The sequence below is a fragment of the Thermobifida sp. genome (genome assembly GCF_017577275.1).
GTDB lineage: Bacteria > Actinomycetota > Actinomycetes > Streptosporangiales > Streptosporangiaceae > Thermobifida > Thermobifida fusca.
In genome coordinates this window covers 1-57305 of the sequence record NZ_PITY01000024.1, presented here as the reverse complement: position 1 = coordinate 57305, position 57305 = coordinate 1, and the positions used below count along the sequence as shown (strand labels likewise).

Here is a 57305-nt window from a genome sequence, read left to right as displayed (position 1 = left end):
TGGTTGGTGCTGGCCGTGGGCGAGGTCTCCGACAGGCCGTAGCCCTCGTAGATGGTGGTGGAGAACGCTTCTTCGAACCGGCGGAGTACCACTTCGGGGAGGGAAGCGCCACCGGAGACACAGAAGCGCAGGGAGGGAAGTTTGGTGTGGTGGGCTGCGGCTTCTGCCAGCCGGACGAACATGGTGGGGACGCCGTCGAAGATGGTGGCGCCGTACTCGCACATCATCCGGATGGCTTCGTCGGGGTCGAACCGCTCCTGCAGGATGAGGGTGGCGCCCACCCGGAAGGTGGTGTTGAGCGCCACTGACTGGCCGAAGGTGTGGAACAGGGGCAGGGAGCCCATGACGACGTCTTCGCCGCTCATGGGGTGGACGTCGAACGCGTTGACGGTGGCGTTCATCACCAGGTTGAGGTGGGTGAGCATGGCGCCTTTGGGGACGCCCGTGGTGCCGCTGGTGTAGAAGATCACCGCAATGTCGTCGGGGGCGCGGGACACGTAGGAGGGCAGCGGTTCGCTGTCCGCCACGAGCGGGGCCAGCGCGTCGGGCCGCTGCGGGTCCCCGACAGTGCGCACGGTGACGTCGTTGCCGTCGACCGCGGCGTGGGCGAGGTCAGCGAACAGGCTTTGGGCGAGGACGAGGCGCGCCCCGGTGTCGGAGAGGAGGAAGGCGACCTCTTGGGGGCGGAGCATCGGGGGGATGGTGACGACGGTCCCGCCCACGGCGAGGATGCCGTAGTAGCAGCGGACGAAGTCGGCGACGTTGCCTGCGAGCAGGGCGACCCGGTCCCCGGGGGAGACGCCGAGAGAGCGGAGGGCGGCCGCGTGGCGCAGGGACTCGTGCCACAGGGTGGCGTAGGAGATCCGCTCACCGTCAGCGATGAGTGCGGTGCGTTCCGGGTGGCGACGCGCAGCCTCGGCCAGGATCGTGGCGAGTGACAGTTGCATGGTGGCTCCTTCGGTGCGGCTGGTCCTTGGGCACAGCAGAAAAGCCGCTGTCCCATGCGTGAGGGAGTCGCGCGTCACATTTAATCTAACAGTGTTCGGTTTGGGAAGACCGACCGGTATGCCACCTTGGTTCTGCGCCTGACCCATACTTGAGGCGATCCACGCCAAGCGCGTTCACCACAGAGAACGCGCTGGGGAGGCCGGGGAGAAGGGGAAGGACGGGGATCACAGTGGCACGCCCTAGGACACCGCTGCTCAGCCGAACGCGTATCCAGGAAGCCGCCCTAGCCCTGGTCGACCGCGACGGGCTGCAAGGACTATCCATGCGCAAGCTCGCCCAGGAGCTCAACGTCCAGGCCCCGTCTCTGTACAGCTACTACCGCACCAAAGAAGAGCTGCTGAACGACGTCGTCGACCGCATTACCGCCAACATCGACGTTTCTGGCTTCAAAGACGGGGACTGGAAACGCGGACTCATCGTATGGGCGCGCTCCTACCGCGACGCTCTCGCGGCCCATCCCAACATGGTCGCCTTCATAGCGTCCGGGCCGGGACGCCGCGAAGAGGCCCTGCGGCGGGCCGACGCGATCCACGGCGGCCTCGTCTCCGCGGGCTGGCCCGCCCGGCTCGCCACGATGATCGGCGCCTCCACCCGCTACCTCGTGGTGGGCGCCGCGATCAACTCCTTTGCCCGCGGCTTCGACGCAGACGCCCGCGTCTACCAGGACCGCTACCCCAACCTGTCCCAGGCGCACCGTCTGCCGGAACTCGCCGCTGAGATCGACAACGACAGTTTCGAACTCGCCCTGCGCGCCTTCATCGCGGGCCTGGAAGTGCTCTACCCCGACAAGGCCGGCGCCGCGCGCCGCCCGGAGGCCGCCGCAGCATCCGCGGGGCAGCACGCCAAGGCGGGGTCCCGCGCCTCCGCGGGAGCCGCCGACCCTTCCAGAGCACCGCTGGAGGACCACACTCCGGAACGCTGACCGGTGGGCACGGGACCGGTACGCTGCGGCTTCTGCCAGTCCCGTGCCCGCCGCACGGGGCCGCACCCGCAGGGCGCGGTCGCTGCCCCACCACCGGGGCAGCTACGCTCAGTGCTTATGCGCCCCCTGGACACCAAAGCGATCCTGGAAGGACGCACCCCGGGCCGCCACTCTCTCGGCTTGGTCAGCGGCATCGCGGTGAGCGTCCTGTGCATGCTGGTGATGCTCGGCTACCTCCTGTTCAGCGGTTTCTCCGGTGCTGGGAGCGAGGGAGTCGTCGCCTTCTTCATCAGCCTGGTAGCAGCCGTCATCCCGGTCAGCATCATCATCCCCCTCGTCCTGCTGCTGGACCGCCTCGAACCGGAGCCGAACTCGGTCCTGCTGTTCGCATTCCTCTGGGGTGCCGGCGTAGCGGTGCTGGCCTCGTTCATTCTCAACACCCTCGGCATGGAGCTGTACACCGTCCCGAGGTTCGGGGAAGACTTCGGCGCCTACGTGAGTGCCGCGGTGGGAGCACCCCTGGTTGAGGAGAGCGCCAAGGGGATCGCCCTGCTCCTGCTGCTGTGGCGGCGCCGCCACGAGATCGACACCGCCACCGACGGCATCATCTACGCGGCGATGGTCGCTACCGGGTTCGCGTTTGTGGAGAACGTCTCCTACTTCCTCAGCGCCCTGTTCTCCGAAGGCGCTTCCGGGTTCGCGGTGACCTTCGTGCTGCGCGGCATCATCGCCCCGCTCGGGCACCCGATCTACACCGCGATGATCGGCTTGGGCGTCGCCTACGCTGCGACCCACCCGGGCCTGGTGGCGCGGATCGCCATGCCGGTCCTCGGCTGGCTGGGCGCGGTCGTGCTGCACGCGCTGTGGAACGGCTCGACCGCGTTCGGCTGGACCGGGCTGGGAGTGGTGTACGCGCTGCTGTTCTGCGTCCTCGTCGCGCTCATCGGGGTGACCGTGCATGACCGCCGCCGCCAGGTCGCGGCGATCGCCACCTACCTGCCGCCCTACATCTCCACAGGTCTGGTGACGCCCGCCGATATCCGGATGCTCAGCACGATGAGCGGACGCAAACAGGCGCGGGCCTGGGCACGGCGTACCGCAGGGGTGCGGGGCCGCCGGGCCATGGAGGACTACCAGTTGGCCGCCACAGAACTCGCCCTCCTCCACCGGAGGTTGGACCGCGGTGTGGCCATGCCCGCCTGGTGGGAGCGGCGCGACGCCATCCTGGCCCTCATGCACATGGCCCGCGAGGCGTTTCTGGGCCGCGCCGCCCGCCCGGTCGCCCCCGCCTGGGTGCAGCAGCCCACCGATTCCGGATTCCTGCGGCGCGCAGACTTCCAGCACGTCATCGCGCAGGCGCACGCCCAGCGCGGCAGCCTACCGCCGCAGCCGCCCGCTACCGGTGGGCAGCAAGCTCCGTCGCAACCGTCGGGCTGGTGACAGCCACGCGTTCCGCGGTGGCGAAGTACAGCCGCAGGATCGCGGTCCACACCAGCAGGGAGCCCAAGACGTGCAGCACGACCATCCAGGAAGGCAGTCCCAGCAGGTACTGCGCGTAGCCGAGCGCTCCCTGGGCGAGTAGTGCGGCGAGCAGCAGCCACGCCTGGACCTGCACGAGGCGCGGTGCGCGGCTCCGCGCCGCCATGACGAGGACGGCGACGGTCAGCGCGGTGGTGAGCCACGCCAGGAGGGAGTGGATGCGGGTGACCGCGTCGAGCGGGAAGTCCCAGCGCGGCGCGGTAGCGTCACCGCCGTGCGGACCGGTCCCGGTGACGACGACTCCGGCGACGATGAGGACCAGCCCGACCGGGACGAGCACAGTGGCGGCGAGGCGGAGCCGCGGGGTGACGGTGAGCCGCAGTTCTCCTTCGGGCTCCCGGCAGCGCACGTAGTAGGCCATGGTGAGGATCACCACGAGGACCGAGAGGACGAAGTGCGCGCCCACCGACGCAGGGTGCAGGTCACTCCAGACGGTGATCCCGCCGACGACCGCCTGGCCGAGCACGCCCGCCGGCACCAGGGCGGCCAGGACCAGCAGGTCGCGTCTGCGGGGACGCATACGCAGTGTCGCCAGGAGGACGATCACCCCGACAGCGAGCAGCAGGAAGGTGAGAGTCCGGTTGCCGAACTCGATAGCCGCGTGGAATGCGGAGTGGTGGGTGCCGACGGGGACGAAGCTCTCCGGGGTGCACTTGGGCCATTCCGAGCAGCCCAGCCCCGACTCGGTGACCCGCACAGTCGCTCCAGTGACCGCGATTCCGGAATTGACGATGACGTTGCTCAACGCCCACCAGCGCAGGGAAGCGGTCGTGGGATGCCAGATCGTGCGAGCCAACAGCGCCAGTACCACTATGCCGACGGCGCAGAACGCCACCTGCCAGGCCCACAGCGGCAGGTTGAGGATCGTGAAGTCGTCCGCCGCGAGCGCGACAGACCAGGGAGAGGCTGTCATACGACAGATCGTAGTAGAAGGGTGACGAGGCTTCCGCTGGGGTCCCCACCAGCGGTGAGCTGCAACGATGCCGGACGTTCGCGCAGGTCCGCACCAGCGTGAAGAGCCTGGCGGGGGCCGTTTTCCCGAATCACCCAGACCGGATCGCGGGGGAGCCGAGGTGAAGTCCAGGGCCGGACCGGCTCCTTTCCGGCCCGTGCGGTCGGCTGCACGGCAGTGGGGCGGCAGTCCCCGGAGCTGTTCGGCTCTCCTCGACCGCAACAGCGGCCGCTGCGGGTGTCCGGCACAACCGGAGAAGGCGCATACCCGGCCCCGCCCAAGAACCGGGGCCGACGGAGAGTCGCGGCGAGGGCAGGGCGGCCCCTGTCAAAGCTCTGTCTTCCGCCAGCAGCGGAGCGGTCTATGGGGGTTGGCCTCCCAGCGCAGCGGGGGCACCGCGGCAGGCTCACAGCCGGGCGGAGCGGGTCGCACCCACACTGGCGACCACCACGCAGGCCACCGCGGCCCACTGGGCGACGGTGAGGAATTCCCCGAGCAGGACCAGGCCCACGAGTGCGGCCGCCGCCGGTTCTAGGCTCATCAGGATGCCGAACACCCCGGGCGGAATGCGGCGCAACGCCTGCATTTCCAGGGAGTAGGGGATGACCGAGGAGAGCAGCCCCACGGCAAGACCGGTCAGCAGCACGCTCGGGTCGAGCAGGGCCGGGCTGCTGTGGGCGAGGCCCATCGGCGCGACGAGCACTGCGCCGATCACACTGGCCACCGTCAGTCCGGAAGTCCCGGGGAAGCGTCGGCCGGTGGCTGCGCTGAGCAGGATGTAGCACGCCCACGCAGCGCCCGCGAGGGCGGCGAACGCCACCCCTGCCAGGGTGACCCCGCCGTCGTCCCATCCCAGCAGCGCAACCCCCGTGCCGGCGAGCACCACCCACACCAGGTCCCGCCAGCGGCGCGATCCCGCCACGGCCACGGCCAGCGGGCCCAGGAATTCGATGGTCACGGCCACGCCCAGCGGGATGCGCGCAAACGATTCGTAGATGGCGTAGTTCATGACCGCCAGCGACGTGCCGAAACCGACCGCGACCAGCCAGTCCGTGCGAGAGTGCCCGCGCAGTGGGGGAGGGGCGAAGCACAGCAGCACCAGGGCCGAAGCCAGCAGGCGCAGCCACACCACGGTGCTTGGGGGGAGGACCGCGAACAGGTTCTTCGCCACCCCTGCGCCGAACTGGACCGACAGGATGCTCACCCCGACCAGCCAGGTCGCCGGGATGGCAGTGCCCGCGGCGCGGACGAGCGCCGCAGCCCGGGAGAACGGACCCGGTGCAGACTGCCCAGGAGAGTCGCTATTCACCCGATCATCCTATGAAGCGAGATCGCGGGCGGGTTGGGGCGGGAAGGAACGGGGAGAACGCCGGTGCCGGGCGGCGACTGGAGCCGCCGGCGGCGAACCCAACGGTGAGGAGAGTGTTGTGGCTTTCCGTGTCGACTCTGAGATCGGCCGTCTGCGCCAGGTCCTCGTCCACCGGCCCGACTTGGAAATCCAGCGCCTGACACCCAGCAACAAGGGCACCCTGCTCTTCGACGAAGTGCTGTGGGTGGAGCGCGCCCGCGAGGAGCACGACCTGTTCGTCCAGCTCCTGCGGGACCGGGGGGTGACCGTGCATGAATTCGGCAGCCTGCTCGCGGAGACTCTGCACATCCCCGAGGCGAAGAGGTTCATCCTCGACGAGGTGCTGGAGGAGCGCTTCTACGGTCCGATGGCTCTCGACGCCATCCGTGCCTGTCTTGACGCGATGGACCCCGGTGAGCTGCGCCGTTTCCTCACCGGCGGCATCACCAAGCGGGAGATCCTCCAGCGGATCTCCGAGCCGAAGTCGGTGTGGTTCCACGCCCTGGACCTGGACGCGTTCGTGCTGCCGCCGCTCCCGAACCTCATCTTCACGCGCGACACCTCGAGCTGGATCGGCAACGGGGTGTCCATCAACGTGATGCGCAACCGTGCCCGGATGCGGGAGACCACGCTGTACGAAGCGGTCTACCGGTGGCACCCGCTCTTCGCCGCAACCGATTTCCCCGTGTGGAATCCGGGGGTGTCCTGGGCGCCCGCCACGATCGAGGGCGGCGATGTCATGCCGGTCGGCAACGGCTCTGTGCTGGTGGGGATGAGTGAGCGCACCCGCCCGCAGGCGGTGGAGCTGCTGGCGCGGGAGCTGTTCGCCCGCGGTGGCGCCCAGCGCATTCTGGGGATCCAGATGCCCGAGGCCCGCGCCATCATGCACCTGGACACCGTGATGACCAACGTGGATCACGGGGTTTTCGCGAAGTACGCGGGTCTGGGCATGCTGCCCTCCTACACCATCGAGCCGGGGGACAGCGACAAGGAGCTGAAGATCACGGACCACGCTCCAGAGGACATGCACCGGGCCATCGCCGCCGCGGTGGGGGTCGACGACATCACGGTCCTCACTCCCACCCAGGATGTCTTCTCGGCTGAACGCGAGCAGTGGGACGACGGGTGCAATCTCCTCGCACTAGCGCCGGGCGTGGTTGTGGCCTATGAACGGAATGTCTCGTCCAATGCGTATCTGCAGGCCAACGGGATTGAGGTCATCACTATCCCGGGCAATGAGCTCGGCCGCGGCCGAGGCGGGCCGCACTGCCTGACGTGTCCGCTGGAGCGGGATCCGGTGACCCTCTAGCAGATCGAATGAATATTCGATAATCTGTATACCTTTCCAGAAGAGTTGAGGTAACGGACAGGAGAGCCGGCCGCGATGGCGTTCAACCTGCGTAATCGCAGTTTTGTCAAGGAACTCGACTTCACCCCCCAGGAGCTGATGTTCCTGATCACATTGGCGGCCGACCTGAAGGCCGCCAAGTATGCGGGGACCGAGCAGCCGCAGCTCAGCGGCAAGAACATTGCCCTGATCTTTGAGAAGACCTCCACCCGCACCCGCTGCGCCTTCGAGGTTGCCGCCCACGACCAGGGTGCTCACGTCACCTACCTGGACCCGAGCGGCTCCCAGATCGGGCACAAGGAGTCCATCAAGGACACGGCCCGTGTCCTGGGCCGCATGTTCGACGCGATTGAGTACCGCGGCGCCAGCCAGGCCACGGTGGAAGAACTGGCCGAGTATGCGGGCGTGCCGGTGTGGAACGGCCTCACCGACGAATGGCACCCCACCCAGATGCTCGCCGACTTCCTCACCATCATGGAGCACACCGACAAGCCGCTGCGCGAGGTCACCCTGGCGTACATGGGGGATGCCCGCAACAACCTCGGCAACTCCCTCACCGTCACCGGAGCCATGCTCGGTATCGACGTGCGCATGGTTGCCCCCCGCGAACTGTGGCCTGACGAGGAGCGGGTCGCCGCCCCCGCCCGCGCAATCGCCGAGACCACGGGGGCGCGGGTCACGTTCACCGACGACATCGCGGAAGGACTGGCCGGGGCGGACTTCATCTACACCGACGTGTGGGTGTCGATGGGAGAACCCAGCGAAGTGTGGGACGAGCGCATCCGCCAGCTGCTGCCCTACCAGGTCAACGCTGAGGCCCTCAAAGCCACCGGCAACCCTGACGTCAAGTTCCTCCACTGCCTGCCGGCTTTCCACGACCTCGGTACCGAGGTGGCACGGGAGATCCACGCCCGCACCGGCCTGACCGCGCTCGAAGTCACCGACGAGGTGTTCGAGTCGCCGGCCTCCATCGTCTTCGACCAGGCCGAGAACCGGATGCACACGATCAAGGCGCTCATGGTCGCCACCCTGGGCAGGTGACCGCGGCGGCCGCGTCCGAGCCCGCGCGGACGCGGCTGTTCCGCACCGGCACGGCTGCGCCGGGCGCGGAGGTAGCGCAGGAACCGTCCGGGCAGCCGGTCACCGCTCCGCAGGCCGCTCGCATGCTGGCGGCCGGGCCACCGCCGCCACCAGAAGCAGCATCCAGGCGGTGAACGAGACGAGCGGCTGCCCCAGCGTCATTATGAGCCCGGCAGTGCTGCTCGTCGCCCAGCCGGTGGCCACCTGCAGGACGATCCAGCCGAAAGGCAGGGCAGCGGCACCCACGTTCACGCACAGCGCCGCCACAACCAGGCCAGCGCGAACAGGCCTGCGCCACCACACCAGGAGTCCGCCCACGGCTAAGAGCACGAGCGGCGGCCCCACGTAGCGCACCAACACGAACCAGGGGATGCCTAAGGACGCCACGCGGGGAGTCTAGTGCGCCAGCAGTCCGGTCGGCGGCGCGGGCGGTACCGCGTCACAGCCCCGGGAAGCGGCGCCTGGACGGGAAGACTCACTCCCAGCGGAAGAACCGGCCTGCCAGAGCCGCGCCGACCACGCTCCAGGCCAGCAGGACGAGCACGGGGCCGAGCGGCATTGCGGCCCCTTCCGCCAGGACCGTGCGCAGGCCCGTGGAGAGCGCGGTGATAGGCAGGGCTTCCACGAAGGGGAGGAGCGCTGGGGGGAACAGGTCGACGGGGAACACGACCCCGCCCAGCCCGAGCAGGATGACGTAGACCAGGTTGGCGGCTGCCAGAGTCGCCTCGGCCCGCAGTGTCCCAGCCATCAGCAGCGCCAGCGCGCTGAAGGCAGCGGTGGCCAGCACCATCAGCAGCACCACGCTGAGCACGCCGACGGCCCCGCCCTGCGGTGACCATCCCAGCAGGAAGGCCACCGTGCTGATGAGCACGGCTTGCAGCAGTTGGATGACCAGTACCGCCAGGGTTTTCGCGGCCAGAAGCCCCAGCCGGGTCAACGGGGTGGCGCCCAGGCGTTTGAGCACCCCGTAGCGCCGTTCAAAGCCGGTGCTGATGGCCTGGCCGGTGAAGGCGGTGGACATCGTCGCCAACGCGAGCACTCCCGGGGCCAGGAAATCCACGCGCGACGCCGTGCCCGCGTCGAGGATCGGGACGATGCTGAATCCGACCAGGAGCAGCACGGGGATGACGAGGGTCAAGAGGAGCTGCTCGCCGTTGCGGAGCAGAAGGCGCAGTTCCAGCCCTGCCTGGGCCAGCACCCGGCGGACTACGGGAGCAGCCTTGGGGCGGGGAGTGAAGTCAAGCGGTGTGGTGGAGGACATCAGTCGCGAAGATCCCGGCCGGTGAGTTCAAGGAAGACGTCTTCGAGGGTGCGGCGGTGCACTCGCAGGTCCTCGGGGAGGAGTCCGCGGGACGCACACCAGGTGCTCACGGTCGCTACCAGGCCCGGCCCTATTTCGTCGGGGTCAGCGCAGGTGACCGTGTACTGTCCAGCGTCGCGCTCGGTGACGCTGCAGCCCGGTGGAAGGGCAGCGGCGAGGTCAGACACGTCCAGTCCGGGAGCAGCCCGGAACCGCAGCTCCCGATCGCCGCGGGTGAGGGCGGCTGTGGGGCCGTCGGCGACGACCCGGCCGTGGTCGATGATGACCACGTGGTCGGCAAGCCGTTCCGCTTCTTCCATGTAGTGGGTGGTCAGCACGACGCCCACCCCTGCGGTGCGCAGCTCGCCGATCAGCTCCCAGGCGGCCATGCGGGCCTGCGGGTCGAGGCCGGTGGTGGGCTCGTCCAGGAACACCAGTTCGGGACGGCCGATGATGGCAGCGGCCAAGGACAGGCGCTGCTGCTGTCCTCCGGACAGCCGGCGGAACGGGGTGCGGGCTACCGCGGAGAGGCCCAGCCGGTCCAGGAGCGCTTCAGGGGGGAGGGGATGGGCGTAGAAGGCAGCGAGAAGACGCAGCCACTCCCCAGCGCGCACCCCGGTGGGCACGCCGCCGCTCTGCGGCATGACCCCGACCCGTGGCCGAAGCGCGGCCGCGTCGCGGATCGGGTCGAGGCCGAGGACACGGACCCGGCCCGCGTCTGCGTGCCGGAACCCTTCACAGATTTCGATCGTCGAGGTCTTGCCCGCACCGTTGGGGCCGAGGAGCGCGGTGACCGCGCCGCGGGCAGCGGTGAACGACAGGCCCGCTACGGCAGTGACCGCACCGTAGCGCTTGACCAGGTCGGTGACCTCGACGGCAGGGGTGTCCATGGCGAAGAGTCTACGGCGGGGGGTGCAGGGGGCGTACCCGACTGCGACATCCGCGCGGAAACCGCTCAAGAGTGTTTCATGTTGTGAGATGACATTCTCATGATGTGGTTGTTTTGCGGGGTGGAGGCGCGGATGATGCTGATCATCGAAACCGAGCAAATGAGAAAAAGGCCAGTAAGGCAAGGCTAACTTGTGTGTCCTACAGCACTCGGCGCGGTTTGCTCATCGGGAGGGAATTAGGCCACACTGATGTTGTGAAAAACATGGGTGGGGCAGAGCGTACGGAGGGCAGTGCCAGAACCGGTGCTGCCTTGACGCCTGTCGGCCACGAACTGGGATCCGAGACCGGAACCCGGGCACGGGTCGCCCGACTCATCCTCGAGCACGGCCCGATCACCGCCTCCGCTCTGGGTGAGCGGCTCGGGCTGACCCCGGCGGCAATCCGCCGCCACCTCGACAACCTCGTGAGTGAAGGCATGGTCGAGGCCCGCGACGCCCACCCCGTGAGGCGTCGCCGGAGGGGAAGACCCGCCCGTGTCTTTGTGATCACCGGGGCCGGACGCGACGCGTTCGTGCACGGCTACGACGACCTCGCCGCCAGTGCACTGCGCTTCCTCGCGGAGAAGGCAGGACCGCAGGCCGTCGCCGAGTTCGCGCAACGCCAGGTGGCCGAACTCGAACGTCGCTACCGTCCGCTGCTGGCCGACGCACCCCCGCACCAGCGGGTCCGGCTGCTCGCTGAGGCACTGTCGAACGACGGCTACGCCGCCTCGGCGGGGGCAGCCCCGGCCGGAGGGGAGCAGTTGTGCCAGCACCACTGCCCAGTCGCCCACGTGGCGGCTGAATTCCCTGAACTGTGCGACGCAGAAGTCGAGGCTTTTGCCCGACTTCTTGGCACTCCGGTGCGTCGCCTTGCCACCATCGCGCACGGCGATAGCGTCTGCACCACCCACGTCAGCCCTCGTGACATCGGCTCCCTGAGCGCCGAGGCCCGTAGCCAGCGAGGCACGGGCACACCACGCCAAACAGGACGTCCCGTCCAGGAGGATCCGCGTAAATGACGTCTACCGCGCACCCCGAGCTCGAAGGGCTCGGCACTTACGAATACGGCTGGGCCGACCCCGACGTGGCCGGCGCCTCGGCGCGCCGTGGTCTCGACGAAGAGGTCGTCCGCGACATTTCGGCGAAGAAGAACGAGCCGGAGTGGATGCTGGACCTGCGCCTGAAGGCGCTGCGGCTGTTCACCAAGAAGCCGTTGCCGACGTGGGGTGCTGACCTGTCGAGGATCAACTTCGACAACATCAAGTACTTCGTGCGGTCCACGGAGAAGCAGGCCCGCTCGTGGGAAGAGCTTCCCGAAGACATCCGCCGCACCTACGACCGGCTGGGGATTCCTGAGGCGGAGAAGCAGCGCCTCGTCGCCGGGGTGGCAGCCCAGTACGAGTCCGAGGTGGTCTACCACCAGATCCGCGAGGACCTGGAAGCCCAGGGCGTCATCTTCCTGGACACCGACACCGCGCTGAAGGAGCACCCGGACCTGTTCAAGGAGTACTTCGGCACGGTCATCCCGCCCGGCGACAACAAGTTCGCGGCACTGAACACCGCGGTGTGGAGCGGCGGCTCCTTCATCTACGTGCCCAAGAACGTGCACGTGGAGATTCCGCTCCAGGCCTACTTCCGGATCAACACCGAGAACATGGGCCAGTTCGAGCGGACGCTCATCATCGTCGACGAGGGCGCCTACGTCCACTACGTCGAGGGCTGCACCGCGCCGATCTACAAGTCGGAGTCGCTGCACTCGGCGGTCGTCGAGATCATCGTCAAGAAGAACGCCCGCTGCCGCTACACGACCATCCAGAACTGGTCGAACAACGTCTACAACCTGGTCACCAAGCGTGCCGTCGCCTACGAGGGCGCCACCATGGAGTGGATCGACGGCAACATCGGCTCCCAGGTCACCATGAAGTACCCGGCGGTCTACCTCATGGGCGAGCACGCCAAGGGCGAGACCCTGTCCCTCGCGTTCGCGGGTGAGGGCCAGCACCAGGACACCGGTTCCAAGATGGTGCACTGCGCCCCCAACACCTCCTCCACCATCGTCTCCAAGTCGGTGGCGCGCAGCGGCGGCCGTGCCTCCTACCGCGGCCTCGTCCAAGTACAGGAGGGGGCAGAGCGCTCCAAGTCCACGGTCAAGTGCGATGCGCTGCTGATCGACACCATCAGCCGCTCCGACACCTACCCCTACGTCGACGTCCGAGAAGACGACGTCGAGATGGGCCACGAGGCCACCGTCTCCAAGGTGAGCGAGGACCAGCTCTTCTACCTGATGAGCCGGGGCCTGGACGAGGACGAGGCCATGGCGATGATCGTCCGCGGGTTCGTGGAGCCCATCGCCCGCGAGCTGCCCATGGAGTACGCCCTGGAACTGAACCGGCTCATCGAGCTGCAGATGGAAGGAGCGGTCGGCTAACCATGGCCACCCCCAATCTCGGAATCCGGGAACACAGCCACGGCGGCGATCTTCCCGTCTCCAAACTCGTCCACGGGTCCTTCGACCCCAACGACTTCCCCAAGCCCACCGGCCGCGAGGAAGAGTGGCGGTTCACCCCGCTGCGCCGGCTCCGCGGCCTCCACGAAGGGGGCAGCGCCGACGGCGCCGTCGACGTCAAGGTGATCGCCCCGGACGAAGTCACCGTTGAGACGGTGGGCCGCGACGACGCCCGGCTGGGCACCTCGTTCCTGCCCAACGACCGGGTCAGCGCGCTGGCCTACCAGGCGTTCCGCGAAGCTGTCGTCGTGACGGTGCCGAAGAACACCGAGGTCAGTGAACCAGTGTTCCTCACCGTCACCGGAGCCCAGCAGGACCAGGCCCACGGCCACGTGCTCGTTCGGGTGGAATCCGCCGCGTCCGCCACCGTCGTGCTGGAGTACCGGGGCAGCTCGGTGTACGCCGACAACGTCGAATTCGTTGTCGAAGACGGCGGACGGCTCAACGTCGTCAGCCTCCAGGACTGGGACCGCGACGCCGTCCACGTGTCGCATCAGTACACCACGGTCGGTCGGGACGCCAGCTTCCGGAGCATCGTGGTGACGCTCGGCGGTGACCTCGTGCGCCTGTCGCCCAAGGTCTCCTACTCCGGCCCCGGAGGCGACGCCGAACTGTTCGGCCTGTACTTCACAGGCGCAGGACAGCACCACGAGCACCGCTCGCTGGTCGACCACAACGTGTCCCACACGCGCAGCCGGGTCGACTACAAGGGTGCGCTCAGCGGCGAAGACGCCCACGCCGTGTGGATCGGCGACGTGATCATCGGTGAGGGCACTCAGGGCACCGACTCCTACGAGCACAACCGCAACCTCGTGCTCACGGACGGCACCCGAGTAGACTCCGTGCCCAACCTGGAGATCTTCACCGGCGAGGTCGAAGGCGCCGGCCACGCCAGCACCAGCGGGCGTCTGGACGACATCCACCTGTTCTACCTGCAGTCGCGGGGCATCCCCGCCGACGAGGCCCGCCGCCTGGTGATCCGGGGCTTCTTCGCGGAGATCATCGACCGCATCGAAGTCCCCGAACTGCGCGACCGCATCATGGCCGAGGTTGAGGAGAAGCTGGCGCTGCATGAGTAGCGAGGAAACCTACACCAGGGTCTGTGCACTCAGCGACCTCCCCGAAGAAGGCGCACTAGGCGTGGAGGTCAACGGCACTCCCGTGGCGGTAGTGCGCAGCGAGGGCGAGATCTACGCGATCAGCGACCTCTGCTCGCACGCCGAGGTCAACCTCTCCGAGGGAGAAGTGGAAGACGGCACCATCGAGTGCTGGCTGCACGGCTCCTGCTTCGACCTGCGCACCGGCAAACCGCTCAACCCGCCGGCCACCCAGGCGGTCCCCACCTACCGAGTGAAGATCGACGGCGACGACGTACTCGTCTCGCTGGACACCGAGAAGGCGTAAGAAGAGACACTATGACCACATTCGAGATCCGCGGTCTGCGCGCTGACGTCCTCATCAGCGAAGAGGAGCGTCGCGAGATCCTCAAGGGCGTCAACCTGACCATCCGCTCCGGGGAGACCCACGCCATCATGGGCCCCAACGGGTCCGGCAAGTCCACCCTGGCCTACGCCATCGCCGGGCACCCCCGCTACGAGATCACCGACGGCGAGGTGCTGCTCGACGGCGAGAACGTGCTGGAGATGAGCGTCGACGAGCGGGCCCGCGCCGGCGTGTTCCTCGCCATGCAGTACCCGGTCGAGGTTCCCGGCGTGTCCATGTCCAACTTCCTGCGCAGCGCTGTCACCGCGGTGCGCGGCGAGGCCCCCAAGCTGCGGGCGTTCTCCAAGGAACTGCAGGAGGCCATGAAGGGGCTGTCCATCGACCCGTCCTTCGCCGCCCGCGGCGTCAACGAGGGCTTCTCCGGCGGTGAGAAGAAGCGGCACGAGATCCTCCAGCTGGAGCTGCTCAAGCCCAAGGTGGCCATCCTCGACGAGACCGACTCCGGCCTCGACGTCGACGCCCTCAAGATCGTCTCCGAAGGCATCAACCGGGCCAAGGAGGCCAACGACATGGGCGTCATGCTCATCACGCACTACAGCCGCATCCTCAACTACGTGAAGCCCGACTTCGTCCACGTCTTCGCGGACGGCAAGATCGTCGAGTCCGGCGGCATGGACCTTGCTGAGACACTGGAGACTGAGGGTTACGAGCGTTTCGTGAAGGTAGGCGCCTAACCGTGACACGCGAGCTGGATGTCGAGACGATCCGGGCAGACTTCCCGATCCTGTCCCGGACCGTCCGCAATGAGCGTCCGCTGGTGTACCTCGACTCCGGGGCCACATCCCAGAAACCCCGGCAAGTCCTCGACGCCGAGCGGGAGTTCTACGAACGCTATAACGCGGCGGTGCACAGGGGCGCGCACCAGCTCGCGGAGGAGGCCACTGACGCCTATGAGGCGGCCCGGGCCACCATCGCGGCCTTCGTCGGTGCCCCTGCTGACGAAGTGGTGTTCACCAAGAACGCCACAGAAGCGATCAACCTCGTCGCCTACGCCATGAGCAACGCGGTCACCGCGGGCGAGGAATTCTCCCGCTTCGCCGTGAAACCCGGCGACGAGATTGTGGTCACTGAAATGGAGCACCACGCCAACCTGGTGCCCTGGCAGGAGTTGTGCCGCCGCACCGGAGCGACACTGCGCTGGTTCGGGGTTACCGACGAGGGCCGCCTCGACCTGTCCAACTTGGACGACCTCATCAACGAGCGCACCAAGCTCGTGGCGCTCATCCACCAGTCCAACGTGCTGGGCACCGTCAACCCGGTCCAGTTGATCGCGGAGCGGGCGCACGCGGTCGGCGCGCTGGTCCTCGTGGACGGCGCCCAGTCGGTCCCGCACATGCCGGTCAACGTCACCGAGCTGGGCGTGGACTTCCTCGTGTTCTCCGGGCACAAGATGTGCGGCCCCAACGGCATCGGCGTGCTGTGGGGGCGCCGGGAGCTGCTGTGCGCCATGCCGCCGTTCATCACCGGCGGCTCCATGATCGGCACGGTGCACATGGAGCACAGCACGTGGGCCGACCCGCCGCAGCGGTTCGAAGCCGGCGTCCCGATGGCGCCCCAGGCAGTCGGCCTGGCCGCGGCATGCGACTACCTCAACTCCATCGGGATGGACGCCATCGCCGCGCACGAGCACGCTCTCGTGGAATATGCGCTCAAACACATTGGTTCCATCGAGGGTGTACGAATCGTCGGACCGGCCGACGCCGAGGCACGTGGGGGCGCCGTCTCGTTCACCGTTGACGGGATCCACCCCCACGATGTGGGCCAGGTACTGGACGACCTGGGGGTGGCCGTGCGGGTGGGGCACCACTGTGCATGGCCGCTGCACCGCAGGTTTGAGGCGGTAGCCACCACGCGCGCCTCGTTCTACCTGTACAACTCCTTCGCCGACGTGGACGCCCTGGCCGAAGGGATCCGGGAGGCGCAGCGATTCTTCGGCGTGGCCCGAAGCTAGGAAGAGCGTGCCATGAGACTCGACGCGATGTACCAGGAGATCATCCTGGACCACTACCGCAACCCGCACCACAAAGGGCTGCGGGAACCCTTCGACGCCGAGAGCCACCACGTCAACCCCACCTGCGGCGACGAGATCACCCTCCGTGTGCTGCTCAAGCCCGCGGACAAGGAGAGCGACGGCAGCGCCGCGATCGCCGACATCTCCTACGACAGCATGGGCTGCTCCATCAGCCAGGCGAGCGCCTCGGTCATGGCCGACCTGCTCATCGGCAAGACGGTCGACGAGGCGATGGCGATCCTCGACGAGTTCACCGCGCTCATGCAGTCCAAAGGGCAAGGCGAACCCGACGAGGACGTGCTGCAGGACGCGGTGGCTTTCGCTGGGGTGTCGAAGTATCCCGCCCGGGTCAAGTGCGCCCTGCTCGCCTGGATGGCGTGGAAGGACGCGACCGCCAAGTCTCTGGCAACCCAGCGGCAGGAGGAGGCCGTATGAGCACCGGAAACGAGGAGACCACCTCGACGCAGACGCAGACCGCCGAGGTGGACGAAGCGCTGGTGGAGGAGATCACTGACGCGCTCAAGGACGTCATCGACCCTGAGCTCGGCGTCAACGTGGTCGACCTCGGACTGGTCTACGGGGTCAACGTAGACGAGCGCAGCATCGTCATCGACATGACGCTGACCAGCGCGGCCTGTCCGCTCACCGACGTGTTGGAGGAGCAGGTCGCCAGCACGCTGGACGAGTTCGACCGCGACGTCAAGATCAACTGGGTCTGGATGCCGCCGTGGGGGCCGGACAAGATCACTGAGGACGGCCGAGACCAGTTGCGGATGCTCGGTTTCAACGTCTGATCCCGCAACGCATCCTGCCACCACGCCGTACCCGCGCCCGCGGTGTTATGCACCGCGGGCGTTTGCTGTGCCGTGGCGGGGTAGTGCGTGACCGACAGCGCCCAGCGGGCAGGGGAGGGGCGCGGCCGGTCAGGAGGAGGCGGAAACAGCCATGGCGCACCTGGTAGTGCTCGGGGTAGCCGACCGGGACCGGGCCGAACAGGCGCTTGACATCGCCGACGACTTGGCCCGGCGGGAGCTGCTGCGGCTCAAGGATGCCGCCTACGTCTACAAAGACGCCCGGGGCAGGCCCCGCATCCAGCAGACGCTGAACGTGACCGGGGTGGGGGCCGCGGGCGGCGCCCTGTGGGGCACTCTGATCGGGGCGCTGTTCCTCTCCCCGGTGCTGGGGCTCGCAGTGGGGACCGCGATCGGCGCTGTGGCGGGCCGACTCACCGATATCGGTATCGACGACGATCTGATCCGCCAGATCGGACACCAGCTCGACGACGGGCGGGCCGCCGTGTTCCTGCTCGTCCACTCCGAGACACGGGACCGGGTCGTGGAAGCCCTCCGGCCCTTGGAACCCACCGTGCTGGAAACCAGCCTGACCCGGGACGACGAACGGGAACTGATCCGCGCCCTCCACGCCGACGAACCCGAGCCTCCCACAGCCCCAGGGCACGTGTGAGCAGGGCCCGGCACTGGACTGCGCCAGGGCTGGGCAGGCCTCACCCGCGGGACGTGCCCCGCACAGCGGCGGCTAGCCGAGCGCCCTCGGAACAGTCCCTGCCGGAGGCTGCGGCGGGGGACCGGAGTGGGGAACCGATGCGGCAGGCAAGGCCAGACGCAACTGTTCCGCGATGTCGTCGTCCCCGCGCTTGGCCAACAGGTTGAGCAGCTCGGCCGGGGCCCCCGTGAACCCCTCGTCGGTTTCACTGATCCGACGGAAGATGATGTCGAGCGCCTCTTCAGCCGTGGCCGGGGCAGTGTAGCCGGTCAGGCTCAACGCCAAGCCGAGCGGACCGTTGTCCGTGGGAATCGACGAAGCCTGCAACAACCGGGCATCCAACCGGTCGCCGTTGACAGTGATGAACAACCGGTCGCCGGCTTGGGCGCCGAGCCGGCGCAGCAGCGGCCGCAGCGAGTCGAACGCCGCCTGGTCCCGCCAGACCAGGACCAGCAGGTCCGCCCCTGGGCCGGTGAGGCACAGCAGCCGCCCGGGCCGCAACCCCAGGTGCGCCGCATACCCCGGCGGGACAGTGACCGGGGCACCGTTGAGCTGGTCGGAAGTGACGTCGACCCGGTGCCACCACCGTCCGTCGGGGGCCCGGAAGCACCGCGCGGACGTCGCCACGCTCAGCGTGGGTTCGGCGGAGCTCTGCGGTTCGGCCGGCCGCCGGCGAATAGGCAGACCGCTGCTGGTGGTCGCGCCCGGCGCAGCCGAGGGGAACGCGGACGACCCGGCGTATCCCCCCGCCGGTTCGGCGGTGCTCAACGGCACGCTCTCGTCGACCAGTACCCGCCCGTCTTGGATGGTGACCCCCGGGGTGTTCAAAAGCCACGGCCGCAACGCTTGCGGGCGGATGCCGATACCCGCCAGCCGGGACTCCGCCTCGCTGAGCGTGGGCTGGTCGGTGAGGAGACGCCGGGTCTGCTGGCGCAGATGCCCCGGGTCGGTGGCCAGCAGCCAACTGCCTTCCAGCCGCCGGTCCGTGAACAGAGTCATGACGATCTGCCACAGCGGAATCCCCAGCGACGGCACAGTGACCTGGTGGTCGGGGTGCGCGTTGATGAGAGTGTCGAGGGTGCTGGCCACCCCCAACTGGTCGGACACTTCCCGCAGATGCTGCGCCATCGGCGCACCCACCGGGGAGTTGAGCCACTGCAGCAGCCGCTCCTCAACGGTGCGCTGGGCGCTCCGCAGCTCCCGGATGTCCATCTGAAGCTGGTCGGCGAGAAGCCGGATACTGGTCGGCTCCGAGGTGAACAGCCGCTCTGTGGCGATGAGCTGTTCCAACTCGCTCCAGTCACGGCACAACTGGTCGAACAGGTCGACCAGGGGGTGCGCGCCCGGCTCAGGGGTGGACGCGGTGGGAGCGTCCTCTGCGGCAGCGGCCGGTTTCGCCGCCTGCTGGCGCAGCGCCTTCGGCGGCCCGAACGCTGGACGGCGTAGGGTACCGCCGGGGCCCAGCAGCGGGCTGCCGCCGCGACGAGCCAGGAGGGGCGTCGACTCTTTAGAGTCTGCGGAACGGGACGGGGAGGAAGCGGTGGCGGTGTTCTGGGCCGCGGCAAGATCGTGGTCGCGCTGGGCGCGCAGAGCCCGCAGGGTCCGGATCGCGCGAGACGCAGGGGAAGACTGGGCGCTTTTCACCGTGTCAGTGGTGGGCCCCGCAGAGTCAGAGCCCGTGGCCTCGGTCAAGTAGGCCATCGCGTTGCGCACGTGGTCCGGCGCGGAGGCGGGCATCCAGTTCGCGATGGTGCGCACCGCTTCAATGATCAAGGCGGGAGACGGGGCGGGCCCGTTGAGGGGGCCGCTGGTGAAGGGAAGAATCGACTGCCACATCACCGCGCCAACCACCTCGAGCAGGTCGCAGTTGTTGGGGAACTCCCACGACCGCATGGTCTGCGGAGAGGTGTGGATCAGCCGCTCCCAGCTTCCCGCGGTGCTGCGCACCGCACCGCGGATAGGCTCAGCGATGTCGTCTAAATCCACCGTGAGCCCGCGCAAGGTCGGGACGAACTCGCAGATTTCCAGGTGGTCCCACTGCTCTACGGAGAGCCGGGCCAGACAGTGCGCCAGCCAGGTTGGACCGGCGATGTCGAGCACACGAGGCAGGGGAAGCGACCGCCACCAGCTATCCACCAACCGGGGATGCCGCAGCACGGTCGCGGCATCCGGCGACTTACTCCACCGCAAAGCAGGAACGAGGTCGGTGAGGCTGATCGGCGAAACGGCGTTCATCGACGGGGGACCTCGACCTCCTGGGACACGACTCGCTGAATATGCGAGAACGATACAAATGTCCGATCAAGCGCTACACATGACGCTCCTCGGCTGTGGATAAAAGGGCTGGGCAGGCCCTGTCGGCCGGCGCAGCGCACCGGCGAGGCAGGCGCTGGCGCGGCGTGACGGTGCCGATCCCTGCAGATCGTATGGGGGATTAGCGCGTTCTGTGTAGTGCTCAACGGGAAATCCTGAGAGTACCCTAAGAATGCGTCTGTCGGGCAATCTACCCATAAGTCTGGTTAGGGGGGAGTGGGGGTTTCCGCTGCGGGCCTGCCGCACCGGCGGACCACGCCCGCCCCTCCCTCAACCCTCATGGCTGAAAATCGGGAGCCCGCCCAGGAGTCCCCTCGCACCGCGAGAAACGAGCACGGCCGCAGCGCTGCCCACCCGGCACCCAGCGAGCAGAACCGCGCCCCGCCGGACCGCGCCTGCCCACACCTCTTTCCCGGAACGCCCCGCACAGCCTGGGCCGTCCGCTGCTCGACGCCGCGGCATCCTCCGCCACCCGCCTCAACTCGGCGACGGTATGCTTATCTACTCTTAGTACCCCCGCACCTCACCCCGATCATCGACTCGTGACACGGAAGTCGTTGGCGTGCCAGACGTAGTAACCGGCACGCGTTCTGGCCGGATGCCGACAGCGGGCAGAGCGGCGGGGTACAGCCCGGAGGCGGACGCGTCGTCCGGAACAGCATGCCCCACAGGGCGGCCCCGTGTTCCGGTCAGGCGGAGCCCAAAGCGCACCGGTAAAGCCGATGGTGTCCCGGATGCATTGGTGTGCGGTGCTGGATGCCATGGGCTTTCTGCTTGAGCGGTCGCGTCACAATCCGGCACCGAAAGGACCGGGCAGCCTCCTGGATCCGCGTCAGGGCGCGACAACCGCACAAAGACCCGCGAAGCGCCGAAGCTGAAAAGGAGAGGGTCACTTGACCAGCTCGCATAAGGGAATCTCCCCCCTGCGGTCGACACAGGACACCCACGGCTTCGAACAAGGGCCGCTCCACCGCACACCGGCAGCCCAGCCCAGTGTGATCCGGTCGTATGTGGCTATCGGGGACAGCCTCACCGAAGGGCTGGACGACCCGAACCCCGACGGCACCTACCGGGGGTTCGCCGACCGACTCGCCGAGCACCTCAGCACGAAAACACCGGGATTCCGCTACGCCAACCTCGCGGTGCGCGGACGTCGCATCCGCCACATTTTCGGGGAGCAGCTGGAGCAGACCCTGGAATTCGCCCCCGACCTGGTGACCGTGCACGCCGGGGGCAACGATGTGCTGCGGCCCAACACCAACCTCGACCAGCTCGCCCGGCAGTACGAGCGGGGAATCCGCCGACTGCGTGACGCGGGAATCCGGGTGGTCATGCTGTCCGGACACGACACCGGCTGGGTTCCGGTACTGCGGATGTACCGCGGCCGTATCGCCGTGTTCAGCATGCATTTGCGGGCAATCGCCGAACGCAACGGCGTGGAGATTGTGGACTTGTGGGCGCTGGATTCGCTCAACGATCCGCGGGCCTGGAGCGTGGACCGCCTGCACTTCAACTCGATGGGGCACCAGATCGTCGCGGCCCGGATCGCTGACCTGCTCGGCCACCCCATCGGCCCCCGCGAGCTGTGGGCCAACCCCTGGCCCACCCCCTACGTTCCCCTTCCCCGGCCACTGCGCCGCCGGGAGACCCGCCGGTGGGCGGTGCGGTTCCTCGTCCCCTGGCTGGGGCGCAGACTCATGGGCCGGTCCACGGGGGACGGGCGCCTGCCGAAACGGCCGCGGATGACGGAACTCGCGCCCGTCGTCCGCGACGCTGAGGAACACCAACTGGATTAGCGGCACCGCCCCGCTTGCCCCTGGTGGTGGGGACCGCCACCAGGGCGGGGCGTGGTGGCCCCGCCAGACCCGCCAAAGAACCAGGGGAGGGTAGGAGCACAACACCGGGAAACCGTCCCCGCCGACGGCTGTGCCCCGGTCCGGCACAGCACCGGAAGACCACGGCCTAACAGCCGGGACGCTTCTCCGCCCTTCTACGTGCCCCTACGGAACGGAGCGCTTCCCGCTCGCGAGGAGGCGCCGACGCCGCGTCAGCGGGCAGACAGGCCGCGGATGATGTCGCTGATGTGGACCACGCCCCGGCACTGGCCGAACTCGTTGACCGCGATGAGATCGTCGTAGACCCGATCCTGGTCGGTGCCGGCGATCCGCAGCGCAGCCAGTGCGGGGGCCGTAAGCGGAACAGTCCGCGGTGGATCAGCGAGCTTCTGGGCTGGACGCTTCGCGTACAAGGCGTGCCCGTACGGGCCGGTGATCGACAGCAGGAACCGGGCCCGGTCCAAAGCCGCCACGGGACGCTCGCGATGGTCGAGCAGGATCACACTGTTGAGCGCGGAATCGGCGCTGAACGCTTCCAGCACCTCTTCCGAAGTGGCTTCGACCGTCATCGTCACCGCCGGAACCATGAACTCCGACACGCGCAGCCCAGCCCCGGAATCCGGGGCGAGCGGCTCTAAAGACAAGGCGGGAATCTGGGTGACCCGGTCTCCCGGCGCCCAGTCGTCCCCCGCGAACAGGGGCCCTTGCGCCATCCGCACCCCCACAGTGCGCAGCGCCGTCAACTGGGCTATCGACGTCACCCCGGACGCGAGAGGGAACGTTCCTGCCCCACGCGCGATCCGTGTCATGCCGTCCACGATCGCGGCACACTGCTCCTGGTCCGGCAGCCCGGACGTCAACGACCCTTCGATCCGGAACAGGAACGGCGCGGTCTCCACGAGAAGGTCCGGGGAGACCCGCGCAGTGTCGAACGCGTACCGGAACCCCATCTCCCGCACTCGGGCCAACGCAGCAACCAGGTGGTCACGAGGCAGGAAGCACAAATCCGCGTCCACCATGAGCGTGACGTCACGCGGCTGCCGTCCGCTCCGCTGCAGAGTGTCCCGCAGGAACCCGAGCGGTTCCTGGCCCGCCGTCAACAACCGGGCTGGGAAAGGCAGCACCAGGGGAAGAAAACTTTCCCGCGCCGCAGTCTCCCGGGCGACCCGTCCCAGGAGTTCGGTGAGCACGGCGACGTCCGCACCGGACCGCCGGTCAACGGGGACGACGGCCTCAACCGCTAAGACCGCACCAGAGTCCAGGTCGATGATCGGGCGCAAGACCACCGAAAGGGAAGCGGTGGGGAGAACACCCACTCGTGTGTCGTCGGAGAAGCTCGTCTGTGGAGACACGGCACCATGGTCGCCACTCCGACCCTGCACGAGGAGACAGCGAGATGAAAACCAGTTGAATTCTTCGGCTCACGCGACGTGACAGGAGACGAGAAGCCGGGCCGCCTCCCACCCCGCCAGACGCCGGACCCGCGGGGTGCCGCGGACAATCCCAGAAAACAGCAGAGCGCGCCCACCGCGTGGCGGGCGCGCCCAGCACCGGTCAAGGACGGCGGAACGCCAAGGCGATGTTGTGTCCGCCGAAACCGAAAGAGTTGTTCAGCGCAGCCACCGCGGAAGACGGCAGCTCCCGAGGCTTGTCCACCACCACGTCAACCACCACGCCGGGGTCGATCTCCTCAACGTTGATGGTTGCGGGCACCACCCCGTGGTACAGCGCCAAGACGGTGGCCACCGACTCCAACGCACCAGCACCACCCAGCAGGTGGCCGGTCATGGACTTGGTGGAGGTCACCGCGACAGCGTCAGCAGCCGAGTCGCCCAGGGCACTGCGGATCGCCACGGTCTCCGGCACGTCACCCGCCGGCGTGGAAGTGGCGTGCGCGTTGATGTGCGCGATATCGGACGGGCTCAGCCCAGCGTCCGCGATCGCGGCAGAGATCGCACGGGAAGCCCCAGCACCGACCGGGTCAGGCTGCACAATGTCGTAGGCGTCGCAGGTGTATCCGGCTCCCGCGGCCACCGCGTACACGCGGGCCCCGCGGGCCGCAGCGTGCTCAGCCGACTCCAGGATGAGAGTGGCTGCCCCCTCACCCATGACGAAACCGTCCCGGTTGACGTCGAACGGACGCGACGCGCCCTGCGGGTCGTCGTTGCGGGTGGACAAGGCACGCATCGCAGCGAACGCGGCAATGTTCAGCGGGTGGATCGCCGCCTCGCACCCTCCCGCGATCACCACGTCGGCGCGGCCGGAGCGGATCATGTTGATGCCGTCAGCGATGGCCTCCGCACTGGACGCGCAGGCGCTGACCGCGGCGTGAGCCCCCGCCCGGGCAGTGAACTCCAGCGCCACAGCGGCGGCCGGGCTGTTGGGCATGAGCATCGGCACGGTGAACGGGGAGACCCGCTTCCAGCCCTTCTCCCGGAAGATGTCGTACTGGTGGAGGGTGGTCAAGATGCCACCGATACCGCTGGACATCACGACACCCAGACGCAACGGGTCTACTTCAGGGGAGCCCGCGTCGTCCCACGCTTCCCGCGCGGTGATCAACGCCAACTGCTGGGTCCGGTCCAGGCGGCGCAGTCGGTGGCGTTCCAGCTTCTCGGACGGCTCCTCAGCGAGGAGGCCCGCGAAGTGCACCGGGAGCTTCTCATGCCACTCCTCGGGCAGGGAAGTGATGCCGGATCGACCTTCGAGCAGCGCCGACCAGGTCGTGGCGACGTCACCTCCCAGAGGACTGCTCGCTCCAAGGCCGGTGACGACGACTTCGCGGTTACTCATGGTCGATCGCCCTTCTCGTCGAAATGGTCGGTGCGCTGTGGTCCCGCGGTGTGCGGGCGGCCCGGGCATAGTCCCGGACGACACTCAGCGTGCCCGCCGACGGCTGCGGCGTCGGCGGGCCGACGGCTCAGCTCCGTTACTTCTGGATGTAGTTGATGACGTCCTGAACCGTCTTCAGGTCCTTGAGCTGGTCGTCGGGGATCTCCACGCCGAACTTGTCCTGTGCGGCGACGGCGATCTCGACCATCGACAGCGAGTCGATGTCGAGGTCGTCCACGAAGCTCTTCTCCGGGGTGACCTCGGCCGCGGGGACACCGGCGATCTCGTCGATGATTTCGGCGAGACCGTCCAGGATCTCCTTTTCCGAGTAGGCCATGTCAGGTTTCTCCTTACGTTCTCTCCTGCCGTGAGGCGGAGCCGCACGACGACTTCGGTGTGCTGCAAACGGAGCCGGGCACCGCGTCACGGAAGGCGCAGGACCTGTGCCGCATAGGTGAGACCAGCTCCGAAACCCAAAGTGAGCACGGTGCTGCCCGAGGGGAGCTCGCCGCGTCCGATCATGCGCGACAAGGCGAGCGGGATGGAAGCCGACGAGGTGTTCCCCGCGGTGACGATATCGCGCGCGATGATCGCTTGAGGCGCGCCCAGCTTACGGGCAATGGCCTCCACAATGCGCAGGTTCGCCTGGTGCGGGACGAAGGCAGTCAACTCTTCGGGGGCCACCCCGGCCCGTTCCAAGGCCTCCAACGCCACCGGGTACAGCTCGGTGGTCGTCCACCGGAAGACCGTCTGACCCTCCTGGTAGATGTACTTGTGGTCCCGCAGGTAGATCTTGTCGGCCCGGTCCCCGGCGCTCCCCCACACCACGGGGCCGATCCCCGGCTCGTCCGACGCCGACACCACGGCCGCGCCCGCACCGTCCGCGAAAATCACACAGGTGGACCGGTCATCCCAGTCAACCCAGTCGGAAAGCTTCTCCGCGCCGATCACCAGCGCGTTGCGCGCCGAACCCCCGCGCACCGCATCGTTGGCGACCGACAGCGCGTAGCAGAACCCGGCACAAGCCGCGTTGACGTCGAACGCCCCCGGCGCGGGGATACCGAGCCGCGCGGCCACGCTCGCAGACGTGTTAGGGATCTGGTCGCGCTGCGTGCAGGTCGCCACGATCACCAGGTCGATGTCGTCCGGCGCCAAACCGCTGGCAGCCAGCGCCTTGCCGCCGGCAGCGACCGCCATGTCGGTGACGCTCTCCTCCGGGGAAGCGATCCGGCGTTCGGCGATACCCACCCGGCTGCGGATCCACTCATCAGAAGTGTCGACGCGCTTCGCCAAGTCGTCGTTGGTGACGACGTTGGCGGGCTGGTACTCGCCGAAAGCGACGACACATGCTCCGGGGACGGACTGGGAGGTTTTCATCACGCTTGCCCTTCCAGGTCGGTGGAGGTCGCACCCGCGTGGTCCGCGACGAGTGTGCGTGCCCGGTCCAGGTCCTCGGGAGACTTGATGGCGAGCAGTTCCACACCGCGCAGCGCTCGCTTGGCGAGATTAGTCAGCGTGCCTGCGGGCGGCAGCTCCATCAGTGCGGTGACACCGAGATCAGCGAGGGTAGCGGTACAGGCGTCCCACCGAACCGGGGAGCTGATCTGCGACACGAGACGGGACAGGTACTCCGAGCCGGAGGTGACCACTGCGCCGTCACGGTTGGACAACAGCCGAGTACGAGGATCAGCGGGCGTGAGGGTGGCTGCCAGGGCCTCCACGCGCTTCACTGCGGGAGCCATGTGGTGGGTGTGGAAAGCACCGGCAACCGCGAGAGGACGCAGCCGTGCCCGGGCAGGGGGAGCAGCCGCCAACGCCTCCAACTGTTCAAGAGTCCCGGCGGCCACGATCTGCCCCGAACCGTTGTCGTTAGCGGGAGTCAGACCCGCTGCTTTGATCGCGGCGAGGACTTCGTCCCGATCGCCGCCCAGCACCGCAGTCATTCCCGTCGGGGTGACCGCGGACGCTTCAGCCATCCCCCGGCCCCGCTCCGCAACGAGCAGCAGCGCATCCCGGGGCGTCAGAGCACCGGCAACCGCGGCCGCAGTGAATTCGCCGACACTGTGCCCGGCCACCACATCGGCTGATGCGGCGGCGGACTCAAGGTCGCCGAACAACGCGATCGCTGCCGCAATGCCCGCGCTCACCAGCAGCGGCTGGGCTACCGCGGTGTCCCGGATCTCTTCAGCGTCAGCGGTGGTGCCGTAGCGGACGAGGTCGAGCCCGACCACATCCGACCATTCAGCGAACCGCTCCGCCATTCCGGGGAGTTCAAGCCACGCGGAGAGGAAACCGGGTACCTGGGCGCCTTGGCCCGGAGCGACGATTGCAAGCACAGCATCAACCTTGCCCTGAAGAACAACACCAGCTTGATGGGGACAGGCACGAACTTCACGGTGAGCCCTTTGTGGAGACTGCACATATCCCCGCAGAGAAGTATTCCCCCGCCGTCTCCGCAGCGCCCCCTGGGGAGCACGGAACCCCACTGTACGGCTGTCCTGCCGTGAAGTGTCACCCTAGAAGGGTGACCGATTCCCCTGATGCGTCCCCGCACGACGACGCCGTACGCGCAGAGACCGTGCGCCGACTGGAACGCGCCATGGGCGCCCTGGGCACGGCCGCAGTAGCCCAGATGGAACAGCGGCTGTCATGGTTCCGCTCCATGTCCGCGGAAGACCGCTCCTGGGTGGGCCTCGTCGCCCAGTCAGGGGTCGCGGCTTTCGTCGACTGGTTCAAAAACCCGCACCGGGGCCGCCCCGCGATCGCCGTGGAAGTGTTCGGCACGGCGCCGCGGGAACTCATCCGCTCAGTGTCGCTGCAGCAGACCGTGGAAATGGTGCGGGTCGTCATCGACGTGGTGGAGAGCCGGGTCTCCGAACTCGCTGCCCCCGGCGGCGAACAGCAGTTGCGCGAAGCCATGCTCCGCTACAGCCGGGAAGTGGCGTTCAGCACGGCCCGCATCTACGCCCGAGCCGCAGAAGCCAGAGGAGCCTGGGATGCCCGGCTGGAAGCGCTGATCGTCGACGCCCTGCTGCACGGCAACCGCGAAGAAGGCCTCCAGACGTGGGGTGCCTCCCTCGGCTGGTCGCGCATCCCCGTCATCGCGATCGCGGGCCTCCTCGGCGACCAAGACGCCGAAGAAACCCTGGAAGACCTGCGCTCCCATGCCCGTCGGGCAGGACATGACGTGCTCGCAGGCGTCCAAGGCGACCGTGTCGTCGTCGTTGTAGGCGTCAACGAGAAGAACGCTTCCGACCCCATGGGCGCGGCCACACCACTAGCGGGACTGTTCGGCCCGGGACCGGTCGTGGTGGGACCCCCCGTCTACGACTTGAGCGCCGCCAACCAGTCGGCCCGCGCCGCTGTGGACGGGCTGCGCGCCGCCCCCGGCTGGCCGGACGCGCCCCGGCCGGTCGCTGCCGAGGACCTGCTGCCCGAACGGGCACTGAACGGGGACCCGGCCGCGCGGCGCACCCTCATCGAAGAGGTGTACCAGCCGCTGCGGGACGCGGGCACCCCCCTGCTGGACACCCTGTCGGTCTACCTGGAGCACGCCTCGTCCCTGGAGTCCACCGCGCGGATGCTGTTCGTCCACCCCAACACGGTGCGCTACCGGCTCAGCAGAGTGGCGGAGCTCACCGGCTACGTCCCCACCGACGGCCGCGGATCGTTCGTGCTGCGGGTAGCGCTGACCCTCGGCCGGCTCGCCGACACCCCGTAAACCGGCCACCCGTGCCAAAAGAGGGCGCCTTAAGCCGCGGAAGAAGAACAGAAAGTCCCGGGAGCGGCACTTCTTGTGAGGTGACAGCGCCCCACAGTCCAAGAAAACCAGATAACGTGAACGATGGGGTCCCTAAAAAATTAGGGGTCCGCTTCTCTCCGTACCGCGGCCACGGTTCTCGGCCCTACTTCAGGGACGTGTCAACCGGTTGGTGGGACGGTAAGCGCGTGAAGAGGGGAGTGGTGACGACGTCCATGTTGAGACGGTTGCGCACTCGCGTCATAGAGTACGTCCAGGAACCTACAGCCGCAGGCCAGATTAGACGGCGGGTCCTGTTCCACGTTCCGCTCCCGATCCTCCTGCTAGGGCCGCTCGCCTTAATGGTGGATGGCCGGTGGTCAGCGCCCGGCTGGACGATTCTCCTTTCCGTATCGGTTGCCGTCGGCGCGCTACTGCTGGCATATTTTGCCCAGCCCACACCTCTTCCCGCCGGCGTTTCCCCAGAAACGTCGGTGCGCCGTTCCTTGTACCGCTTTCGCCAGATCTCCACTGTACGCATCGGACTGGCGATGACACCCATTGTGATGGGTGCGGCCGCATCGATTACCGGCGATGGTCTTTTCCCGTATGTGGCCGCCCTACTGCTGTCCTGGCCGCAACTGCTCCTCGCGCTTCCCGGCTACTTCACCGTCTCCCGCGCACGGCGGGCGATGGAAGCCTGGGGCGCGAAAGCGTACTTGTGGGCAGCACTCGCCCAGCCTGCCCGAGTCGAATGGCCGCTGATCACCTGGTGGCTTGACTGGCGGCGAGCCCGCTTGGCAGGCAAGGAGGCAGCGACGTCCACGGGGGACACCGACCGGACCGGACGTACGGAGAAGGACGACAAGGAAACAGTGGAGGAAGACCCGGCCATCCCCGGTGTGCCTCCGCGGCTGGCTCCGCCGCGCCCGCACACACCGGTGGAAGCGGTGGTCCCCGGATTCACCAGCGGGTCCAGGAGTATCACCGCGAAGAGCGGTCCGAACTCCACCCAGCCGCTGCAACTCCAGTTGCTGCGGCTGCGGTCCAACACCCGTCCCAAGACCCGGAGCCGTCGCGACGAGCAGCGGCAGAAAGCTAAAAACTAACCTGGAACAGACAACCCCCTCTTTCGGGAGGATGACTCCCGCAGCGTCGGCCCCGGCACACCTGCCGGGGCCGACGGACAGGAACACCGATGCACATCGATCTCAACTCCGACCTCGGTGAGAGCTTCGGCCGTTGGGAACTCGGCGACGACGAAGCACTGCTCTCCGTGGTGACGAGCGCCAACGTCGCCTGCGGCTTCCACGCCGGAGACCCTCTCGTCCTCCGCCGGGTCTGCGAACAAGCGGCCCGCCGGGGCGTCGTCATCGGAGCCCAAGTGGGCTACCGCGACCTCGTCGGATTCGGCCGCCGGTTCATCGAAGTAAGCCCCGACGAGCTGGTCAACGACGTCATCTACCAGATCGGTGCGCTCGACGCGCTCGCCCGGGTCGCCGGGGAACGGGTCCGCTACGTCAAACCCCACGGCGCGCTCTACAACGCGATCGTCCACCACGAAGACCAAGCCCGCGCCGTCGTCGAAGCAGTACGCCTCTACGACCCCGACCTGGCAGTCCTGGGACTCCCCGGATCCCTGTGGCTGACCTTGGCGGAAAAAGCCGGGCTACGCGTAGTCCGCGAAGCGTTCGCGGACCGCGCCTACACCCCCGAAGGCACCCTGGTGCCGCGCCGCCACCCCGGAGCGGTCCTGCACTCCCCGGAAGAAATCGCGGAACGCTGCCTGCGGATCGCCAACGGCGACCCCATCCCCGCCATCGACGGCACCCCGATCCGGATCACCGCCGACTCCCTCTGCGTCCACGGCGACACCCCCGACGCGGTCCGAGTCGCCGAACAGGTCGCGCAGCGGCTCAGCAACGCAGGCATCAACCTCAAAGCGTTCGCCCACCACAGGTGAGGACCCACGGTGATGCGCATCCTCGAATACGGTGACGCCGGACTCCTCATCGAAGTCGACGACCTGGACACGGTCATGGCGTTGCACGCCGCGCTCGCCGAACACCCCCTGCCCGGCGTCGAGGACGTCGTCCCCGCCGCCCGCACCATCCTGCTGCGGCTCACCCCCGGAACCGACCGGACCCGAATCAGGCAAGCCGTACGCGACTTGCCGCTGCGACCCGCCGCAGCCCACCCGGTCGGAGAAGTGGAAATTCCCGTCTGCTACAACGGCGCAGACCTGGCCGACATCGCGGCAACCACCGGGTTGAGCGAGACCGAAGTGGTCGCCGCCCACACCGCCGCCACCTGGATCGTGGCGTTCTGCGGTTTCGCCCCCGGTTTCGGCTACCTCGTCGGCGACGACCCCCGGCTGCGGGTCCCCCGCCGCGCCGAGTCCCGCACCCGCGTACCCGCGGGATCAGTCGCCCTCGCCGACGGTTTCACCGGCATCTACCCACGCAGCTCCCCAGGAGGATGGCAGTTGCTGGGCCGCACCGACGTCGCGGTCTGGAACCTCGACCGGGACCCGCCGGGACTGCTCCGCCCCGGAACACGAGTGAAATTCGTCCCCGTGTAACCAGCGCCCAACCCGACAAGCAGGGGAGAGGAGGAGCCGATGCCAGCGCTGGAAGTGCTCGAAACCGGGGTGCTCACCACCGTGCAGGACGCAGGCCGGGTCGGCCACGCCCTCCTCGGAGTGGGACGCTCCGGGGCCGCCGACCCCGTCTCCTACGCGCTGGCGAACCGGCTTGTCGCCAACCCGCCCCGCGCTGCCGCCCTCGAAGTCACCTTCGGCGGGCTGCGATGCCGCGCCCACGGAGCCATGACCGTAGCAGTCACCGGGGCACCAGGACCGGTAAGCGTGGACGGCCGCGCCGCCGCCATGAACACGGTGATACACCTCCGCGACGGATCCGAACTGCGGATAGGCACCCCGGAACGCGGACTGCGCAGCTATGTGGCGGTCCGCGGCGGGCTCGACACACCCCCCGTGCTGGGATCCCGCAGCACGGACACACTGGCCGGCCTCGGCCCCCAACAGGTGACCCCGGGCACCGTGCTGCCAGTGGGGCCGCCACCCCAGGACCTTCCCGTAGTGGACGCCGCCCCAGACACCGTCTTCCCCCGCGACGAGGTCGAACTGCGCGTCATGCTGGGACCGCGCGACGACTGGTTCACCGAAGACGCAATCCGCACCCTGCTCACCAGCGACTACGTGGTCAGCAGCCGAACCGACCGGGTAGGGGCACGCCTGCTAGGGCCGCCGCTGCCCCGCTCCCGCCTGGGAGAACTGCCCAGCGAAGGGATCGTCCCCGGAGCACTGCAGATCCCGCACCACGGCGACCCCGTGCTCTTCCTCGCCGACCACCCCGTCACCGGCGGCTACCCGGTGATCGCCGTAGTCGTCTCCGCAGACCTGCGCTGGGCCGCCCAGGCCCGCCCCGGCACCCGGCTCCGGTTCCGCGCCGTGGGATGACCCCGGTCTTTCCTCGTCCGCTCAACGCGGCGTGAGACGGTAAGCGGCCAGCTCCGCAACCGGAGGACGACGCTCAGGCTGGGTGACAGCCCGCGCAAGCGTACGGGGCACAGGAGAGTGCTCCCAACGCACCGTGGCAGACCGGCCGTCCAGCACAAGGGTGGCCAAAGCGTTGTCATACCAGGGCCCGCCGTCGAGACGCCACGTCACCGCGGGCGCGCGCACACCGGCTGAAGCGGCCAGAAGACGGCAGCTAAGCCCGGTGACCGCCCGAGCCGACAGCCACGTCATCCGCCGCAACGCAGGCGGCAGCCAGTTACACAGCGGAGAACAGACTAGTTGCGCAATCACCGTGTCCGTGGCATAGCCGCGAAGCCGGGCCCGAGCCAGATAGGAAAAGTGCACATCCCCGCCGAGGAACAGCACACTCGCCGGAGGCCTCCCCCGCCGCCCAGTCGCAACCTCCGCCACCGCCGCAATAACCGAAGCGAAAGAACGCTGGAACGCGGCCCAATGCTCCAAATCCAATGCCTGGCGCAGCCGCTCCCCCGGCCCGCGAAACCATTCCCCCCACGCGCCCGCACACACCGCCTCATTCCACGCCTCCAGATAGTGCACCCCCTTAGGCAGGAGAAACGGCAGTGTGCTAGCCACGATCAAGTGGTCCACGTCCCCGGTCAGCGACTCGTCCAACCACGGCTCCCCGACCGGGCCGAGCATGGACCGTGCCCGGTCGTCAGCGACATCCCGGCCGCACCGCGTATCCACCATGAGCACGCGGCTGCGCCCGAACGTGTGCGCATGACTCCACCGGTAGGCGCCAGGGTCAAGGTGCGCCTGCCACGCAAACTCGTCCAACGCCGCGCCCCCGCCGCCGCTGCACAACGCCTGCCACACCGGGTCAGCGGTGCGCTCGTCCGGGGAAAGGTTGCCCGCATGCTGGTAGATCCAGTAGGCGCCCAACCCGGAAGTGATGCGGTGCCGCCACCACGGGTTCTCGGCGATCTCCTGCCGCCAGCGGCCAGAGGTGTTCCAGTCGCCGCGGATGTCATGGTCGTCGAAGAGCATCAAAGTGGGCACAGTGGACAGCAGCCACCGCACATCCGGGTCGCTCCACGACTGCCGGTACAGTTCCGCATACTCGTCAAAGAACACGACCTCGTCGTCGGGCGGATGCGGCAAGTCCCCGCCATGGCGGGAGCGCCGCTCCGCCACATAGTCCCGCATCGGCTGCTGGATCTCATCGGCATACACCTGATCACCGATGAGCAGCAACGCGGTCGGCTCCTCCGCGGCAACCCCGGAAGCAGCACGGCGGGCTTCCGCCAACCGCAGCGCATAGGCACGGAGCACATCCGCCCCATAGCGGGCGACCGCGGCCGGACCGTGATCGGTAGGGGTCCGGCAGGAGCCGAAAAGCAGCCGCTGCGGAGCCGCGGGATCCAAAGTACGCACCAGGCTCGGCGGATGCGACGAGCCAGCAGGCGGCCAGACAGGCACACCGTCCACTGCCACGCGGTAGGGCACCGCCCGCCCCGAGGCAAGACCGGTGAGGTCGCAGAGCGCGTAATGGTGCCCGTGCACCTGGAAAGTGTCGGAGCTCACTGACCGGTCGCCAGCAGTCACCGTGACCGTGCCAGCAGCCTCGGTTTCCACCCAGATCGTGGCGCTCGTCTCGGTCACGTGACGCAGTATCGGGCCGAGCCGTAATCCGTTTCCCACTCTCGCTCTCCGCTGTAGTCCCGCCGCGGACAGTCAGGGCCGCTGGCGTGAGTATTGTCGCTTTCCTCGGAACAAGCCAGCCCACCCATGCTGTTGACATTGAAAAATTGGAGAAACTGGTGCAACGAGTTTGGAACCGGTCCGAATGTGGGTAACCGTTGCCGCATGCGGACCACTGTGCTCGAGTTACACACCGGGACGACAGAGAGCGTTACCGACATCACCCCGCAATGCGCCACGTTCGTCGCGGAAACCGGTGGAGACGGGCTGCTCAACGTGTTCGTTCCCCACTCCACTGCCGGGGTGGCGGTGATGGAACTAGGGTCCCGTTCCGACGAAGACCTCCTCGCCAGCCTGCGGGACCTGCTGCCCCCCGACGACCGCTGGCGACACAAGCACGGGACGCTCGGCCACGGCCGCTCCCACGTGATGCCAGCCCTGATCGCCCCCTACGCCACGATCCCCGTGGTTTCCGGGAAACTCGCCTTGGGGACGTGGCAATCTATCGCCATCGTTGACCTGAACGTCGACAATCCCGATCGTCAGGTGAGGCTGTCGTTCTTGACGAGTCCCTCTGACGGGGCAGGATGGTAGAAGCAGAGCACAGTTGACAAACACGCGTTGACGAACCAGGCACCCAACGTGTGAACTTAGCCAGCAACGGCGGGATCACCCCGGAAACGGGACCAGTCGCGGCCGTGCCCGTGACAGCGGGCACCACCCATAACGGAGGAGGACTTTTCGTGAGCGCGACCGCGGGCCAGGCACAGAGCGAGCGCAGCCTGGCCGAACGACTCGGATTCAAACCGGGTCAGGTGGTGCAGGAGTTCGGATACGACGACGACGTGGACGAGCAGCTCCGCCGGTCGATCGCTGCAGTGACCGGCAACGAGCTGGTGGATGAGGACTATCCCGACGTCGTGGACGCGGCACTGCTGTGGTGGCGCGCCGACGAGGAGGACGACCTCACCGACGTGCTCGTAGATGTGTCCGCCACGATCGAAGGAGGCGGCAGCATCCTGGTGCTGACGCCCAAGGCGGGCAGAGAGGGACACGTCTCGCCTAACGACGTCTCGGAGGCGGCCACGACCGCGGGACTGTCCCAGACCAGTGCGGTGAGCGCAGGCCCCGACTGGTCGGGGACCCGTCTCGTCCTTCCCAAGCGCTGACGATTCCGTGCTCTTCTCCGACACCGCGGACGTCGACGACTAACCCGGGTCGCGGGCCGTTCCTCACCGGGGCGGACGCGACCCGCACAGAAACCGAGGACCCATGCCGATCGAGGTTGGTCAGAACGCCCCCGATTTCGAACTCGCTGACCAGCATGGCCAGACCGTGCGCCTCTCCGATTTCCGCGGGCGCAGCAGGGTAGCGGTGGTGTTCTACCCGCTGGCCTTCTCCGGTATCTGCGACAAGGAGCTGCGGCAGCTCCACGAGTGCATGAGCGAGTTCACCGCGCGCTCCGTGCAGCCGCTGGCAATCTCCGTGGACTCCATGTTCGCCCACCGGGTCTGGGCGGACCGGGAGGGCGTGGACTTTCCGCTGCTGTCCGACTTCTGGCCGCATGGCGCGGTCGCGCAACGCTACGGCGTGTTCGACGAAACCAAAGGGGTAGCGCTGCGCGGCAGCTTTCTGATCGACACTGAGGGCGTGGTGCGCTGGAAGGTCGTCAACCCGACATTCCAAGGCCGCGACATGGACGACTACCGCCAGGCGTTCGCGGACCTCGGCTGGAATCCTTGAGGATGGCGCTGCCCTGCGGCTTTCCACGGCTCTTTAGCCGGTTTCCGGGAGCGGAAGCAGGCAGGAGCACCTAATAGGGCCTGCGGTTTCTCACCGGATCCGCCCGAGGCAGAAGGGCTGTGACCAGCGGGTGGGCCGGGTGGTGCCGAGGATGGCGGACGGTCTGCCCGTAAAGAGTGCAACGCCGACTCTTCGGAACCGGTACTATCTCTGTGCGGGACGGGCCTGACAGTGTCGGGCCCATGGTGCGGGCGTGTAGCTCAGTTGGTCAGAGCACCCGCCTTACAAGCGGGCGGTCGGAGGTTCGAGTCCTCTCGCGCCCACGTCGATACGCACTCGGAGACGCCCGGGAGCCGGTACGGCCCCGGGCGTCTTGCTGTATTGAGGCCAGCTACAGCACTTCCCCTGAGCCCCGTGGGCGTGGTGCCATCAACCGTCATCCGTCGCGCAAGAAGAAAGCTCGTCATGGCCACGCAGGGACCGCCAGGCATTCCGCGTATGGCGACGGTGATTAATTGGGTTCTAGTTCTGACTCAGATTTCTGGAAAACGGTCTAGAGTGTCTTGTGCGACGAAGTTGTCCACGCCTTTGGTAACGAGGAGATAACGCCTCGCAAAGTTGCAGGTCAGCTTCTGTGAGCCCCACGCACGTGGGGATGGACCGCTTTCCCCTTGCCCACTTCCCTTTCGCGCCTCGTGAGCCCCACGCACGTGGGGATGGACCCGGGTCTCCGCCCGGAGCCGAGCGGAGATGAACGTGAGCCCCACGCACGTGGGGATGGACCGCTGCACGGACGGGACCGCTGAACCGCGCCCCGGTGAGCCCCACGCACGTGGGGATGGACCGGACACCAACGACGATGACTGAGACTACCCGTCGTGAGCCCCACGCACGTGGGGATGGACCGCGCCCCCACCGACGTGACCCGGTGGGGGCGATGTGAGCCCCACGCACGTGGGGATGGACCAGTCGCCGAGCGCGGTAGTGATGTAGTCGCGCATGTGAGCCCCACGCACGTGGGGATGGACCGAAATCCGCACCACCCATCCACACCTGACAGCAGTGAGCCCCACGCACGTGGGGATGGACCTGCCCACGGTTATCTCCTGCCTGTTGGTGTGTGGTGAGCCCCACGCACGTGGGGATGGACCGCCCGCCGTGATCTACCAAACCCCCGACCCGGAGTGAGCCCCACGCACGTGGGGATGGACCGGCAGGGCAGGGGTCACCCCCGCGAGGTGCCCGGTGAGCCCCACGCACGTGGGGATGGACCACACGCACCACGCACGGCGCGCCCCGTCCCGGCGTGAGCCCCACGCACGTGGGGATGGACCGGGGTCTGACACAGCCGCCCTCGCGGGCGGCCCGTGAGCCCCACGCACGTGGGGATGGACCGACACCCCCTGACCTGTAACCCCGCGCCGGAGTGTGAGCCCCACGCACGTGGGGATGGACCGGTCGCGGCCCCGGACCGGAGGCCGAGGGCGCGGTGAGCCCCACGCACGTGGGGATGGACCGGTAGGCCGCCGCTTCCTCCGCCAGAGCGTCGCGTGAGCCCCACGCACGTGGGGATGGACCGGCATCGGTTCTCCGTTCTCGTTCTGTCGGGTTGTGAGCCCCACGCACGTGGGGATGGACCGGTCGTCATCACCGACAGTGCCGGTGAGGAGGTGTGAGCCCCACGCACGTGGGGATGGACCGAACCCGGTTCGGATCCCCGCCACGACCACTCCGTGAGCCCCACGCACGTGGGGATGGACCGCAAACAACGGCAAATCCCACCTGGTAGAACCCGTGAGCCCCACGCACGTGGGGATGGACCGGCCCGGAACGTGTGGACCGGCAGCTGCTGTTCGTGAGCCCCACGCACGTGGGGATGGACCGTGCGGTGCATCGGCGCCCCGTCGTGGGGATCCCGTGAGCCCCACGCACGTGGGGATGGACCGGGCATTCGGTGGGATGCCCTGGTCCGCGCTGCGTGAGCCCCACGCACGTGGGGATGGACCGCGGCGGCAGGGCACTGCATGCCGGCACCGGATCGTGAGCCCCACGCACGTGGGGATGGACCGACATAAGTGAGGCATAGGACGATGATCAGGAGGTGAGCCCCACGCACGTGGGGATAGATCGGACACAACCACTGATGTCCCTGGCGCCTTCTCGAAAGTTGTGGGAATGCAGCAGTGCCTGGACTGCTCGGGCATTGAGGAGCGCTATCGGTTACTTAGCGCTGCCTCAGGCCAGCACGCGTGGGCCCTTGGGCTGTGCATCGAACGAGAAACTCTGACAGCAACGGCACCGCTGAGTGCCCGCTGCTGTCAGGGCTGCTGGTGCTGCGGGTCACGTGGGCTGCCACGCTTGGCTGGCCTGTTCGATGTCTTCTGCGGCTACTCGGCGCAGCTTGTGGGCGAGATCGGACAGCGCCCGCGCCACGGCTAGTTCCTCCCCAATCTCCGGGATATCGGCGTCGGTGGGATGCTTGCGTGCTTCTCCGTGGCCGCGCAGGTTCCACTTGGTGGACGGCAGTTGCGCTTCGGCGAGGGTGCGCACGGAGCCGTTCTCGTGCACCTCCGACACTGCGACGTCGATCTGTATCCGTTTCAGGGACTGTCCCGGCTGCGGTTGACGGGCCTCCGTATGCTCCTGGCGGGCTTGGGGGACGGGGTGGCGGGGCTCGATACGGGCGTCCGGTCCCGGGTAGACGAGGGTTTCCCGGCCTTCGTCCTCCCACCGCACCCAGTAGGGCGGGCCCCCGTTGTCCCCCTGCACTTTGAGCACGACGCCTTTGCGCGCGGGCAGGTCATCGCGGGGGCGTTCCACAACGATCCGGTCTCCGGCTTGAGCTTTCATCGGCCCTCCCTGGTGTCGGTGCTCTCTTTCTGTCTCCACAGAAAGAGATCCCGGAAACGGGCTCGTCTATGCGGAAAAATCCCTTGCCCCAGGGGGAGAGGTCAGTGCGCCCGGGATGCGCGCAGCAGCCGGTCCCGTACCGCCAAGCCGATCCCCGCGGGTTCGGGGGGGATCGCGACGACCACGTCGGCTCCCGCCGCGTCCACGTCCCGCAGCCGCTGGTACAGCACGCGGGCATAGTCCCGAGCCGAAGCAGGGGACGGTAGCACCACCACGCCTTCCGGCAGGTTTTCGGGCACGGTAGCGGTCTCCGCCAGCACAGCCACCCGGTGTCCTTTCTCCACCCACTGGGCGACCGTGTCCGCGGCTTCTGCTGCTTCGGCTAGCACGACCCGTGCGGCGGGTGCGTAGTGGGCGGCGAGCATGCCGGGTGCCCGGGCCGGTCCGGTGGGGGTGGTGTCGACGGGGGCTCCGGTGACCGCGGCAAGGTCGTCGGGGGTGATGCCTCCGGTGCGGAGCACGGTGAGCCGGCCGTCGGCCACTTCGACGATCGTCGATTCCACGCCGACCGTGCACGGTCCGCCGTCCAACACCAGGTCGACCCGGTCCCCGAGGTCAGCGGCAACGTGCGCGGCCGTGGTCGGGCTCACTCGGCCGAACCGGTTCGCGGAAGGTGCGGCGATTCCGCCGCCGAAGCGTTCCAGGAGTGCGAGCGCGACCGGCTGGTCGGGGACCCGCAGCCCTACCGTGGCGCGTCCACCGGTCACTGCGTCCGGCACTTGGGCGGAGCGGGGGAGGATGAGGGTCAGCGGGCCGGGCCAGAACGCGTCCGCCAGCGTGCGGGCGAGAGGAGGAAAGGTAGCAGCCCAGTCGCGCGCGCTCTCCGCGGAAGCGACGTGCACGATCAGGGGGTGGTCAGCGGGACGGCCTTTGGCGGCGAAAATGCGCGCTACCGCGGCCGGGTTCGCGGCGTCCGCGCCTAGGCCGTAGACGGTTTCGGTGGGGAAAGCTACGAGGCCGCCTGCCCGCAGGACGCGTACCGCCTCGTCCAACGCTGCCGGTGATACGGCACGTACGGAAGGGTGGCGTACTGTGCCGCCGTCGCCCATCACTCCTCCTCGGTGTCGTGGTCGCCCTGCGACCGTGGCCGTTCACCATGCTAGGGCTGTGGCTGGGGTTCGCCGTGCGGGCGCGTGCTCAGGCTGTCCTGGGGAAGAGGACAGTCCTGGGCAGGCCGCCGGATGAGAGATGCGCCGCCGCCTGGGGAACGGGAGGGGAACGCCATGGATGTCACGGTGATCGACAATCCGGCACAGCACCGGTACGAGATCCGTGCCGGGGAGAAAATCGCCGGTTTCACGGAATACCAGCCTGTTGCCGGTGATCGGGTGGTCTTCTTCCACACTCGGGTGGACGGCTCTTTCCAGGGGAAGGGGATAGGCAGCCGGCTGGTGCGGGAGGCGTTGGATGATGTGCGGGCCCGCGGGCTGCGGGTGCGTGCGGTCTGCCCCTATGTCAAGGCGTGGCTCGAGCGGCACCCGGACTACGCTGACCTGGTTGATCGGGCTGGATAGGGCGGGGCGTCGGGCCGAGTAGCAGGCCGTGAAAGGAGTCTGGGGCCGTCCGGTGTTGGTGCGCCGGACGGCCCCAGGGGGGTGGTGGAGGGCGGTCCGCGGCGGGGGAGCACTACGCCGCCACGGACCGCCGGTCAGGAGACGGACTGTTCAGGATCAGGGAGCTCCGGCCCCGAACAGTTCGTCGTGGGCTGCGAACGCGGTCGCGATTTCCACCTGAGCCCAGAAGCGGTGGCGCTCCACGATCGGCGCCGGGACGTTCTGCGGGTCGTTCAGGTGTGCCTCGACCTGCGGCCACAGCGGGTCGTTCTTGTAGAACGAGCGGATGGACAGGAAGGTCGCGCCCGGCTCGATGCGGTCACCGTTGGGCATGGTGCCCGACCAGCCCGGCGGCACGTACAGGCCCTCGGAGCCGTCCCACGGGTCGTCCAGACGGTCCCAGCTCGGCTGCTCGGGGGTGGCGATACCGATGCTGTCCCGGTGGGCCAGCAGGGCGTCCAGCAGACCCTCCGCGGTGGCGAGGGCGGTGGTGTCGCCCGAACGCTTCGCGTAGTACATCAGGGTCTTGGCCAGAGCGGCGGTCACACCGACGTCCTGGCTGTAGGAGACGACCCGGACGTGCAGGTTCGGGTTGCCGGTGTAGGTGCCGGTCCAGGTGTCAGGCTGGCCCGACCACTCCAGGTCGGAGGGGACCTGGAAGTTCTGGCCGCCGTTGCCGGCGTCCACGTCGGTGTGCTGGATGGCCCACGGCACCCACTTGTCGAGGATGGCCTCGGCCCGGGCGTCGCCGGTCACGTAGTAGAGCTGGGCGACGCGCTCCATGTTCCAGACCTGGAAGCCGAACCAGTTGTTGGACGGCGGGTCGTTCCAGACCGGCTGCCAGTCGTAGTACATGCCGTAGAACTGCGACAGGCCGGTCGGCGGGGTGTCGTAGCTTCCCTTCCAGCTGTTGGTGGCGCCACCGGCGATACCACCTTCAGCGGACTGCAGCCACTGGAGGAACTCCAACTGGCGGTCGAAGCTGGTGGCCCAGTCCCGGACACCGGTCGGGGAGTCAGGCTGCAGTTCGGGCACCTGCGAGAGCGCGTAGGCAGCGAGCACGTTCTGGTAGCCCTGGTGCGAGGAGCTGGAGCCGATACGCCACGCCCACGCAGAGGAGGTGTCGAGCGAGCCGCCCCAGGCGTAGTACCAGGACAGCAGGTAGTGCGCGCTGTCCTTGCCTTGGCCACCCGGGCAGGAGGTGGCGCCGACGCAGTTGCCGATCTTCTTGAAGTACTTGTCGAACATCGCGTACCGGAGGTAGTCGCCCATCTTGGACGCCTTGTCCATCAGGCCCGCGATCTCGTTCTCCTTGCCCTGCTCCTTGGCCCATTCGTGCGCCCAGAACATCACCTGGACGGCCCGCGCGTCAGCGTCGGGGGCGTTGGTGTAGCGCCACTGCTTGGCGTAGTTCTGGTCGTCGGTGAACAGGTCCAGGTAGCCGTTGGGGCCGCCGTGCGTGAAGTCGTCGCAGGACGGGTGCGGAATGGTCTCCCACACCGACTCGCGCGCACCACGCTGGTAGGTGTTGATGTAGGCGGGGGCGTCGTCGGTGCCGTCGCCGCAGAACCCGAAGCCGTAGACGTTGTCCACGTCGAGCAGCCAGTGCATGCCGTAGATATCGTTGGTCCCGTAGGTGGAGCTCAGCTCCTGGGCGAGCGGGTCTTGACCCACCGGGACGTTGTTCATGAGAGGCGACGGGTAGCCGTCAGCGTTGGGCTGCTCGGGGATGTAGGTCGCCGGGGAGTTCGGGTTGTAGGCGGAGTTGGTCGGCTGGTCCTTGGTGCCGGGGATGATGAAGGTCTCCATCGACTCCCAGGCGTCGTGGAGCGGCTTCCAGTCACCGGTGACCCGGCCGTAGTACGCCTCCAGCCACAGGTAGTAGCTGAACGCCTCGGACGTGGTCTGGTGGCCGTGGTCCGGAGCCTCGACGATCATGGTCTCCACCGAGTGGTAGGGGACCAGGAGCCCGTTGAATTCGCGGAAGTAGCCGCTGGCGGGGTCCTTGATCTTCTCGTACTGCTCCAGGAAGGCCTGGTCGTAGGAGCTGGTGTTCGGGTCGATCTCCCGGACCGTCACCTCGGCCGAGTCGTGGCCGGGGGCGCTGACGGTGAAGACCGCCTCGGCCAGGTTTCCGCCGTTGTCAGCGGAGGCGATGGTCACCTTCTGCGGCTGGTTCCAGTTGCTGGAGGTGAACTGGAGTTGGGAGCCGCTGGAGACGGTCAGGTCGGAGCTGCCCGACGTGCGCGCCACGGTGACCGTGACGTTGCCGGAGGGCTGGTTGGACAGCCGCACCTCGAAGTCGGCGGTGCCGCCCTGCGGCACGCGGACGGTGGGCGGTGAGGCGATGACGGCGGCCCGGTCCAGCACTCGGATGGCGATGGGAGCGGAGACGGTCCTGGCTCCCTGGTCGTCGTAGGCGATCGCGGTCACCGAGTAGGAGCCGGCGGCAGCGTCCGTCCAGGTGAAGCTGTAGGGGGAGGTGGTGTCGGTGCCGATGACGGTGTTGTCGGCGGCGAATTCCACCCGGTCGATCGAGCCGTCGGGGTCGGAGGCGACCGCGGTCAGCTCGATCGGGTCGTTGACCAGGAAGGTCGAGTTGTTGGCCGGGGATGTCAGGGTGACATCGGGCGGCAGGTTGGCGGGCTGGGATCCGCTGCAGGTGACGCCGTTGACGGTGAAGCTGGTCGGGGCGTCGTTGGAGCCGCTGTAGGTGCCCTGGAAGCCGAAGGAGATGGTGGCTCCGGGGGCGATATTGGGGTTCCAGTCCGGGTAGCGGACGGTGACGTTGGCGCCGCTCTGGCTGAACACGCCGTTCCAGCCGTTGGTGATCTGCTGGTTACCGGGGAAGGTCCAGCCTACTTGCCAGTTCTGGATGGGGTCGCTGCCTTCGTTGGTCACCTTGACTTCGGCGACGAACCCGCTACCCCAGTCGTTGGAGTCGTCGTAGTCCACCGAGCAGGCGACGGCGGCGTGCGCGACGCCGGGGGAGAGTACAGCGGCGGCCAGGGCCGCTGCGAGCGCCCCCGAGGCCAGCGTGCGCCAGCGCCGGGGAGACAGTAACGATCTCATGCTTGGAAATAACCTCCGGATCTTCCGGTTCCGGAGCAGCCGTGCCGTTCGTCGGCATACCGAGAACCGGCAAGGCCGTTCGGAACCGCGTGTCACACAGGAGAGGGGTGTGCGGCGTGCCGGGTGTGGACTGCAGCCGCCGCGGGGGTGGCATCGCTGGTGTCGGGGCGATGCCGGGTGAAAACAGGGGGATCAGTGAAACCAGCGGTACCGGGTTCCGGTTCTCTCCTTTCTGCCGGGAGCACTGGCATGGGAGCGCTCCCATGAATTGAGCTCAGGGGTCGCAGTGGCCTTCCCGGGGTGGTGGGGGCTCGCCCCGGGAAGGGGGCCTGTGGCCTGAGTCACGGGAGCGCTCCCAGTAGGAGGGTAACGTTCCGGATGTGCCGTGTAAACCCTCCGTAAAAAGACAATGGGACGAAGCGTGAGACTCGCAGTACTCCGCGTGGCATTCGCCCAGATGGAAGCATGACCCCGCTGCCGCCCGATGCGGACTCGTTAAAGTGGCCCCGCGGAACCGACCCTGGAGAGCGGAATGGACACGGAGACGATCGGCGACGGCACCCTCCTCACCGCGCACCTGCGCTGGCGGCGCGACAACGGCCGCGCCCTTGCCGCAGTGCTCTGGCAGTGCGGCCCCGGCTGGCGCATGGCCGCCTCCAGCGTGCTCGGCGGCGGCCTCGGACCACGGGACTACGTCATCAACGCCCAAGTCGACGGCGACTACCGGCGGACCGACCCGGACAACCACCTCGAAGAACTCGCCACCCACTTCGGGATGACCGGCACCGGGGTAGGCCTGCTCACCGCCGCCAACGTCAGCGAAGCATGCTTCGCTGACGACCACGGGGTCGAAGTCCTCGCCACCGTCGGACTCGGCCGCCCCACCTGGGCGGCCGCCGACCCCGCGCTCGACGAAGCACGCCTCCCCGGCGAAGAGACCCGCCCCGGGACGATCAACATCGTCGTCGCCGTGCCCGCCCCCATGTCGGACACCGCACTCGTCAACCTGGTCGCCACTGCCACCGAAGCCAAAGTCCAGGCACTCTTCGACAGCGGGTACGCCTGCACCGGCACCGCCTCAGACGCGGTTTGCGTTGCGGCACTCGTCGGCGACACCCCGCCCGCCCAGCGGGAACTGTTCGGCGGAGTCCGCTCCCGCTGGGGCGGCCGAGTCGCCCGCGCCGTCTACGCCGCGGTAGCTGAAGGAGCCCGCCGGGAAGCCGCCCGCTCCCAGCAGCGCTCCCCGCACCGGGCTGCGGCCTACTCCCCGTCGATGATGTCGGGCACGTAGTACTCGTCCACCGGCATCGGCCCCCGATACCCCTGGCACATGCACTTCCGGTAGGTGTGGGTGCGCTCCCCAGTCCACCGTCCCGGAATCACCACCTGCGCCTGGCACGTCTTGTCCTTTTGGTCGTGGAAAACCAGGTGGTGTCCGCAACCGCAGATCGGCTGAGGGGTGCGCGGACCCTGAGTGAGAGAAGCCTGCGCCGGAGGCACGGAGGAGCGGCGGTTGGGCAGCAGGCGTCCCACCAGCACCCCTCCCAGGGCGATCATCGCGCCGACCACCAGACTCACGGGATCCATGGCGGTGTGTCCTTCCCTCGCGGTCCTCCCCTAATTGTGGCCTAAACCGACCCGCATCCGGCCTTCCCTGCACGCCGCTTTCTCCTTGCGTGCATCACCGCGCAGCCTCCTGCTCCGGCGTCGCAGCCTGCGCCCGCAACTCTTTGAGCGTGGCCACATCCCGGGCATGCGGCCCCTCCGGGCCCGGGGTCTCCACCACCACGGGAACCCCCGCGGAAACCGGGTGCGTGAACACTTCGGCGAACGGGTCAGCGCCGATATAGCCCAGTCCGATACCGGCGTGCCGGTCCCGGCGGCTCCCGCACGGCGCAGCCGAATCATTGGCATGCACCAGCCGTAACCGGTCCGCTCCGACCACCTCGCCGAACCGGTCCAACATTGTCCGCATTCCCGCTCGGGTGGAGACGTCGTGGCCCGCTCCGAACACGTGCGCGGTATCCAGACACACCCCCGCCTTAGGGTGGCGGTCCACCGCGTCCAAGTAGTCGGCGAGATCGTCCACCGTGGCGCAGAGCACCTGCCCCTGCCCCGCCATCGGCTCCAGCAGGACCGGCGGCGCAGCCTCGTCCAGCGCCTCCAGAATCGGCAGCAGCCGGGCCCGCACCCGTGCCAGACCGGCGGCACGGCCCCCGCGCACCGCGGACCCGGTGTGCACCACCACGCCGCGGGCCCCGATCTGCGCGGCCCGCTGCAGCGTGTACTCCAACGACGCCACCGACCGGGCAGCGATCTCCTCGTCGGGCGAACCCAAGTTGATCAGATAGCAGGCGTGGACGAAAACCGGGAGGTCAGTGCGGGCGCGCAGCAGCGCATCCTGCTCCGCGTTCCCCGGAGTATGTGCCCAGCTTCGCGGATTGGTGACGAAGACTTGGATGACTTCGGCGCCGATCGCGTCAGCGTAGGACAACCCACGCTTGGCCAGGCCACCGGAGACCGGAACGTGCGCTCCGATACGGGAGAAAGGTGCGAGGGCCATGGACGACCAGCGTAGTGCCGCCCCAAGCCTTGGACTGCAGCACCTGCCGTCCGTCCCGGCCCGGCTGTTCCCGCCCCGCTGCCCAGGGCCGGGGCCGCGGGACACCGCGTCGGACCCTAGGGCACACCACGGCGGTGAAGCGTTACGCTGCCTGCGTGAGCCCTTCACCGTTGACACTGCACGAAGTGACTGCCGCCTTTGAAGCGATCTACGATCCGGCCTGGGCCGCGTCCTGGGATGCGGTCGGACTGGTGTGCGGAGACCCCGACCAGCCGGTCCGACGGATCCTGTTCGCGGTGGACCCGGTGGGCGTGGTCGTGAACGAGGCCGAACAGTGGGGCGCCGACCTGATCATCACCCACCACCCCCTCCTGCTGCGCGGGGTGACGAGCGTGGCCGCCACCACCCCCAAGGGGCGACTGGTTCACCGGCTGATCCGCGCCGGTATCGCCCTGTACACGGCGCACACCAACGCTGACACCGCTGCGCCGGGTGTGTCCGACGCGCTCGCGGCCGCTGTCGGACTCGACGGGCCGCTGCGTCCGCTCGACCCCGACCCCACCGACCCTGAAGGCCAGCGCGGTATCGGACGCATCGGGGAACTCAACGAGCCGATGACGGTCCGCGAGTTCGCCGCGCAAGCAGCCCGCGGTCTGCCGCCCACCACCAGCGGCCTGCGGGTGGCCGGGGACCTGGACCGCACGGTGCGGACGATCGCGGTGTCCGGGGGTGCAGGCGACTCCCTCCTGGACACGGCACGCCGTGCCGGAGTGGACCTGTTCCTCACCGCCGACCTGCGCCACCACCCGGCCTCCGAGTTCGCCGAACACGGCGATATCGCCCTGATCGACGCCGCACACTGGGCCACCGAATGGCCGTGGCTGGCGGAGGGAGCAGCCCGGCTCCGCGACGCTTTGGGCGGAGAGCGGGCTAACGTGGAAATTCGCGTATCCGCAACCGCTACTGACGCTTGGCAGCAGTCGTTCGGCGCCGCTATTGCGCCTTGATGCACTGCGGCGCCATCACCGTCGTCGAGAACAGAACAGAGGACCGTTGAAAGCAGAACCCGCTCACCAGCTTCGACTGCTTGATCTCCAAGAGACCGACACCGAACGTGACCGGCTCAACCGTCTGCTGCGTGCCCTGCCGGAAGAAGAGCAGCTCCGACAGTGTGAAGCGCGACTCACCGAGCTCCGCGACCAGTTGGCGGTCACCGAGACAGAGCTCCGCGACCTCGACCGGGAGCAGCGTAAAGTCGAGCGTGACATCGACCAAGTGCGGGCACGCGCCGAACGCAACACTCAGCGCATGGAATCCGGTCAGATCTCCTCTCCCCGGGAATTGGAGAGTCTCCAAGCAGAGATCGAGTTGCTGGCGCGCCGGCAGAGCGAGTTGGAAGACATCGCTCTTGAGCTGATGGAGCGCCGGGAGGAAGCCGACAAGCGCCGCGCGGACCTCGACCGGAAAGTGACCGAAGCCGTTGAGGAACGGGATGACGCAGAAAACCGCCGCTCCGAAGCGGTGCTGCGGATCAAGGACGAGCTGGACAGCGCCACCCAGCGGCGCAGCCGGATCGTCAAAGAGCTCCCTGAAGACCTGCTCAACCTCTACGAACGGCTGCGGGAACAGTACGCGGGGATCGGAGCAGCAGCCCTGCGCTACGGCCGGTGCGAGGGCTGCAAACTGCAGTTGAGCGCCGCCGAACTGCGGGAGATGCGCCTGGCCCCGCCCGAAGAGGTGACCCGGTGCGAGAACTGCCGCCGCATCCTGGTGCGTGTCGCAGACTCCGGGCTGTGACCGCGGCGAAATGAGAGCAGGGATGGGACGCAGGATCGTCATCGAAGCGGACGGCGCGTCCCGGGGCAACCCCGGCCCAGCCGGGTACGGGGCCCGGGTGCGCGACGCCGACACGGGGGAACTCCTCGCGGAAGTCGCCTCCCCGATCGGGGAGGCCACCAACAATGTGGCCGAATACCGGGGCCTGATCGCGGGCCTGGAAGCAGCGGCCGCGATTGACCCGACCGCCGCAGTGGAGGTCCGCATGGACTCCAAGCTCGTGGTGGAACAGATGTCGGGCCGCTGGAAGATCAAACATCCGGCGCTGCAGCCGCTGGCCCGCCAGGCCCGGCAGGTCGCAGCGTCACTGGCGTCGGTGACGTACCGGTGGGTGCCGCGGGAGCAGAACGCGCAGGCCGACCGGCTCGCCAACGAAGCGCTCGACGGCGCTGTGCGCAACTGGAGCACCCAGCGAACAGAACCGGTGCAGGCAGCCGAACCGGTCGAACCGCCGGTGGACCAGGGGAAGACCGACGGCACCGCGCTGGGCTGGGGACCAGCGGACACCAACCCCACCCGGCTCCTGCTGCTGCGCCACGGCCAGACACCCATGTCCGTGGAGCGGCGTTTCGCCGGGATCGGCGACATCCCCCTCACCGAAGTCGGCCACGAGCAGGCTAAAGCCGCGGCACGGCGGCTCGCGCAACGCCCCGTCGACGTGGTCGTCTCCTCCCCGCTGCGCCGCACCCTGGACACCGCCCAGTACGTGGCCAAGGAATGCGGACTGGACGTGGAAGTGGAGGAGGACTTCCGGGAAGCCGACTTCGGCGCCTGGGAGGGGATGACGTTCGCTGAAGCGCGCAAGCACTCCCCGCAGGAGTTCCACCGCTGGCTCTCCGATCCGCACGTCCCCCCTCCGGGAGGGGAGAGTTTTGCCGAAGTCTCCCGCCGGGTCACCCGGGCCCGGGACCGGGTGCTCGCCCGGCACCGCGGCCGCACCGTGGTGGTGGTCACCCACGTCACCCCGATCAAACTGCTGGTCCAGCAGGCCATGCTCGCCCCGCTGCCGGCGCTGTACCGGATGCATCTGGATGTGGCGTGCCTCTGCGAGGTCCACTGCTTCAGCGATGGCCCGATGGTGGTGCGTTCCCTGAACGACACCGGCCACCTGGCCTGCTAGGCCGCGACTGGCCGCGGAAGAAAACACCGGGGCGTACAATTCTTTACTACAGGGAGTCGGCCAGACGGCCGCGGCACCGCGCACGCGGTGTCGAGGAAAGTCCGGACTCCACAGGGCAGGGTGGTCGGTAACACCGACCCGGGGTGACCCGCGGGATAGTGCCACAGAAAACAGACCGCCGTCCCCGTGGGACGGTAAGGGTGAAACGGTGGTGTAAGAGACCACCAGCGGCCGGAGTGATCCGGTCGGCTAGGTAAACCCCACCCGGAGCAAGGTCAAGAGGGAGACTTCGGTCTCCTGCACGGACGCTTGAGGGCGGCCCGTCCGATGTCCGTGGGTAGACCGCATGAGGCCGCTGGCAACAGCGGTCCTAGATGGATGGCCGTCACAACCCGTTCAGGGTTGACAGAATCCGGCTTACCGGCCGACTCCCTGTTTTCCGCCCTTCTGGCCTGGTCTTTTATGCGCGAGAGCAGGACTGTTCGCTCTTTAGCGCCCCGAGAAGTCTGAGGTCTTTCCGGGAGTCGAGGAACACAGCCGTGTCGTCCCCGTCCAGGGCACGCAGGGCATCCGCTGGTTTCGGCAACCGTTGGAAAGCGGGTTGCGGCACCCGCGAAAAAGCCCGTCGTGGCACGGGATGCCCCACAGCACCGCTGGTCACACCGGACGGGAAGAAAATACTGGGGGAAGGGCCCGCCGAAGATGCGGTGCGTGCCCCGTAAAGTCCGTGCCCACCGTTACATTGGAGAGGTTGCAGCGCCTGACCAACCCGAGATGGTGAGCATGAGCCCCACGGTGTATCTGCTGATGTTCGGTCTTCCCGTCGTCGCGATCGTCGTCATCATCGGTCTCGCCATCTACCAGGCGTCGCCGGTGGAGAACGACGAACGTGAACCGGGGCCGCAGCAGGATCAGTCCGAATAGTAGACACGCGGCCCGCTAGCGGGCCGCCCACCCTTCGTCTTCCTCTCCAGCTGGCGCGCCGCCGGGGCAGACGCCTGTCCGCTACCGGCACACCCGAGGCATTCCAGAGCCCGCACGTCCCCGAACCCGGGTGGTTTCCGGTCCGCGATCCCACCAGCGGCGACCGCAAAGCAGAGCATCGCCGACCTCCTCGTCACGACTCGTGCCCGCTCATCCAGCGGGAAGGCGCGCTGAGCAAGCGGCGGTAGGAGCAGACGGAGAAAAGCACGCGGGGCGGGGAACCGCGGTTCCCCGCCCCGCGTGAACGTGGTCCTACCGGTAGGGGTAGCCGTCGGGACGGTCGTCGAAGCGACCGTCGGGCCGTGCAGACGGCCACTCCTGCGGCCGGTCATACCCCGGTTCGCCGTACCCCGCTGGTGAGGGAGGCGATTGCGGATAGTCCCCCAGCACGTCGTAGCTCTGATAAGGCGTTCCCGAAGGCGCGGAGGGTGGTGTGTTGTAGTCGGTGCGGGGCTGGGTTCCGGTGTCGTAGGAGCTGAAGGAACCGGGGGTGGGCGGGTAGGGGGTGGACCCGTAGCCGCCGGGGGTGCCGCTGGCAGGGGTCGATGAGGCGGGGAAAGCAGGGGGTGCTCCCGCCGGGTCGCCCAGCGGCGGCTGCCCACCGGAAGGCGGCGGACTGGGCGGCACCGGAGACGTCCGCTGGTAGGAACCCGTGTCCAGGCTCGACCAGATCGGAGAACCAGTGTCGGAGGACGCGCTCGTGGGCGTGAACGACGGATCGGTGAGCGGATCCGGCGCTGCGGACCGCTCCGACGGAGCCCCCGGCAGCGGCGTGTCGTAGCGGCTCCGCTCGTGTGAACCGCTGTCGAACGGGGACGGCGCACCACCCAGACCACTCCGGCTGTGGGAGCCGGTGCTGAACGAAGGCGACGACAGCGGATCGTCGTACGAGCTGTCGCGACGGTGGCTGCCGGTGTCGTACGCGGAAGACCGGGGAGCGCTCAACGGGTCGTCGTCCGGCCGTGCCGACGCGGTCGGAGCACCCGCCACCTCGTAGGAAGTGCGGTGGTGGCTTCCGGTGTCGTACGCGGAGGGCCGAGGGGCGCTCAACGGGTCGTCGTCCACGCGGCTCGCGGCAGCCGGAGGGTCGGCGGGACGCTGCGCAGCGTCCGGCTCGCCGTTCGGGGCCAGCGCGGAGGGAGCAGACTCCTGGCCGAGGCTCGCCAACACCGCGAGAGAGTCGTTGCCCTGCGCCGGGGCGGCTGGGACGTCCTCCGGCTCCGGGGAGCGGTGGTCTCGTGCGGAAGGCCGCTCCTCGTCAAGGTCGTCGTCATCGTCGAAGACCACGTCCATCGCCTGCGTCGACTCGTGCCGGGTGTCGCGGCGCGCCGTGCGGAACGGGTCGTCGTCGGACTCGTCGTCACTGTCGGCGTACAGGCTGGAGAAGTAGTCCGCGTCCTCATCGTCCCAGTCGTCGCGTTTCTTGCGGGACCGCGACTTGCGGGAGGCACGCGACTCGGAGGAGCCCCGAGAACGCCGGCGGGAACGCGGTTCCTCCTCCTCATCCGCCACGGGGTCTTCGTCGAGCTCGGCTACGTCGTCGACTCGGCCGCGGGGCGTGTGGCGCGCGGAACGCCGCGGCCGCTCCGCCACCTCGTCCTCCACAGTCTCGTCGTAGTCGTCGTACTCGTCGTAGTCATCGGCTCCACTGCTCGCCCCCAAGGAGCGCAGCCCCAGGACGATGAGTAGGAGGACGATGATGACGATAACGGCGATGAGCGCGATGATCATGGTGAATACACCACCTTGGGCCCCGCGGCCTGGTAGAGGACAGAGACGGCACCGGCGGTGGTGGAGGGAGCTTCCGGCGTCGGGCCTACCCCGCCCTGGCGCACACCGCACCGGGAGGATGGTGAGCGATGCCGGGCATGCGACACCCCGGAAGTGGTGTCCGGACGCCGTGGCCCCCGGACACGCCAGCGCACCGGTGGACGTGAAGTGGATTCGGTCATTAACAAATCAGCGGGGTGCACGGCCCCACTTTATGCATAGATGTGCCATCCGTGCAGGGGGGAATCAAGATAGCCTTTCGGGAAAGCTGGGTAAATCGCGGTCTTTCAGGGGTGTCACGGCACGCTTGTCAGCCGTCCTCGTGCCAGAGTGCGCGTGGCGATCGCGCCGAGTGCCACGTCCAAGGGCGCGGCCTCTCCGAGCTCCACGCGTTCAGAGAGGGCGTAGACCGTGAACCGGAACTCGTGCTCGTTGCCTTTCTCCGGGCACAGCGGCTGGTAGCTGGCCGTGTCGAAACTGTTCATCCCTTGCTGTGCGGGGATGGGGACGGTCCCCTCGGGAAGCTCCGGGTTGTCCGGGTCGAGCCCGTAGACCACCCAGTGCACGGCCGCGCCGCCTGACTCGTAGACGGTGTCGACGACCAACGCCAACGACTCCGTTTCGGCAGGCAGTCCGGACCAGCGCAAGGGCGGGGACATCCCTTCGCCTGCACAGGTATAACGGTCCGGGATCTTTTCGCCTTCCCGCAGCATCGGACTGGTGACGGTGATGTCGTCGCTCACTTCGCCGTTGCTGGGTCCGATCAGCACTCCGCATCCGGTGGCGGTCAACGCGAGCAGTACGGCTGCGGCCGTACCGGCGGTGCTACGGCGATGTCGTGCAAGGGAGAACATGGGACTCCTGTGAGGCACGGAACGAACGTAGGGGAATCCGCGAGAATGCGCCCGGCAGAATCCGAACACAAAGCCGCGGGACGCGTCAGCGGTTCCGCAGGAACCATACTGCCGTCATGGTCCTTTCGTCCCTCCTGCCAGGAATGATCCCGAAGAAGTGCGGACGTCGTTGACGCTCTGCAGCGGCACAGGTGACATGAAACACGCTTCTTTCGGGCACTACGCGTAAACTTGGGCAGGTGACCACAGTCCAGCTTCGACCTCCCAAAAACCGGGTTTCTCCTCGAGCGGTCTGGCTATGGACCGTCACGGACGCGATCGAAGGGGCGGTGACAGTCGGAGGGATCACACTGACTGCGTGGGCTGTGGACACAGCCCGGTGGGGCTGGCTGCCAGACTGGTTGGTGGACCGGATCTGGTGGGTGCCCGTGGCCGTCGCCTGCTACAGCGTGGTCAAACTGGTGGTCGCACCGCGGTGGCGCTACCGGGTGTACCGGTGGGAGGTCACCGCCGACGTCGTCTACACCCGCAAGGGCTGGATCAGCCGTACCTGGCAGCTTGTGCCGATCACCCGCCTGCAGACCGTGGACCACACGCAGGGCTGGCTGGAGCGGCTCTTCGACTTGGCCACCGTGGAAATCCAGACCGCTTCACACGCCGGCTCCTCAACGATCAAAGGGCTGCCTGAAGCGCAGGCCCGGCAGCTCTCCGAAGAACTAGCTGCACGCGCGGGACAACTGCGGAGTGACGCCACGTGAACGCCGAGCATGAGCCGCAACCCGACCAGGCCGGTGCGGACCTTCCCGAACCGGACGGCTCGCGCCCTGAGTCGGCCGCGCCCCGCCTGGCCGCTGAGGCGGAGCGGCGGCTCAGCCCGCTCACCGTGGTAACCACCGCAATCCAGCACGGCCGTTCGGCGGGCCTGCCCGTGCTGGTGGCGCTGTTCGCGGGCGACTTCAACCCGTGGGTGCTTGGCGGCACAGTCCTGGTCGGTGTCCTGCTGGTCGTCGCCGGCATCGTCCGCTACTGGACCGTGCGCTACCAGATCATCGGCGAGCGACTGGAGATCCGCTCCGGTCTGATCTCCCGGAGCCGGCGCGCGATCCCGCTGGAACGTATCCGAGGCGTCAACGTCACCTCCACCCTGCTGCATCGCATTTTCGGGCTGGCTGTGGTCCGGATCGACGCGGCCGCAGGCGGCGCCCTCCAACAGGAGGAGGCGAAGCTCGACGCGATCGCCACCGCCGAGGCGGAACAGCTCCGCGTGGAACTGCTGCGCCGCCACTCCCTCCTGGTGGAGCACGAGGCGGCTGAGGCAGAGGAACCAGCAGCGGAAACCGAGGCGGCCCCCGCGGAAAGCGCGGAGGTCACGTACTTCCGGATGCCGTGGCGCTGGTACCTCTACGCGGTGCTGAGCCCCGCCTACCTGCTCACCCCGTTTGCTGTGCTGGCGGCCCTGTTCGGTTTCTTCAACCAGTTCATCGACGCTGAGGTGATCGGCGCCTACGTCATCGGCCAGGCGGACACGATCTGGGGGATCGTCACCTCCCGGAGCGGGCTGCTGCTCCTCACCCTTGTCGGAGTGGTGGCGGCGATACTCGTGGCCATGCCGCTGTTCGCCGTGGTCTCCTACATGATCAACCAGTGGCAGTTCACCCTGCACCGCCGCGGGGAGGCCCTGGTCACCGAGCGTGGACTGTTCACCCGGCACAGCGTCACGTTGGAGTACCGCCGTATCCACGGTTACGAACTGCACGACACCCTCGTGCAGCGGCCGTGGGCTCTAGGCCGGCTGTCCGCGATCGTCACCGGGCTCGGCGGGTCCACGTCCCGTTCGGCGCTGCTGCCGCTGGGGCCGCGGGCCGAGGTGGAGCGGATTGTGGCGCAAGCGTTGCGTCCGTTCCACGGCAAGCTGGTCGCCCATCCCGCGGCTGCGCGCTCCCGCCGACTGTTCCGCGCGGTGGTGCCGCCGCTGCTGCTCGCCGGGTGTGCGGCAGCACTCGGCTGGTTCTGGGTGGCCGGTGGGCTGCTCGCGGTGGCGGTGCTGGGAGTGCCGCTGGGTATGGACCGCTACCGCTCCCTGGGGCACGGCTACGACGGGGAACAGGTCAGTGTCCGCTCCGGGGCGCTCGCCCGGGTGCAGGCCACGGTGGCCCGCTCCGCCATCATCGGCTGGCGGTGGCGGCAGAGCGTGTTCCAGCGTCGGGCCGGGCTGGCCACCATGAAAGCCACCGTTGGTGCGGGCAGCGGAGGATACGACGCGATCGACGTCGATTTCGCGGACTCGGTGGCGTTCGCCCATGCCGTCACCCCGGAACTGCTCGCCCCGTTCCTGGCAGCGTCTGCTGCCGGGGCTGCTGACCAGGCGGCGGACACTTCCGGCCAGGAGGGTGACCGTTCTGGCGGTGCGGGCGCCTAGCCTGGCCGCGGACCCTGGCCGGCTGCTGGTCGGCAGGTGCGGTCTCAGTCAGACCGCTTCGACCCGAACATGATCTCGTCCCAGGACGGCACTGAGGTGCGGCGGCCGCGTTTACGGCGGGGCTGCTGGGAAGCTCCGGTGGCCGCGGGCACGGACGCTTCGGGGCGGCTCGCCCGCTGCGGGCTGGCACCCCGCTGTGTCGGGGAGCCGGGACCGGGCGTGGGGGCGGGACCGGGCCGGTGGTGGCGTTCCGGCACGGTGGCAGTGAACACCGTGTCTTCGGTGGTGGGGCGCACCAGCTCTGTGGTGATGGGGGAGCGGGGCGTTGTCGAGGCGTCCGTCTCCTGAGGTGTCGCGGCAGGCGCCTGGGGCGGCGGGGCAGCCTCCCGTGCCGGGGAGCGGCGTGGAGTGAAAGGAGTGACGGTTGCCTCGGGAGGTGCGGGCGGCACCGATACTTCACGGTCGTCAGCGGAGAGGAGACGCACCGCCTCCTCGTCATAGGGAGTGACCGAGCGGCGCCGCGGCTCGTAGATCCAATGGGCGACGTGCTCTTCCCCCATGACACGGAAGGACAGTTTGACCTGCCAGGTGTTGTCCTCCCGCTTCCACGAGTCCCAGGTCGCCTCCCCCGATTCCAGTTGGGCCACGCCAATCCGTTCGGCTACTAAGTCGCCGAGGGTGGGGCCCGGGGCGGTCTCCCCGGGACGGCGGACCAGGGCAAGCTGCGCTTGCCGGGCCATGTACTCGCGCTCCTGCAGCACTGGGCTTTCAAACCAGCGCACGCGCTCGACAGGGATTCCTGCGGCCTGGGCAATAGATTCGGCAGTTTCTCCCGCGCGTATCCGGGCCTGGATCTCCTTGGGGCGCAACGGATTCTCCACTTCGATCTCGTACTGGCCGAGCCGAGAGAATTGCCCGCGCACGGCAGCGCGGAGCCGGTCGTCGACGGGCAGCATGAAACGGGTTCCGCGTCCGGCACTGGCCAGCACCAGGTAGGTTCCGTCCTCACTGACGGCGACCAGGCGAAGCTCTTGCATCGCCCTCCCTTTCGCGTCCCGTCGAGGGGGTGGGAAACCCGGTATCCCCCGTTCACAGTCTTGTCGGCCCAGGTCCTTCGAGCCAGTACCGCACCCGGCATGTTCGAAGACACGCCTGAAGCGGAGCGCGGTGCACTCCCCTATCGTGCCATCCCGACACGCCGAGAGGGGCACGGCCAGGCCGTGGTTGTGGACACTGGCCCGTTTTCTCCCGTTTGTGTGGGGTGGCAAGTCCCGGCCACGGCTGTGAGAAAGCGGACCGTATTGCGGAGCGCCTGTCGAGCTGACACGCCGAGCAAAGGCAGAGGAGACCGCAGACGGATCGTTGCGCCGAGACTATTCTCCCCACACGCGGTCGAGATAGGCGTTGGTGAAGCGCCGGTGCGGATCGACCCGCTCGCGCACTTCGAGAGCGTCGCGCAGCCGAGGATAAACCTTGTCCAAGTAGGACAAGGTGCGGGTGTGCATCTTGCCCCAGTGGGGCCGTCCCGCCGCAGCGGTGAAGATCGCCTCCAGGTCCGCGAAATACTCCTGCCACGGGCAGCCCTGGTAGACGTGCACGGCCACGTACGCGCTCTCCCTGCCGTAGCCGGGGGACAGCCACACGTCGTCGGCGGGGGCGAACCGCACTTCCACGGGGAAGCTGATCCGGTGGCGGCTGCTCGCGAACACGGCGCGCATGTCGTGGAGGACGTCGGGCAGGTGCTCGACGGGGATCGCGTACTCCATTTCCACGAACTTGACCCGGCGCGGACTGGTGAACACCCGGTAGGAGACGTCGACGTATTCGCGCGCGGTCAACGCCCGCGCCGAGATCTGGTTGATCGCGGGGATGAGGCGGGGCAGGCGCCGCGCCATCCGGTTGACGACTTCGAACACCGAGTTGGAGAGGAACTCGTCATCCAGCCAAGCGCGGAAGGCTGAAAGCGGGCGGGCTGGGCCGGGGACGCGGTTGTTGCGCTTGGTGATGGTGCGTTCGGTGTGCGGGAACCAGAAGAACTCGAAGTGGTCGTTGGTGGTGCGCAGCTCCTCCAAGCGTTCGAGGACTTCCCCCAGCGGCATGGGGGTTTCCCGGGCGTGCAGCAGGAACGCGGGCTCGACCGCCATGGTGATTGCGGTCACCACGCCGAACGCTCCCAGGCCCGCGCGGGCGGCGTCGAACAGGTCCGGGTCCTCGTCTCGGGAACAGGTGACCACGGACCCGTCGGCCAGGACCAGTGCCAGTTGCTGAATCTGTGCGGCGAGGCTCGCCGAGGCGCGGCCGGTCCCGTGAGTGCCGGTCTGGGTGGCACCCGCCAGCGTCTGCACGGCGATGTCTCCCATGTTGGTCAGGGCTGCGCCGTGCGCGGCGAGCGTTTCGTTGAGGTCGCAGAGCCGCATTCCCGCTTCGACGGTGGCGCGTCCGGCGGCGAGGTCCACGGAGCGCACCGAGGCCAGGGCGGCGGGGGAGAGCAGGGTGCCGTCGGTGGCCGCGATGTCGGTGAAGGAGTGCCCTGATCCCACCATGCGGATCCGGCTGCCCGCCGCCGCGGCTGCGCGTACTTCGGCGACGACCTCGGCGGTGCTGGTA

The 57305-nt window shown here is 68.1% G+C and carries 51 protein-coding genes, 1 tRNA gene, 1 other RNA gene, 1 pseudogene and 1 CRISPR repeat array (1 of these 55 running past the window's edge); of the genes and pseudogenes, 32 read left to right on the top strand and 22 right to left on the bottom strand.

Annotated elements, in window-relative coordinates:
* Positions 1 to 947 carry the 5' portion of a long-chain fatty acid--CoA ligase gene (locus CW348_RS12440; protein WP_011292421.1) on the bottom strand. 580 nt of this gene lie to the left of the window's left edge, so only the first 947 of its 1527 coding nucleotides appear in the window; the start codon lies at positions 945 to 947; the stop codon falls past the left edge of the window.
* A 230-nt stretch (positions 948 to 1177) separates the two neighbouring features.
* On the opposite strand from CW348_RS12440, the pseudogene CW348_RS12435 reads away from it, so the two are divergent.
* Both CW348_RS12435 and CW348_RS12430 read left to right on the top strand, forming a co-directional pair.
* Positions 1178 to 1789, top strand: a pseudogene (locus tag CW348_RS12435) (TetR/AcrR family transcriptional regulator); the annotation flags it as partial.
* Between the two features lie 258 nt (positions 1790 to 2047).
* Entirely contained in the window at positions 2048 to 3370 is a 1323-nt protein-coding gene (locus CW348_RS12430) for a PrsW family intramembrane metalloprotease (RefSeq protein ID WP_016188926.1), read from the top strand.
* Here the strand turns inward: CW348_RS12430 and CW348_RS12425 are convergent.
* Positions 3327 to 4382: a heme A synthase gene (locus CW348_RS12425; RefSeq protein ID WP_287463807.1), complete on the bottom strand. Its 1056-nt coding sequence runs from the start codon at positions 4380 to 4382 to the stop codon at positions 3327 to 3329. The genes CW348_RS12430 and CW348_RS12425 overlap by 44 nt on opposite strands.
* Positions 4383 to 4827: 445 nt before the next feature.
* The gene (locus CW348_RS12420; RefSeq protein WP_011292417.1) at positions 4828 to 5730 is read right to left on the bottom strand and encodes a DMT family transporter; all 903 of its coding nucleotides are present in this window, start codon (positions 5728 to 5730) and stop codon (positions 4828 to 4830) included.
* Positions 5731 to 5848: 118 nt separating this feature from the next.
* On the opposite strand from CW348_RS12420, the gene CW348_RS12415 reads away from it, so the two are divergent.
* The gene (locus tag CW348_RS12415; protein ID WP_104612959.1) at positions 5849 to 7078 is read left to right on the top strand and encodes an arginine deiminase; all 1230 of its coding nucleotides are present in this window, start codon (positions 5849 to 5851) and stop codon (positions 7076 to 7078) included.
* Between the two features lie 75 nt (positions 7079 to 7153).
* The gene (gene argF, locus CW348_RS12410; RefSeq protein ID WP_011292415.1) at positions 7154 to 8158 is read left to right on the top strand and encodes an ornithine carbamoyltransferase; all 1005 of its coding nucleotides are present in this window, start codon (positions 7154 to 7156) and stop codon (positions 8156 to 8158) included.
* Positions 8159 to 8257: 99 nt separating this feature from the next.
* On the opposite strand, the gene CW348_RS12405 is transcribed toward argF, so the two are convergent.
* The 3 genes from CW348_RS12405 to CW348_RS12395 all read right to left on the bottom strand — a co-directional run bounded on the left by CW348_RS12405 (position 8258) and on the right by CW348_RS12395 (position 10387).
* Positions 8258 to 8584 carry a hypothetical protein gene (locus tag CW348_RS12405; RefSeq protein WP_011292414.1) on the bottom strand — a complete coding sequence of 109 codons (327 nt, stop codon included), beginning with the start codon at positions 8582 to 8584 and terminating at the stop codon, positions 8258 to 8260.
* An 88-nt stretch (positions 8585 to 8672) separates the two neighbouring features.
* Positions 8673 to 9458: an ABC transporter permease gene (locus tag CW348_RS12400; RefSeq protein ID WP_011292413.1), complete on the bottom strand. Its 786-nt coding sequence runs from the start codon at positions 9456 to 9458 to the stop codon at positions 8673 to 8675.
* A complete protein-coding gene (locus CW348_RS12395) occupies positions 9458 to 10387 on the bottom strand; it encodes an ABC transporter ATP-binding protein (protein WP_278459040.1) in 930 nt (309 codons plus the stop codon). The genes CW348_RS12400 and CW348_RS12395 overlap by 1 nt, the downstream gene beginning before the upstream one ends.
* Before the next feature lie 263 nt (positions 10388 to 10650).
* Here CW348_RS12395 and CW348_RS12390 point away from each other — a divergent pair, with 263 nt between their 5' ends.
* The 9 genes from CW348_RS12390 to CW348_RS12350 all read left to right on the top strand — a co-directional run bounded on the left by CW348_RS12390 (position 10651) and on the right by CW348_RS12350 (position 17913).
* Entirely contained in the window at positions 10651 to 11448 is a 798-nt protein-coding gene (locus CW348_RS12390; protein ID WP_011292411.1) for a metalloregulator ArsR/SmtB family transcription factor, read from the top strand.
* Positions 11445 to 12857: a Fe-S cluster assembly protein SufB gene (sufB, locus tag CW348_RS12385; RefSeq protein WP_011292410.1), complete on the top strand. Its 1413-nt coding sequence runs from the start codon at positions 11445 to 11447 to the stop codon at positions 12855 to 12857. Before CW348_RS12390 ends, sufB begins: the two co-directional genes overlap by 4 nt.
* Positions 12858 to 12859: 2 nt before the next feature.
* Positions 12860 to 14014, top strand: coding sequence for a Fe-S cluster assembly protein SufD (gene sufD, locus CW348_RS12380; protein WP_011292409.1), 1155 nt, complete (start codon positions 12860 to 12862; stop codon positions 14012 to 14014).
* Positions 14007 to 14339 (top strand): non-heme iron oxygenase ferredoxin subunit, encoded by a 333-nt coding sequence (locus tag CW348_RS12375; protein WP_011292408.1) that lies wholly within the window; start codon positions 14007 to 14009, stop codon positions 14337 to 14339. The genes sufD and CW348_RS12375 overlap by 8 nt, the downstream gene beginning before the upstream one ends.
* An 11-nt stretch (positions 14340 to 14350) precedes the next feature.
* Positions 14351 to 15112 (top strand): Fe-S cluster assembly ATPase SufC, encoded by a 762-nt coding sequence (gene sufC / locus CW348_RS12370; RefSeq protein ID WP_011292407.1) that lies wholly within the window; start codon positions 14351 to 14353, stop codon positions 15110 to 15112.
* A 2-nt stretch (positions 15113 to 15114) separates the two neighbouring features.
* Complete coding sequence (locus CW348_RS12365; RefSeq protein WP_011292406.1) at positions 15115 to 16389, top strand: cysteine desulfurase; 1275 nt, start codon at positions 15115 to 15117, stop codon at positions 16387 to 16389.
* A 12-nt stretch (positions 16390 to 16401) separates the two neighbouring features.
* Positions 16402 to 16884, top strand: coding sequence for a Fe-S cluster assembly sulfur transfer protein SufU (gene sufU, locus CW348_RS12360; protein ID WP_011292405.1), 483 nt, complete (start codon positions 16402 to 16404; stop codon positions 16882 to 16884).
* Positions 16881 to 17243, top strand: a complete 363-nt coding sequence (locus tag CW348_RS12355) for a metal-sulfur cluster assembly factor (RefSeq protein WP_011292404.1) — start codon at positions 16881 to 16883, stop codon at positions 17241 to 17243. Before sufU ends, CW348_RS12355 begins: the two co-directional genes overlap by 4 nt.
* Before the next feature lie 151 nt (positions 17244 to 17394).
* Entirely contained in the window at positions 17395 to 17913 is a 519-nt protein-coding gene (locus CW348_RS12350) for a DUF1269 domain-containing protein (RefSeq protein ID WP_011292403.1), read from the top strand.
* Between the two features lie 72 nt (positions 17914 to 17985).
* Here the strand turns inward: CW348_RS12350 and CW348_RS12345 are convergent, their stop codons facing one another.
* Complete coding sequence (locus CW348_RS12345) at positions 17986 to 20187, bottom strand: hypothetical protein (protein ID WP_104613080.1); 2202 nt, start codon at positions 20185 to 20187, stop codon at positions 17986 to 17988.
* 1088 nt (positions 20188 to 21275) lie between these two features.
* Here CW348_RS12345 and CW348_RS12340 point away from each other — a divergent pair.
* Entirely contained in the window at positions 21276 to 22061 is a 786-nt protein-coding gene (locus CW348_RS12340; protein ID WP_238569754.1) for an SGNH/GDSL hydrolase family protein, read from the top strand.
* 251 nt (positions 22062 to 22312) lie between these two features.
* Here CW348_RS12340 and CW348_RS12335 read toward each other — a convergent pair whose 3' ends face one another.
* The 5 genes from CW348_RS12335 to CW348_RS12315 form a co-directional block, all read right to left on the bottom strand.
* Entirely contained in the window at positions 22313 to 23452 is a 1140-nt protein-coding gene (locus CW348_RS12335; protein ID WP_038043902.1) for an EAL domain-containing protein, read from the bottom strand.
* 202 nt (positions 23453 to 23654) lie between these two features.
* The gene (locus CW348_RS12330; RefSeq protein ID WP_011292399.1) at positions 23655 to 24893 is read right to left on the bottom strand and encodes a beta-ketoacyl synthase; all 1239 of its coding nucleotides are present in this window, start codon (positions 24891 to 24893) and stop codon (positions 23655 to 23657) included.
* Between the two features lie 136 nt (positions 24894 to 25029).
* Positions 25030 to 25269, bottom strand: coding sequence for an acyl carrier protein (locus CW348_RS12325; RefSeq protein ID WP_011292398.1), 240 nt, complete (start codon positions 25267 to 25269; stop codon positions 25030 to 25032).
* 86 nt (positions 25270 to 25355) lie between these two features.
* On the bottom strand, positions 25356 to 26309 hold the full coding sequence (locus CW348_RS12320; protein WP_011292397.1) for a beta-ketoacyl-ACP synthase III: 954 nt from the start codon (positions 26307 to 26309) through the stop codon (positions 25356 to 25358).
* On the bottom strand, positions 26309 to 27268 hold the full coding sequence (locus CW348_RS12315) for an ACP S-malonyltransferase (protein WP_011292396.1): 960 nt from the start codon (positions 27266 to 27268) through the stop codon (positions 26309 to 26311). The genes CW348_RS12320 and CW348_RS12315 overlap by 1 nt, the downstream gene beginning before the upstream one ends.
* A 188-nt stretch (positions 27269 to 27456) precedes the next feature.
* Between CW348_RS12315 and CW348_RS12310 the strand changes: the two genes are divergently transcribed.
* The 5 genes from CW348_RS12310 (at position 27457) to CW348_RS12290 (ending at position 32152) form a co-directional block, all read left to right on the top strand.
* The gene (locus tag CW348_RS12310) at positions 27457 to 28653 is read left to right on the top strand and encodes a CdaR family transcriptional regulator (protein WP_041428127.1); all 1197 of its coding nucleotides are present in this window, start codon (positions 27457 to 27459) and stop codon (positions 28651 to 28653) included.
* A gap of 569 nt (positions 28654 to 29222) precedes the next feature.
* Complete coding sequence (locus CW348_RS12305) at positions 29223 to 29780, top strand: hypothetical protein (RefSeq protein ID WP_146088124.1); 558 nt, start codon at positions 29223 to 29225, stop codon at positions 29778 to 29780.
* 89 nt (positions 29781 to 29869) lie between these two features.
* Positions 29870 to 30634 (top strand): LamB/YcsF family protein, encoded by a 765-nt coding sequence (locus CW348_RS12300; protein ID WP_011292393.1) that lies wholly within the window; start codon positions 29870 to 29872, stop codon positions 30632 to 30634.
* A 12-nt stretch (positions 30635 to 30646) separates the two neighbouring features.
* Complete coding sequence (locus CW348_RS12295; protein WP_011292392.1) at positions 30647 to 31252, top strand: allophanate hydrolase subunit 1; 606 nt, start codon at positions 30647 to 30649, stop codon at positions 31250 to 31252.
* 39 nt (positions 31253 to 31291) lie between these two features.
* The gene (locus tag CW348_RS12290) at positions 31292 to 32152 is read left to right on the top strand and encodes a biotin-dependent carboxyltransferase family protein (RefSeq protein WP_011292391.1); all 861 of its coding nucleotides are present in this window, start codon (positions 31292 to 31294) and stop codon (positions 32150 to 32152) included.
* 21 nt (positions 32153 to 32173) lie between these two features.
* Here the strand turns inward: CW348_RS12290 and CW348_RS12285 are convergent, their stop codons facing one another.
* On the bottom strand, positions 32174 to 33874 hold the full coding sequence (locus tag CW348_RS12285) for an alkaline phosphatase D family protein (RefSeq protein WP_016188917.1): 1701 nt from the start codon (positions 33872 to 33874) through the stop codon (positions 32174 to 32176).
* Positions 33875 to 34039: 165 nt separating this feature from the next.
* Here CW348_RS12285 and CW348_RS12280 point away from each other — a divergent pair, with 165 nt between their 5' ends.
* The 4 genes from CW348_RS12280 to CW348_RS12265 all read left to right on the top strand — a co-directional run bounded on the left by CW348_RS12280 (position 34040) and on the right by CW348_RS12265 (position 35940).
* Positions 34040 to 34468 carry a secondary thiamine-phosphate synthase enzyme YjbQ gene (locus CW348_RS12280; protein ID WP_011292389.1) on the top strand — a complete coding sequence of 143 codons (429 nt, stop codon included), beginning with the start codon at positions 34040 to 34042 and terminating at the stop codon, positions 34466 to 34468.
* A gap of 149 nt (positions 34469 to 34617) precedes the next feature.
* Positions 34618 to 35043 (top strand): DUF3052 domain-containing protein, encoded by a 426-nt coding sequence (locus CW348_RS12275; RefSeq protein WP_016188916.1) that lies wholly within the window; start codon positions 34618 to 34620, stop codon positions 35041 to 35043.
* A 103-nt stretch (positions 35044 to 35146) separates the two neighbouring features.
* Positions 35147 to 35617 carry a peroxiredoxin gene (locus CW348_RS12270; protein ID WP_011292387.1) on the top strand — a complete coding sequence of 157 codons (471 nt, stop codon included), beginning with the start codon at positions 35147 to 35149 and terminating at the stop codon, positions 35615 to 35617.
* Between the two features lie 249 nt (positions 35618 to 35866).
* Positions 35867 to 35940, top strand: a tRNA-Val gene (locus tag CW348_RS12265).
* Positions 35941 to 36251: 311 nt separating this feature from the next.
* Positions 36252 to 37747: a CRISPR direct-repeat array (repeat unit 28 nt; unit sequence GTGAGCCCCACGCACGTGGGGATGGACC).
* 210 nt (positions 37748 to 37957) lie between these two features.
* On the opposite strand, the gene CW348_RS12260 is transcribed toward CW348_RS12265, so the two are convergent.
* Both CW348_RS12260 and CW348_RS12255 read right to left on the bottom strand, forming a co-directional pair.
* Positions 37958 to 38467, bottom strand: a complete 510-nt coding sequence (locus CW348_RS12260; RefSeq protein ID WP_011292386.1) for a DUF1918 domain-containing protein — start codon at positions 38465 to 38467, stop codon at positions 37958 to 37960.
* A gap of 101 nt (positions 38468 to 38568) precedes the next feature.
* Positions 38569 to 39576 (bottom strand): L-threonylcarbamoyladenylate synthase, encoded by a 1008-nt coding sequence (locus CW348_RS12255; RefSeq protein ID WP_011292385.1) that lies wholly within the window; start codon positions 39574 to 39576, stop codon positions 38569 to 38571.
* A 174-nt stretch (positions 39577 to 39750) separates the two neighbouring features.
* Between CW348_RS12255 and CW348_RS12250 the strand changes: the two genes are divergently transcribed.
* Positions 39751 to 40041 (top strand): GNAT family N-acetyltransferase, encoded by a 291-nt coding sequence (locus tag CW348_RS12250; RefSeq protein ID WP_016188915.1) that lies wholly within the window; start codon positions 39751 to 39753, stop codon positions 40039 to 40041.
* 156 nt (positions 40042 to 40197) lie between these two features.
* Here CW348_RS12250 and CW348_RS12245 read toward each other — a convergent pair whose 3' ends face one another.
* Entirely contained in the window at positions 40198 to 43152 is a 2955-nt protein-coding gene (locus CW348_RS12245) for a glycoside hydrolase family 48 protein (protein ID WP_104613000.1), read from the bottom strand.
* A 532-nt stretch (positions 43153 to 43684) separates the two neighbouring features.
* On the opposite strand from CW348_RS12245, the gene CW348_RS12240 reads away from it, so the two are divergent.
* Positions 43685 to 44443 (top strand): adenosylcobinamide amidohydrolase, encoded by a 759-nt coding sequence (locus CW348_RS12240; protein ID WP_011292382.1) that lies wholly within the window; start codon positions 43685 to 43687, stop codon positions 44441 to 44443.
* On the opposite strand, the gene CW348_RS12235 is transcribed toward CW348_RS12240, so the two are convergent.
* Both CW348_RS12235 and CW348_RS12230 read right to left on the bottom strand, forming a co-directional pair.
* Entirely contained in the window at positions 44413 to 44739 is a 327-nt protein-coding gene (locus tag CW348_RS12235) for a hypothetical protein (protein ID WP_011292381.1), read from the bottom strand. The two genes, CW348_RS12240 and CW348_RS12235, sit on opposite strands and share 31 nt — an antisense overlap.
* 94 nt (positions 44740 to 44833) lie before the next feature.
* On the bottom strand, positions 44834 to 45715 hold the full coding sequence (locus CW348_RS12230) for a deoxyribonuclease IV (RefSeq protein WP_016188913.1): 882 nt from the start codon (positions 45713 to 45715) through the stop codon (positions 44834 to 44836).
* Between the two features lie 170 nt (positions 45716 to 45885).
* On the opposite strand from CW348_RS12230, the gene CW348_RS12225 reads away from it, so the two are divergent.
* The 5 genes from CW348_RS12225 to CW348_RS12205 all read left to right on the top strand — a co-directional run bounded on the left by CW348_RS12225 (position 45886) and on the right by CW348_RS12205 (position 49595).
* Complete coding sequence (locus CW348_RS12225; protein WP_011292379.1) at positions 45886 to 46722, top strand: Nif3-like dinuclear metal center hexameric protein; 837 nt, start codon at positions 45886 to 45888, stop codon at positions 46720 to 46722.
* Positions 46723 to 46768: 46 nt separating this feature from the next.
* Positions 46769 to 47512 (top strand): zinc ribbon domain-containing protein, encoded by a 744-nt coding sequence (locus tag CW348_RS12220; RefSeq protein WP_011292378.1) that lies wholly within the window; start codon positions 46769 to 46771, stop codon positions 47510 to 47512.
* A gap of 22 nt (positions 47513 to 47534) precedes the next feature.
* On the top strand, positions 47535 to 48671 hold the full coding sequence (locus CW348_RS12215) for a bifunctional RNase H/acid phosphatase (RefSeq protein WP_016188911.1): 1137 nt from the start codon (positions 47535 to 47537) through the stop codon (positions 48669 to 48671).
* 52 nt (positions 48672 to 48723) lie between these two features.
* Positions 48724 to 49107: RNase P RNA component class A (gene rnpB, locus CW348_RS12210), an RNA gene on the top strand.
* Between the two features lie 347 nt (positions 49108 to 49454).
* Complete coding sequence (locus tag CW348_RS12205) at positions 49455 to 49595, top strand: hypothetical protein (protein ID WP_258076911.1); 141 nt, start codon at positions 49455 to 49457, stop codon at positions 49593 to 49595.
* A 312-nt stretch (positions 49596 to 49907) separates the two neighbouring features.
* On the opposite strand, the gene CW348_RS12200 is transcribed toward CW348_RS12205, so the two are convergent.
* Complete coding sequence (locus CW348_RS12200; RefSeq protein WP_104613001.1) at positions 49908 to 51386, bottom strand: hypothetical protein; 1479 nt, start codon at positions 51384 to 51386, stop codon at positions 49908 to 49910.
* 335 nt (positions 51387 to 51721) lie between these two features.
* On the bottom strand, positions 51722 to 52279 hold the full coding sequence (locus tag CW348_RS12195; protein WP_011292374.1) for a YbhB/YbcL family Raf kinase inhibitor-like protein: 558 nt from the start codon (positions 52277 to 52279) through the stop codon (positions 51722 to 51724).
* A 365-nt stretch (positions 52280 to 52644) separates the two neighbouring features.
* Here CW348_RS12195 and CW348_RS12190 point away from each other — a divergent pair, with 365 nt between their 5' ends.
* On the top strand, positions 52645 to 53037 hold the full coding sequence (locus CW348_RS12190) for a PH domain-containing protein (protein WP_227480894.1): 393 nt from the start codon (positions 52645 to 52647) through the stop codon (positions 53035 to 53037).
* Entirely contained in the window at positions 53034 to 54698 is a 1665-nt protein-coding gene (locus tag CW348_RS12185; RefSeq protein ID WP_104613002.1) for a PH domain-containing protein, read from the top strand. Before CW348_RS12190 ends, CW348_RS12185 begins: the two co-directional genes overlap by 4 nt.
* A 44-nt stretch (positions 54699 to 54742) precedes the next feature.
* On the opposite strand, the gene sepH is transcribed toward CW348_RS12185, so the two are convergent.
* Together sepH and CW348_RS12175 are read right to left on the bottom strand one after the other, a co-directional pair.
* Positions 54743 to 55735, bottom strand: a complete 993-nt coding sequence (sepH, locus tag CW348_RS12180; RefSeq protein WP_011292371.1) for a septation protein SepH — start codon at positions 55733 to 55735, stop codon at positions 54743 to 54745.
* A 336-nt stretch (positions 55736 to 56071) separates the two neighbouring features.
* A partial coding sequence (locus CW348_RS12175) for a D-arabinono-1,4-lactone oxidase (protein ID WP_287463786.1) occupies positions 56072 to 57305 on the bottom strand: 1234 nt, incomplete at its 5' end.

Bases quoted from the DNA above. Each gene is read 5' to 3' on its own strand.
- CW348_RS12245 (WP_104613000.1), bottom strand. From the start codon at position 43,152: ATGAGATCGTTACTGTCTCCCCGGCGCTGGCGCACGCTGGCCTCGGGG.
- CW348_RS12205 (WP_258076911.1), top strand. From the start codon at position 49,455: ATGAGCCCCACGGTGTATCTGCTGATGTTCGGTCTTCCCGTCGTCGCG.
- CW348_RS12230 (WP_016188913.1), bottom strand. From the start codon at position 45,715: ATGGCCCTCGCACCTTTCTCCCGTATCGGAGCGCACGTTCCGGTCTCC.
- CW348_RS12425 (WP_287463807.1), bottom strand. From the start codon at position 4,382: ATGACAGCCTCTCCCTGGTCTGTCGCGCTCGCGGCGGACGACTTCACG.
- argF (WP_011292415.1), top strand. From the start codon at position 7,154: ATGGCGTTCAACCTGCGTAATCGCAGTTTTGTCAAGGAACTCGACTTC.
- sufD (WP_011292409.1), top strand. From the start codon at position 12,860: ATGGCCACCCCCAATCTCGGAATCCGGGAACACAGCCACGGCGGCGAT.
- CW348_RS12280 (WP_011292389.1), top strand. From the start codon at position 34,040: ATGCGGACCACTGTGCTCGAGTTACACACCGGGACGACAGAGAGCGTT.
- CW348_RS12235 (WP_011292381.1), bottom strand. From the start codon at position 44,739: ATGGATCCCGTGAGTCTGGTGGTCGGCGCGATGATCGCCCTGGGAGGG.
- sufB (WP_011292410.1), top strand. From the start codon at position 11,445: ATGACGTCTACCGCGCACCCCGAGCTCGAAGGGCTCGGCACTTACGAA.
- sepH (WP_011292371.1), bottom strand. From the start codon at position 55,735: ATGCAAGAGCTTCGCCTGGTCGCCGTCAGTGAGGACGGAACCTACCTG.
- CW348_RS12250 (WP_016188915.1), top strand. From the start codon at position 39,751: ATGGATGTCACGGTGATCGACAATCCGGCACAGCACCGGTACGAGATC.
- CW348_RS12395 (WP_278459040.1), bottom strand. From the start codon at position 10,387: ATGGACACCCCTGCCGTCGAGGTCACCGACCTGGTCAAGCGCTACGGT.
- CW348_RS12350 (WP_011292403.1), top strand. From the start codon at position 17,395: ATGGCGCACCTGGTAGTGCTCGGGGTAGCCGACCGGGACCGGGCCGAA.
- CW348_RS12200 (WP_104613001.1), bottom strand. From the start codon at position 51,386: ATGATCATCGCGCTCATCGCCGTTATCGTCATCATCGTCCTCCTACTC.
- CW348_RS12330 (WP_011292399.1), bottom strand. From the start codon at position 24,893: ATGAGTAACCGCGAAGTCGTCGTCACCGGCCTTGGAGCGAGCAGTCCT.
- CW348_RS12430 (WP_016188926.1), top strand. From the start codon at position 2,048: ATGCGCCCCCTGGACACCAAAGCGATCCTGGAAGGACGCACCCCGGGC.
- CW348_RS12270 (WP_011292387.1), top strand. From the start codon at position 35,147: ATGCCGATCGAGGTTGGTCAGAACGCCCCCGATTTCGAACTCGCTGAC.
- CW348_RS12400 (WP_011292413.1), bottom strand. From the start codon at position 9,458: ATGTCCTCCACCACACCGCTTGACTTCACTCCCCGCCCCAAGGCTGCT.
- CW348_RS12300 (WP_011292393.1), top strand. From the start codon at position 29,870: ATGCACATCGATCTCAACTCCGACCTCGGTGAGAGCTTCGGCCGTTGG.
- CW348_RS12240 (WP_011292382.1), top strand. From the start codon at position 43,685: ATGGACACGGAGACGATCGGCGACGGCACCCTCCTCACCGCGCACCTG.
- CW348_RS12255 (WP_011292385.1), bottom strand. From the start codon at position 39,576: ATGGGCGACGGCGGCACAGTACGCCACCCTTCCGTACGTGCCGTATCA.
- CW348_RS12290 (WP_011292391.1), top strand. From the start codon at position 31,292: ATGCCAGCGCTGGAAGTGCTCGAAACCGGGGTGCTCACCACCGTGCAG.
- CW348_RS12305 (WP_146088124.1), top strand. From the start codon at position 29,223: ATGACACCCATTGTGATGGGTGCGGCCGCATCGATTACCGGCGATGGT.
- CW348_RS12375 (WP_011292408.1), top strand. From the start codon at position 14,007: ATGAGTAGCGAGGAAACCTACACCAGGGTCTGTGCACTCAGCGACCTC.
- CW348_RS12325 (WP_011292398.1), bottom strand. From the start codon at position 25,269: ATGGCCTACTCGGAAAAGGAGATCCTGGACGGTCTCGCCGAAATCATC.
- CW348_RS12295 (WP_011292392.1), top strand. From the start codon at position 30,647: ATGCGCATCCTCGAATACGGTGACGCCGGACTCCTCATCGAAGTCGAC.
- sufC (WP_011292407.1), top strand. From the start codon at position 14,351: ATGACCACATTCGAGATCCGCGGTCTGCGCGCTGACGTCCTCATCAGC.
- CW348_RS12260 (WP_011292386.1), bottom strand. From the start codon at position 38,467: ATGAAAGCTCAAGCCGGAGACCGGATCGTTGTGGAACGCCCCCGCGAT.
- CW348_RS12320 (WP_011292397.1), bottom strand. From the start codon at position 26,309: ATGAAAACCTCCCAGTCCGTCCCCGGAGCATGTGTCGTCGCTTTCGGC.
- CW348_RS12390 (WP_011292411.1), top strand. From the start codon at position 10,651: ATGGGTGGGGCAGAGCGTACGGAGGGCAGTGCCAGAACCGGTGCTGCC.
- CW348_RS12215 (WP_016188911.1), top strand. From the start codon at position 47,535: ATGGGACGCAGGATCGTCATCGAAGCGGACGGCGCGTCCCGGGGCAAC.
- CW348_RS12345 (WP_104613080.1), bottom strand. From the start codon at position 20,187: ATGAACGCCGTTTCGCCGATCAGCCTCACCGACCTCGTTCCTGCTTTG.
- CW348_RS12195 (WP_011292374.1), bottom strand. From the start codon at position 52,279: ATGTTCTCCCTTGCACGACATCGCCGTAGCACCGCCGGTACGGCCGCA.
- CW348_RS12355 (WP_011292404.1), top strand. From the start codon at position 16,881: ATGAGCACCGGAAACGAGGAGACCACCTCGACGCAGACGCAGACCGCC.
- sufU (WP_011292405.1), top strand. From the start codon at position 16,402: ATGAGACTCGACGCGATGTACCAGGAGATCATCCTGGACCACTACCGC.